Here is a 55,918-nt window from a genome sequence, read left to right as displayed (position 1 = left end):
CACTGGCGGCCATCGACAAGTATGGTGTTGCAGAACAGATTTCCTACATTTCGACCGGTGGCGGTGCATTCCTCGAGTTCGTGGAAGGCAAGGTTCTGCCAGCGGTAGAAGTGCTCGAACAACGCGCCAAGGCTTGAATGAAAGCTTTGGACAAGGAGTGGTCAATGGTCAGGGCGTTACCGTGGTTTCTCATCGCAGGTTTGCTGGCCGGTTGCGCGGGCAAACCTGCGGTTGAAGAGGTGGAGAGCGACTCCCCGAGCCAACCGCTCCAGTTAAGCTGTTATCAGGCGGGCTGGCAGGCCGAAACGGTGCCGGTCATCTACAAGCGTGGCGGTCCGCAGGCATGGGATCGTTACGAGTTCATGCCCAGAACAGGCAATGTAGGATGTTTGTGAGCCAGGTCTGAAATCCGTTTGGCAACATTGACGGGCTTGGGCGGTCTTTAAAGAGTGGATATTTTTCCGGCAAAGGAGTTTCGCCATGAAGATCGCTGCCCTGGCTCTGATGAGCTGCGTTGTATTGGCTGGTTGTACCGGTTCTGGCTCACATGCCAAGACCTGTCAGATATTCAGCCCGGCCTCTGTGAATGTGCCGACGACTGAAAACAGTCAACGGGTCGAGGCACATGTAACGGGTGAGCCGGCCGACGACCGTAAACAGGAACAGAACTGCCCCTGACAGTTGAGACGACCGGCATACACCGCGTTTCGCAGGGCAGCCAGGAGATGTAATGAGACGCGTGATTGCCCTTGGGGTTTTGGCAGTGCTTGGCGGTTGTTCGAGCCTGAGCACATCGCAGCACAATGACCCCTGGAACCGTTGGGTGTGTGACAGCAATGCAGAGGTCAACTGGCGCTACATCGATTCGGCCAAAAAGGAAGTCGATGTTCGTCTGAATCAAAGCGATCAGGTGTTCAGGCTCAAGGCTGAACCCGGCGCTGCCAGCGGAACGCTTTACAGCAACAATGTGTTGGCATTCGTCAACAAGGGTAGCGAGGGCCTGATCTATTGGGACGCTACCAACGATCTGATCGGTCGCGGCTGCAAGGCCAGATAAGTCGGATCTCGGGCACACACGCACAGCCTTCGTGGCTGAGCTTATAACTTGAATGGCAGCCGCCACTACGGCAGGCTTGCTCGATTAACGACCCTACCGGGAGAGAGACAGACAATGGCACTTATCAGCATGCGCCAGATGTTGGACCACGCAGCCGAATTCGGCTACGGCGTTCCAGCTTTCAACGTAAACAACCTGGAACAGATGCGCGCCATTATGGAAGCGGCCGACAAGACCGACTCCCCGGTGATCGTCCAGGCTTCTGCCGGTGCCCGCAAATACGCCGGTGCGCCGTTTCTGCGTCACCTGATTCTCGCCGCGATCGAAGAATTCCCGCACATCCCGGTGGTCATGCACCAGGACCACGGTACCAGCCCTGACATCTGCCAGCGCTCGATCCAGCTGGGCTTCAGCTCGGTGATGATGGACGGCTCGCTGCGTGAAGACGGCAAGTCCCCAGCCGATTACGACTACAACGTCGACGTTACCCGTCGCGTAGTGTCCTTTGCTCACGCCTGCGGCGTTTCCGTGGAAGGTGAGCTGGGCGTGCTGGGTTCGCTGGAAACCGGTATGGCCGGTGAAGAAGATGGTGTTGGCGCGGAAGGCGTTCTGGACCACAGCCAGATGCTGACCGATCCTGAAGAAGCGGCTGACTTCGTCAAGCGCACCCAGGTCGATGCTCTGGCCATTGCCATTGGCACCAGCCACGGTGCGTACAAGTTCACCAAGCCGCCTACCGGTGACATCCTGGCGATCGAGCGTATTAAAGAGATCCACAAGCGCATCCCTAACACTCATCTGGTGATGCACGGTTCCTCGTCTGTTCCACAGGAATGGCTGAAGATCATCAACGAGTTCGGCGGCGACATCAAAGAAACCTACGGTGTACCGGTCGAAGAAATCGTTGAAGGCATCAAGCACGGCGTGCGCAAGGTCAACATCGATACCGACCTGCGTCTGGCCTCTACCGGTGCCATCCGCGAATTCATGGCTAAAAACCCAAGCGAGTTCGACCCGCGCAAGTATCTGGCCAAAACCGTCTCGGCCATGCGTGACGTGTGCATCGCGCGCTACGAAGCCTTCGGCACCGCTGGCAACGCCTCGAAGATCAAACCGATCTCCCTGGACGCCATGTTCGAACGCTACGCGCGTGGCGAGCTGGATGCCAAGATCAACTGAGTTGATTGCGCATTGAAAAAAACCGCAGAAATGCGGGTTTTTTTATGTCGGGTCAAAAGTAACTGCGCGGCGAATGAATGTGACGCGGAGCGTCACGAACTGCATTCCCACGCTGGAGCGTGAGGAACGATAATCCCCGCTATCGTGCGACGCTCTGCGTCGCATGCCGTTCCGGACGCTCTGCGTCCTCTCTCGAAAGGCTTAAACGCTCTTCATCACACCCGCACACGCCGCCTTGTACGCTTCGTGCTGATACTTGTTCAGGGTGTCGGGCAGGGCGAAGGTGTGTTTCTTGTTCTGCGCATTGACGGTCTGCGGCGAGATCAGCACCACGTTGCAATCAGACATCAGTTGAAAGATGGTTTCGATCTTGAACGTGGTCGGGCCGCCAGCGAATTCGCCTTTCTTGCTGCGCTTCTTGATAACCACATGGCTGATGCCGTTTTCACGTACGAAACCGGCGAGTTGCGTGGAGAAGGCTTTGACGTTGGCGGCCTCGTCATCGTCCTCCAGCGCAAGCTTCTTGGTGGCGAGCGGCAAGTGCTCGATGCCGCCATTACGTCGAGTGGCAAGGGCGAATATGGCTTCGCTGCCTTTGATTTCTACACCGCAAATAATCATGAGAAAACCTGATGAGCTCGTTCATATAAAGAAGCAGGTTATCTCATCGTAGACGTTATTCCTGTGCAATCGACTCCAGGTACTCCGAGCGCTCGTCGCTCATGCGCGCAATGCAGTCGTTTTCACTGATGGTGAATGCTTTGCTGCCTGCCGCAGAAGGGAAGACTTCAACGGCGCAATCTGCGTCACGCAGCTTCTCCCAGGCTTGCTGAGCGGTCTTGAGTTTGCTGGTAAAGTCGTTGAATTGCGTCTTGTTGGCAACGAACTGGGACTGAACACGCTTGAGCAGGTTGTTGAAATTTTCCTTGAGCAATTCTTCTGCAGTCGTGCGGCTGTAAACCGAGCACTCCAGAGTCTGCTTGTCATCGTCAACACCGTCGCAAGGCGAGACATCCGGGTTCTGAGCAGCCTGTACGCCTGTCACAGCCGTTGCCATCAGGGCCAGGGTCAGCAAAAACGTTTTCATCGAGTCGCTCCGATCCATTGATACGCTGGATTCTGTCTCAAGCGCGAGACAATGAACAGGTTTACGACATCGTGGGGCGACACGCCGTCACCCTTTGTCGCATCTTGACGCTTTCGGCAAACCCCCTGTCGTTTTTGCACCCGGTTCACGCGACCCTCCGGCATATGCTGACCCCATTAGCGCCGACAGCCGATTCGGCGCGCCGGAATCAAAAAAGGGGACAGCCTGATGAGCCCAGCCGAATTGCACGCCGACAGCATCGTTATTGACGGGCTGATCATCGCCAAGTGGAACCGCGAGCTGTTTGAAGACATGCGCAAGGGCGGCCTGACCATGGCCAACTGCACGGTGTCGGTATGGGAAGGCTTCCAGGCCACTATCAATAGCATCTGCAGCAGCCAGAAACTGATGCGCGAAAACAGCGACCTGGTCATGCCGGTGCACACCACCGCAGACATTCGCAAGGCCAAGGAACTGGGCAAGACCGGCATCCTCTTCGGCTTCCAGAATGCGCATGCCTATGAAGACCAGATCGGCTACGTCGAGATCTTCAAGCAACTGGGCGTCGGCATCGTGCAGATGTGCTACAACACCCAGAACCTGGTCGGCACCGGCTGCTACGAACGTGACGGCGGGCTGTCGGGTTTCGGTCGTGAGATCGTCGCTGAAATGAACCGTGTCGGAGTGATGTGCGACCTGTCCCACGTGGGTTCGAAAACCTCGGAAGAAGTCATTCTCGAATCGAAAAAGCCGGTCTGCTATTCCCACTGCCTGCCTTCAGGCCTCAAAGAGCATCCGCGCAACAAATCCGACGCTGAACTGAAGTTTATTGCCGACCACGGCGGCTTTGTGGGCGTGACCATGTTCGCGCCGTTTCTGGCCAAGGGCATCGATTCGACCATCGACGATTACGCCGAAGCCATCGAATACGTGATGAACATCGTGGGTGAAGATGCCATCGGCATTGGTACTGACTTTACCCAGGGGCACGGTCAGGACTTTTTTGAATACCTGACCCACGACAAGGGCTATGCCCGCCGTCTGACCAGCTTCGGCAAGATCATCAACCCGCTGGGCATCCGCACCGTGGGCGAGTTTCCCAATCTGACTGAAACATTGCTCAAGCGCGGTCATTCCGAGCGCGTGGTGCGCAAGATCATGGGCGAGAACTGGGTCAACGTACTGGCCGACGTCTGGGGCGAGTAATCCGCCAGCCACACCTTATCGAATTGAACCCCCGCGGCCTTTCAGGCGGTGGGTGTAACCCGAATCATCTGGAGTTTGACCCCATGGCTAAAATCGCCCCGCAACTGCCTATTGAAGTCGACAGCGAAACCGGCGTCTGGACCTCCGATGCGTTGCCGATGCTCTATGTGCCCCGGCACTTTTTCGTCAACAACCACATGGGCATCGAAGAAGTGCTGGGTGCCGATGCCTACGCTGAAATTCTCTACAAAGCCGGTTACAAGTCTGCTTGGCACTGGTGTGAAAAAGAAGCCGAATGCCACGGCCTGCAAGGTGTTGCCGTGTTCGAGCACTACATGAAGCGTCTGTCGCAACGCGGCTGGGGGCTGTTCAAGATTCAGGACATCGATATCGAAAAAGGCACCGCCAGCGTGAAGCTTGAGCACTCCTGTTTCGTGTATGTCTACGGCAAGGTCGGACGCAAGGTCGACTACATGTTCACCGGCTGGTTTGCCGGGGCGATGGACCAGATACTCGCCGCCAGCGGCAGCTCGATCCGTACCGTAGCCGAACAGGTTTACGGTGGCTCCGAAGAAGGTCACGACGACGGACTGTTTGTAGTCAAGCCGCTGTAAATCGAGGATCGCGTTATGGCTTTCGAAGCGATGTTCCAGCCGATCCAGATTGGCAAACTTACAATCCGTAACCGTGTGTTGAGTACCGCGCACGCTGAGGTTTATGCCACAGACGGCGGTATGACCACCGACCGGTATGTGAAGTACTACGAAGAGAAGGCCAAGGGCGGTATCGGTCTGGCCATCTGCGGCGGCTCATCAAGTGTCGCCATCGACAGCCCGCAAGGCTGGTGGAAATCGGTCAATCTGGCCACCGACAGAATCATCCCGCACTTCCAGAACCTCGCCGACGCCATGCACAAGCACGGCGCCAAGATCATGATCCAGATTACTCACATGGGCCGTCGCTCGCGCTGGGATGGTGATCACTGGCCGACCCTGATGTCGCCGTCAGGCATTCGCGAGCCGGTACACCGTGCGACTTGCAAGACCATTGAGCCGGAGGAGATCTGGCGAGTGATCGGCAACTACGCCAGCGCAGCGGCGCGTGCCAAGGCAGGTGGGCTGGACGGGGTCGAGTTGTCGGCGGTGCACCAGCACATGATCGACCAGTTCTGGAGCCCGAGGGTCAACAAGCGCACGGATGAATGGGGCGGCAGTTTCGAGAACCGCATGCGCTTTGGTCTGGAAGTTATCAAGGCGGTGCGCAAGGAGGTCGGCCCCGACTTTTGTGTGGGCCTGCGCATCTGTGGCGACGAGTTCCACCCCGATGGCCTCAGTCACGAGGACATGAAGCAGATCGCCAAGTATTACGACGACACCGGCATGATCGATTTCATCGGCGTGGTGGGCTCGGGTTGCGACACCCACAACACCCTGGCCAACGTCATTCCGAACATGAGTTATCCACCGGAGCCGTTTTTGCACCTGGCGGCCGGGATCAAGGAAGTGGTCAAGGCCCCGGTGCTGCACGCGCAGAACATCAAGGACCCGAACCAGGCAACGCGAATTCTGGAAGGCGGCTATGTCGACATGGTCGGCATGACCCGCGCGCACATTGCCGACCCGCACCTGATCGCCAAGATCAAGATGGGCCAGATCGATCAGATCAAACAGTGCGTCGGTGCCAACTACTGCATCGACCGCCAGTATCAGGGGCTGGATGTGTTGTGCATCCAGAACGCTGCGACGTCCCGCGAATACATGGGCGTGCCGCACATCATCGAAAAGTCCACTGGGCCGAAACGCAAGGTCGTGGTAGTCGGTGCCGGTCCTGCCGGTATGGAAGCGGCTCGGGTATCTGCCGAGCGTGGCCATGACGTGACTCTGTTCGAGAAGAAGGAATTCATTGGCGGGCAGATCACTACCGCGTCCAAGGCACCGCAGCGCGACCAGATTGCCGGTATTACGCGCTGGTTCCAGCTGGAGCTGGCGCGCCTGAAAGTAGATTTGCGTCTAGGCGTTGCGGCCGATGCAGCAACCATCCTCGACCTGCGCCCAGACATCGTGGTGCTGGCGGTGGGCGGTCATCCGTTTCTGGAGCAGAACGAACACTGGGGCGCTGCCGAGGGGTTGGTGGTCAGCAGCTGGGACGTGCTGGATGGCAAAGTTGCGCCGGGCAAGAACGTGCTGGTCTACGACACCATCTGCGAGTTCACCGGCATGTCGGTAGCCGACTATCTGGCCGACAAGGGCAGCCAGGTCGAAATCGTCACCGATGACATCAAGCCGGGCGTGGCAATTGGCGGAACCTCGTTCCCGACCTACTACCGCAGCATGTACCCCAAGGAGGTGATCATGACCGGCGACATGATGCTGGAAAAGGTCTATCGCGAGGGCGACAATCTGGTGGCGGTGCTGGAGAACGAATACACCGGTGCCAGGGAAGAGCGAGTGGTCGATCAAGTGGTGGTGGAAAACGGCGTGCGTCCGGACGAAGCGATTTATTACGCGCTCAAGGAAGGCTCGCGCAACAAGGGACAGATCGACATCGATGCCCTGTTCGCCATTCAGCCTCAGCCTTCATTGAGCCAGCCGGGCGACGGTTACCTGCTGTTCCGTATCGGCGACTGCGTGGCGCAGCGCAATACCCATGCAGCGATCTATGACGGCTTGCGCCTGTGCAAGGATTTTTGAGAACAGCTACAGGTTGCAAGCTTCAAGCTGCAAGTAGAAGCCTTTGCTCGGTGCTTTTTCTTGAAGCTTGCAGCTTGAGGCTTCCAGCTTAAAGCTTGCACCTTGAGGGCAACGTGATGCTAGACACCCTTCTTCCCATCCTGCTGTTCAGCGCCCTGGCCCTTGCGGCGCTGGGTGCGTGGCGGCGGGTGAGCATGTGGCGCAACGGACGGCCCTCGAAAGTCGACTTGCTCGGCGGGCTGCTGGCCATGCCCAAGCGCTACATGGTTGACCTGCACCACGTAGTCGCACGCGATAAATACATCGCCAACACCCATGTTGCCACTGCAGGCGGGGCGGTTGCCTCAATCGTGCTGGCGATTCTGGTGCACGGCTTCGGCCTGCATAACCGCGTTCTTGGCTACGCGCTATTGCTAATGACGGCGGTGATGTTTGTCGGCGCGGTATTTGTCTATAAGCGTCGTCTCAATCCGCCCGCGCGTTTGTCGAAAGGGCCTTGGATGCGCCTGCCGAAAAGCCTCATGGCGTTTTCAGCGAGCTTCTTTCTGGTCACGCTGCCGGTGGCGGGCATTCTTCCCGAGCATTTTGGTGGGTGGGTGCTGGTCGTTATCCTCGGGTTGGGCGTGTTGTGGGGCATCAGTGAACTGTTCTTCGGCATGACCTGGGGCGGGCCGATGAAACATGCTTTCGCCGGGGCGCTGCACCTGGCCTGGCATCGGCGTGCCGAGCGCTTTGCTGGTGGACGTTCCACGGGCCTGAAACCTTTGGACCTGAACGATCGAACCGCACCGCTGGGCGTGGAGAAACCGCAGGATTTCACCTGGAACCAACTGCTGGGCTTCGACGCCTGCGTGCAGTGCGGCAAGTGCGAAGCGGCCTGCCCGGCGTTTGCGGCAGGCCAGCCACTCAACCCGAAAAAGTTGATTCAGGACATGGTGGTCGGCCTTGCCGGTGGCACCGACGCAAAATTTGCGGGCAGTCCATATCCGTCGCTGGATGGCAAAGGCAAGCCGCTGGGCGAGCATGGCGGCAATCCGCATCAGCCCATCGTCAACGGGCTGGTGGACGCCGAAACGCTGTGGTCCTGCACCACGTGCCGAGCCTGCGTCGAAGAGTGCCCGATGATGATCGAGCACGTCGATGCCATCGTCGACATGCGCCGTCACCTGACCCTCGAAAAGGGTGCGACGCCAAACAAGGGTGCCGAGGTGCTGGATAACCTGATCGCCACCGATAACCCCGGCGGTTTTGCACCGGGCGGGCGGATGAACTGGGCAGCGGATCTGAACCTGAGTCTGCTCAGCGAGAGAAAGAGCGTGGACGTGCTGTTCTGGGTCGGCGATGGCGCGTTCGACATGCGCAATCAGCGCACGCTGCGCGCCTTCGTCAAAGTGCTTAAAGCGGCCAGGATCGATTTCGCCGTGCTGGGCCTCGAAGAGCGCGACAGCGGTGACGTGGCACGGCGTCTGGGCGATGAGGCAACCTTTCAGGTACTTGCCCGACGAAACATTCAGACCCTGGCCAATTACAGCTTCAAGCGTATCGTGACCTGCGACCCGCACAGTTTTCATGTGCTGAAAAACGAATATGGCGCTTTTGGTGGCGACTATCAGGTGCAGCACCACAGCACCTTCATGGCTGAACTGGTGCGCAATGGCGCATTGAGTCTGGGCCAGCACAAAGGTGCCAGCGTGACCTATCACGACCCGTGTTACCTGGGCCGTTATAACGGCGAGTACGAGGCCCCTCGTGACGTGCTGCGTGCGCTGGGTATAGAAATCAGGGAAATGCAGCGCTCGGGCTTTCGTTCCCGCTGCTGTGGCGGTGGTGGCGGCGCGCCGATCACCGATATCCCCGGCAAACAGCGAATTCCCGACATGCGCATGGACGACATTCGTGAAACCGCTGCCGAGGTGGTAGCAGTCGGTTGTCCACAGTGCACGGCCATGCTTGAAGGCGTGGTTGAACCACGCCCGCTGATCAAGGATATCGCCGAGCTGGTGGCCGATGCGCTGATTGAAGAAGTTATCCCCAGCTCGTCTGTTGCCAGCAAACGTGAACCCGCGGAGGTGAACTGATGAGCGACATTATCCGCCGCGACCCTCGTGCCGAGTGGATTGCCCGCAATCGACTGCACCCACTGCATGCGGCCATGCAGCCGGCGTTGAACAGCTGGATGGGACCAAAAGGTTTGCTGCGCAAGAACGTGCATGGCCTGGGTTTTATCGGTCCCAACGGTATAAAGCGCATCGACCGCAGCGGCGCTCAGCAGGGTGGCGCGGTCAAGCGTTCAGCCGTCGCCGACGTGCAGTTGCCACTGCATACCATCGTCGAGCCAGCGTTCTATATCACAGTGGTGCCCGATATGGTCGGCGGCCGCCTGAGCAGCCACGATCGCGATCTACTGGGGCTGGCGCGTCAGTTTGCCGGAGCTGAAGGTGCCGTGCTGGCAGTGGTGTTCGGCGAACACAAGGAAACTGCGTTCGACGTTGCTGGCGTGGATCGGTTATTGATTATCGACGGTGCCGGGTTCGACGGTTATTCGCCGGAACAGCGCGTACAGGGTTTGCGAGCTGTGGATAACCAGTTCAACCCGCGCCACTGGCTGTTGCCGGACAGCCGTAGCGGCGGTGGCGAACTGGGAAGACGTTTTGCCGCCAGCATCGGCGAGCGACCTGCAACGCGGGTCTGGCAGGTCAAGGACCAGCTGTGCATAAGTCGGGCAGGAGCCGGGCGCGAAGACCTGGTTCGGCCTTTGGCCCGTCTGATTCTGGCCGCCGTAGAGTGTGCCGAACCGGTGAGCGAAACCCGCCACGAGGCAGTGCTGGTCGAGTTGTCCACAGGCGTAGCACGCAGCCTGCCGCGTATCGAAGACCTGGGAGCAGTTGCCGTCGATCCCGGAGTTATCCCCATGGCTGAAGCCGAATTCATTCTGTCTGGCGGCAATGGTGTCAAAGACTGGGACCTGTTTCATCAGGCCGCTTCGGCACTCGGGGCCACCGAAGGGGCGTCGCGGGTGGCGGTGGATGATGGTTTCATGGGCCGCGAGCGTCAGGTAGGCGCGAGTGGCACCTGGGTGACCGCAAGGGTGTATGTCGCCGTCGGTATTTCCGGGGCCATCCAGCATCTGCAGGGTATCGGCGCCTGTGACAAGGTCATTGCGATCAATCTGGATGCGGGGTGCGACATGGTCAAGCGCGCTGATCTATCGGTCATCGGCGAAAGCGCCGAAGTGCTCACGGCGTTGATAGCCGCAGTGCAAGCCTGGCGCAGCGGAGGTAAGCGTGATGCAGCCTGAAGTGTCTGTGGATAAGCATGCGGTACAGATCATCAGTCTGGTGTCCATCGGAGCGCACCCGACATCAGGTCGTGCGCGCCGCGCCGAACAGGATGCGCGGGCCGTCGAGCTTGGTTTGCAGCTGGCTGGGGATAACTTGCAGGTACTGCACGCCGGCAATGCCGAAGAACCGGCGCTGCGCGCTTACCTTGGCATGGGGCTCAACGAGCTACATGTGCTGGAGCAACCCGAGGGCGCCGATGCGCTGGTCGCGTTGACTGACTACCTCCGAGATTCTGCCGCACAGGTGGTGCTGGCCGGCAGTCAGGCTGAAACCGGTGAAGGGTCGGGCATGCTGCCTTTTTTGTTGGCTGAAAGGCTGGGCTGGTCACTGGTGACCGGTCTGGCTGAAGTCGAGTCGCTGAACAACGGTACCGCAGTGGTGTTGCAGGCTCTGCCTCGCGGCCAGCGTCGTCGGCTGAAGGTCCGCCTGCCGTTTCTGGCCACTGTGGATAACGCGGCTCCCAAACCTCGGCAGAGCGCGTTCGGGCCTGCACAGCGTGGCACGCTGGATACCGAAAGAGTTCAGGTCGTTGCCGATGAGTTATTGACCAACCAAGCGCTGCAGCCAGCCAGACCGCGGCCCAAACGCTTGAAGGTCATCAAGGCCAAGAGCGGCGCTGACCGCATGAAAGCCGCCACTGCCAAGGCCAGCGGCGGCGCAGGTCAAGTGCTGAAGGGGCTGCGCCCGGAAGAGGGCGCAGCCGCGATTCTGAAGCTGTTGATTGATGAGGGCGTCGTAAAGTAAGGCTATGGTCTTGTGCTGCCCTCTTTGATGGGCGGTTTGCCTTTCTGCTCGGAGAGAGGCCGGAAGCAGGCATAGGACATAATCCCGTCCAGACCACCGCCATTACTGACCTCGACTTTTACATTCGCGTTTTCGTAACTGCGGTTGAAACTCGAAATGGTGATGGGGGTAGCAAGATGGCTCGTTTGAACGTTACGCCTGTACGGCCTTGACCAATACTCTTTTCGGGAAGACTTACGCACAATCCCTGTGTGTGTGCCTGTGGATAATGTGTTCGTGAACGTCTGAAGGGCTTTTAGAACATGGCTTTCGGAGTGGTGTTCAAAAAACGATCAATCTAACTCTTTATTTTTATTGCATTTTTTTGTGGATAAATGCGCACTGCCATCTGCCAGCCACTGGGTTTGCCCACAATCTCTGTGCGCGTGCTTGTGGACAAGTTGTTTGTGATTACCTGCAAGCCTTGTAAATAAAGGCTTTGGAGGTTTTGTATGAAAAATGATCAAAGCAGGGTTTTGCGTGCAGCGTTGGTTCATTCGGGTGGTTTTTCAGCCATTTTATAAGTTGTCCACAGCAGGCCGGGTGATTCGGACGAAGTTGTACCCAAAGTCTGTTGGCGCTTCTGTGGATAAGGTGTTCGCGCTCCTCTGTAACCCAGTGAAACTGTGGGTTACAAGGTTTTGAGCAAAAAATGTACAGGTGCAATGTTTGCAAGGTGATCTGGATAAGTGATTGTTACCCAGTACATTCCTGCGTCAGCGCAACGACTCACCCACATGAACGCTTTGAAGGCTGTGTGGATAAGTCATTTCGTCGCTATATTTTCAAGCCCGTCTCATCGGCTATGGCAGCAGGTACCTGACGCCACGAGGATTACTGCCATTTTTTCGGCAAACCGGGATAAAGTTTGCCGCCTGCTTGCTCCACCCAAAGCGCCCACAACGTTGGTGCACTACCTGGCTTCCAGTCTATTTGTGAGGTGTGAGGATTGAGACAGATATAGGTGTCGCCGCCATACGTCACTTTATCCCCCTCCAAATAGGACTGAGCTGTTTTCCACTCAGAAATCGCTGCGCTGGTCGAAGCGTGTACAACATTGCTTGGGCCAGACAGGTTTTTCTCTGTATCGAGCGCGCCGGCAAGACACTGATACGTTTTAGCCGCTGTTAGTCCTTCCACAGTGTACTTGAGTGTTGTGGCGTCGAGACTCACTGTCTCCCCGCCAAAGGTTATGAGGCGGTAGGACGCGACACCCAGTGCACTGAAAGACGCGTCCCACTCTAATGAAACACTGGTCATTGTTGCGGCGGTCTGGCGTAAGTTGCCTGGTGGCGTAGGGCGATCGTCAGAGGGCTCGGACTTTGTAGTGACCAAGAGCGTTTCAGAGCGCTCAGAGCTGTTTCCCACGCTGTCAATCGCCTGGATCTGATAACCATAAAGACGGCTGTGCAAAACACTTGTGTCAGTAAAGGGTGCGCTTCCAACGCGCTGTAAAAAAACATTATCCCTGAAGAGGTCATATTGGACGTGAGCAACTTTCGCCTTGCTCCAGTCGAGCGTTACCGACATTGTGGTCTGCTCGGTGGATTTGAAGTCGAGAGGCAGTGACGGGTTACCGGGAACAGGTGTTTCGCCAGCGGTCTTGACCTTTAATACATTACTGACCTCTGACCACTGAAGTTCGGTATCTTGTGCAACGACGTAGTAGTCATACTGAGTATCGGCAGTGACGTCGCTATCGGTATAAGCGGTCGTTACGCTTGCGATCGTTTGAAAAGGCCAGCCATTGCGGCCAATTTGATACCTGACGATTTGGCTATCGCTGGTAGACGGTGTCCACGTTAGCGACACACTGCTCTCGGTGACCTCCGCGAGGCTCAATACAGGTGTCGTCGGTTTTGCATCGCCTCCGCCTTCACTCTGTGTACGTACGGTGAGCGCGGCCGAGAATTCGGATGTGTTGCCTATGACATCAATTGCACGCACCTGGTAACTGTAAGCAGTACCGGGCTGAAGGCCGGTATTGTTATAAACAGGGTTGCCTACAAGAAAGGAGTCCGCACCGTTACGACGCAATTCATATTGCAAGACCGGTTGCGGGCCTTCCGAGAGCGACCAGTTCAGTTTCACCGACGTTGCAGTTTTTTCGGTTGATCTGAGATCAGCAGGTACTGATGGTTTTTCCGGTACAGGTGTTTCGCCTCCGGTGAGATAACCGTAGCGGTTCACGAACTCCCAGTTGTACTCCTCGCCGCTTTTGTTCTTGCCGGCATCCCAGTTGACTGACCAGGTCATCAGCCCGCGAATCGGATTGCCGGCTTTTCTCAAGTCGTCCAATGCATCGATAGCATCCTGCGGGTTTACCACATAACCGGTAGCGGCTGCGTCGTTATTGGTGGGTAAGCCAATGGCCAGTCTATCGGCGGGAATTGTTGTGAAGCCACGTGTACCGTGGATCAGGCTATCAGTCAGGTAGTAGAGAAAATCTTTCTTGTGAGCATCGTTGTTTTGAGTGACCCACAGGCCGCTGCCATTATTGGCTTCATCGACCCATAAGCCATCGCCGCCCTGGTTATAATACTGTGGCGCAATAAAGTCATAGATGTCTTCCAGAGCGTTGATGTAGGCCAGGTAAGCGCCGCCGCTTCTCAACGATTCCAGGAACGTCACGACGTCTTTTAGAAACGGAAAGTACGCAGTGATTTCTTTCAATAAAGGCAGTTTTTTGCTGACTCTAAGGTAAGGAAATTCCGGGGCCATGCTGATGATGAAGTGCTGACCTTCTGTCTCGTAATACTCGCGCACCATCCTCAACGCAGCGGGTAATACGGTCTGGTTATCGGCAAAAGTAATAGCAGCTTGTTCAAGGTCGATATCCAGGCCGTCAAAGCCATAGGTTTCAACCAGACGAATAATTTCATAGGCCAGTGCATCTTCCTGACCGGCATGCAACTCAATATGCGCGTCAGCCCCGCCAAGAGAAATCAGCACTGCACGGCCTTGTGCATTCAGTGCTGCCACCTGAGCGCGAAACGCATCATCACTCAGGTTATAAGGTTTGAAGGTGGGAATGCCGGCACCTTTCATAAAGGCCACTGCCACGACGTTATACGCTTCGGGTATGTCGGTCAGCGCCATCTCTTTGAAGAGGCCTTGCTGGTAACCTTGACCGGGTTCGGAAGGCCAGTTATGCCAGAACCCCATGAGAATATTTTTGCCCCTTATATCCGGCATGGCCGAGGCGGCATCGGTTGTTTTGTTTTTATATTGATTAATGATTTTTGGGTTGAGCATAGTCCGTGTCTCCTTCCGTTGGATTGACTTCAACGAGAGTTGATCACGAGAGGGGTTTTCAGGTAACTGTCAGAAATGACGGTATCGGCGGAGGAGTTGTTGTGCGGGGGAAACGGGAAATTCGTCAGTCGACGATCGTTTGAGCAGGCTCACCTCGCTGGAGAGTGAGCCGTACTCAGTATTGCCAAGGGCAGGTGTGCCCTCTACTCGTGATTCACCGCCACGCCCTTCAGATAGGGTGCAGGCTCTGCCCCGAGGTTTTCCAGCATGCGCGAGCTGTACCAGTCGACGAAGTTGACCACGCCGAACTCATAGGTTTTCGAATAAGGCCCGGGTTGATAGGCGGTAGAGTTAATGCCGCGCTGGTTTTCTTCGGCAAGACGGCGGTCCTGATCATTGGTGGCATCCCAGACCTGGCGCATGCGTTCCACGTCGTAGTCCACACCCTCGACTGCATCCTTGTGGACAATCCATTTGGTGGTGACCATGGTTTCCTGCGCACTGATCGGCCACACCGTGAACACGATGATGTGATCGCCCATGCAGTGGTTCCAGGAGTGCGGCAAGTGCAGAATACGCATCGAGCCCAGGTCCGGGTTCTGGATGCGGCCCATCAGTTTTTTGCAGCCGACCTTGCCGTCCAGGGTCATCGACACCGTGCCTTTGAGCAGCGGCATGCGCACGATACGGTTACGCAGGCCGAAACTGGCGTGGGCGTACGGGATTTTCTCGGCGTCCCACGCAGCAGCAGATGCGGCCACGTGATCCTTGAAGGCCTGATCGGCACGCGGGTCTGTGACATCGTCCCATTCCAGCAGGGTTTTGAGCAGCTCAGGGTGCGAGCCACCGCAGTGGTAGCACTCGCGGTTGTTCTCCAGTACAAGCTTCCAGTTGGCCTTTTCCATCAAGGTGGTTTGCACCGCCACCTTGGTGTTCTCCATATCATAGGGTTCCATGTAGTGCCGCAGCGTCGACAGGAACTCGTCAATGGCAGGCGGGTTTTCCGCCAGGCTGATGAAAATGTAGCCACCTGCGGTCTTGACGTGCACCGGCTTGAGGCCGAACTGCTTCATGTCGAAGTCGTCGCCCATTTCAGTGCCCGCATACAGCAGACGACCGTCCAGCTCATAGGTCCACTGGTGATAGTGGCAAACCAGTTTGGCGACTTTGCCTTTCTCGGCAGTGCACAGGCGCGAGCCGCGATGGCGGCATACGTTGTGGAACGCGTTGACTGCACCGTCCGGACCACGCACCACCAGGATCGGGTTCTTGCCGATCTGCAGCGTCAGGTAATTGCCCTTGGTCGGGATCTCGCACGTCATCCCGGCAATCAGCCACTCCTTGTGAAAGATTTCCTGCATGTCGATTTCAAACAGTCGGTCATCACTGTAAAAAGGCTGCGGCAGCGAGTAGGTGCGCTCGCGATTCTGCAGCATCTCGGCAGTGGCCTTGCGTGCAGGTTCCAGCGGATCGCCCAGGCTCAAGGTTGCGGTGACGTCCATCGATTAAATCCCTCATGACCGCGGCATGGGCGGCCTGCGAATGTGGCTGATACGGGTGTGATCGCGTTTCACGCATGACGATAGATCAGTCGACCATGCTTATGACCCTTGGTGGCGAGTGTGGAGCCGGGCGCGCAGCGAACCTTATCCATGGGCGACATGGCCGCATCCGTTCCCGACGCGACAGGCCTTGTTGCACGGGGCTGGTCGCGGTAAGTACGTGAATGTCGTTGATAGGTAAATGGCCGCCTCGCGCGTTACGCAGAATCCGCAGCATGAGAGGCCGACAGTCGGCCGTGGAGATCGAGTATGTCGCAAAGTTTCCTGAGCCCGGTCACGACCCAGACATGGGCCAACGGTCGCCACCTGGTACGTGTCGTCAAAGTCATCCAGGAAACCTGGGATGTGCGCACTTTCTGCTTCATGGCCGACCAGCCGATCATGTTCTTCTTCAAGCCGGGCCAGTTCGTAACCCTGGAGCTGGAGATCGATGGTCTGCCGATCATGCGCTCTTACACCATCTCCAGCTCACCGTCGGTGCCCTACAGTTTTTCGATCACCGTCAAACGCGTACCGGGCGGCAAGGTCTCCAACTACCTGCACGACACACTCAGTGAGGGTCAGGAACTGGCCGTGCACGGGCCGGTCGGGCTGTTCAATGCCATCGATTTCCCCAACCCGAAGATTCTCTACCTTAGCGGTGGCGTCGGCATCACACCGGTGATGTCCATGGCGCGCTGGTTCTATGACACCAACGCCAATGTCGACATGGTGTTTGTGCACAGCGCCCGCTCGCCCAAGGACATCATCTATCACCGCGAGCTGGAACACATGGCCTCGCGGATCGATAACTTCAGCCTGCATCTTGTCTGCGAAAAGCATGGGCTGGGTGAGCCGTGGGCCGGTTATCGCGGCTACCTGAACCAGAAAATGCTTGAACTGATGGCCCCGGACTTCATGGACCGCGAGGTATTCTGCTGCGGGCCGACGCCGTACATGGCGGCGGTCAAGCGACTGCTGTTGGAAAACGGCTTCAACATGGCGCAATACCATGAAGAGTCGTTCGGCGCGACACCGCCTGAGGCGCGGGCCGATGCAGTCGAGCAGGCCGAAATCGCAGCCGACGCGCCGGATGTCGACGCCGCCGACCTGCATCAGGTGGAATTCACCGACACCGGCAAGAGCATTCGCGTGGCCCCGGGTGAAACTGTTCACGCCGCTGCCGCCAAACTCGGCCTGATGATCCCCAAAGCCTGCGGTATGGGCATTTGCGGCACCTGCAAGGTCATGAAGCTGAGCGGCGAAGTGGAAATGGAGCACAACGGCGGCATCACCGACGAGGATGTTGCAGAGGGCTACATTCTGTCCTGCTGCAGCGTACCGAAGGGGGATGTGCGGATTGAGTATTGAGCACGCCTGAAACTGTGTGACGCGGAGCGTCCGGAACGGCATACCCACGCGGAGCATGGGCACGATAGTGATCTCTCTGACGACTATCGTTCCTCACGCTCCAGCGTTGGAATGCCGTGGGTGACGCTCTGCGTCACAAATCTATGCCGCGCCGCAGGTTCAAGACCGGACGCGGAGCGTCCAGAACGGCATGCGACGCGGAGCGTCGGACGATAGCTGGTGTCATCCTTCCGCACGCTCCAGCGTGGGTACGATGGGCATTCTTTAGGGCACCTATCGGTTACGTTCCACTGTGACTCTGCTTATAAGCCGCCAGCGCTGGCAGCAGTTGCTGGTCGATGGCCTGGCGTACGGCGGGGAGGAGGGTGGCGCTGCCGGTCAGGAGTTGCTCTACCAGACGTCGCAGGGCTGTAGCGCGCTCGGCGTTCAGGCCGCAAACGGCTTGCGCGCAGGCTTGTTCAGCGGTTGCGCCGCCGGGTGCTTCGAAGCCCAGGGCTCTGAGTTGGCCGAGCAGGTCCTCCTGGTCAATCAAATCTGCGTGCATCATGGCTTCTGTTCCTTTGATCGGGCTTTTTTCCGATTCTGGTAGGGCAGACTGCCAAGGGCAAGTCCTGTGCGTCGCGCATGGCAGGATTGACTACAGGTACGTCGCTTTCAGTTCAGGTCGCGCTTATTCGATTTGCAGGTTTTCTATTGTGTTGTCGACCATGACCTTTGCCATTTCCACCAGGTGCATGATCGTGAGCGTCATATCTCTTTGCGCGCCGGTCATGCTGTCGCTGAATTCGTAAGCGCTGGTTGCTGCACAGCGCAGCAGGTCGCTGGCATACATCAGCGCATCTTCATGGCTGACTTTGGGGCGGGCGTTGAAGAGGGGTGGGTCGGGGACGATTTTTAGCATGTGAGACTCCTAATCAATAACTGGAAGGTCGTCACTTCGGCTACTAATCGAAGGTGGCGGCCGCACGCAGGTAGTAGCCCGGTGATTAGGAACCGGTGCATCCGAAGATGCCCCACGCACGGCCACCATAAAGATGCAGGCCGTAAACAAGCGCCTTGCACAAGGTGGCGCATTGCGCCTAATCACACCGAGGGCTACTAATCCTCATCGCTGAATATGCAGCGACGGGCGCAGAGTAGTGATCGAAATCGGCAGGCACAAGGGGGCGGGAGTTTCTCGGAAATTTCCTTCAAACGAAAGAGACGAGTCCCGCAAATTCGTTACAAATTCTTGTTCATTGCTCAGGTTTGCTAAACTGCGCAGCTTGCCAGGAGCTGCCATGAATTACCGTCACGCCTACCATGCCGGCAACCACGCCGACGTGTTCAAACACCTGACTCTGACTCGCTTGATCGCCCTCATGGCGCGCAAGGAGCAGCCGTTCGCCTATCTCGACACCCACGCGGGGTTGGGGTTATACGACCTCAAGGGCGATCAGGCCACCCGCACCGGAGAGTGGCTGGAAGGCATCGGCCGTCTTTGGGATGCACCGGACTTGCCCGCGCTGGCCTCCGATTATTTGCAAGTGCTGCACGACATGAACCCCGACGGCGAGCTGCGCTACTACCCCGGCTCGCCGGAGCTGGCCCGCCGCCTGACTCGCGAGCGCGAGCGTGTGCTGCTCAACGAGAAGCACCCCGAAGATGGGCGTCTGCTCAAGGAAAACATGAAGGGCGATCGCCGCGTGGCGGTGCATCTGGGGGAAGGCTGGCATGTGCCACGCGCCTTGCTGCCGGTGGCTGAAAAGCGTGCCGTGATGCTCATCGACCCGCCGTTCGAGCAGCTCGATGAAATGAAACGTTGCGCTGTAGCGCTCAAGGAAACCATCGGGCGCATGCGTCAGACGGTGGCTGCTATCTGGTACCCGATCAAGGACCCGCGCCTGCTGCGGCGCTTTTATCAGGACCTGGCCGAGACTGGCGCACCCAAATTGCTGCGCGTCGAGCTGTTCGTCCACCCGCTGGACACCCCGGCCAGCCTCAACGGTTCAGGCCTGGCCATCGCCAACCCGCCGTGGGGCCTAGAAGAAGAGCTGCGTGAACTGATGCCGTACCTCGCCCAGAAACTGGGCCAGACCCAGGGCGGCTGGAAGATGGACTGGTTGATTGCGGAGTAGGCTTGCCTGCATCCATCACTGCGTGCCCATGCGGAGCTCTCAGCGTTGTACACAGATCCTGGCAAGCCCAGAAGACTGTGTAGGGCATGTAGGTGCGTACCGTGCAACGCTTCGCTGGTTCGCGATCTGCCGTGAACCGGCAGCAAAACCGCTTGCCTCGGTGCGCCAGATACAGCCGAGGTGGCCGGTTTTGGGGCCGCTTCGCAGCCCATCGCGGACAAGTCCGCTCCTACGCCCTCCGGGCAGAAGCCCGTTTCCTGACGCCCCGGCAGGGGCGTGTCTCAAGCCGGCATGCACACACCCGTGCCGCCCAGGCCGCAATAGCCCTGAGGGTTCTTGGCCAGATATTGCTGGTGGTAGGCCTCGGCAAAGTAGACCGTCGGGGCTTCTTCGATTTCAGTGGTAATTGCGCCTAGCCCGGCCTTGCTCAGTTCCGCCTGGAATTCTGTAGCGCTGGCCTTGGCGGCGTCGAGCTGTTCGGGAGTGGTGCAGTAGATCACCGAGCGGTACTGAGTACCGATGTCGTTACCCTGACGCATACCCTGGATAGGGTTGTGCGCTTCCCAGAACACCTTGAGCAACGACTTGTAGCTGATTTTCTCGGGCTCGTAGACAACCAGCACCACTTCAGTGTGGCCAGTCAGACCGGAGCAGACTTCTTCGTAAGTCGGGTTCGGGGTAAATCCGCCCGCATACCCCACGACCGTGCTCACCACACCTTCCTGTTGCCACAGGCGGCGTTCTGCGCCCCAGAAGCAACCCAGGCCGAAGATGGCGAATTCCACATTGCTCGAAAACGGTCCCAGCAGCGGGTTGCCGTTGACGAAATGAGTTTCCGGAAGCGCCATAGGCGTTTCACGACCCGGCAGTGCTTGTTCGGCGGTGGGCAGTACGTTTTTGTTCACTAGAATTTCCGAGCGCAGAGTCATGAACCATATCCTCTCGTTTAGAGACAGGCAGCAGGGGCCAGGACAGATGAGCAGAGTTACATAGGTCCCGTTACACGCACAAACAAGTGCTGCCGTGTAATAACAGCCTGACAGTGTGCCCGAGAGAGCAGGGTGCAGGGAAGGTTGTCAGGCGGACGGACGACGCGGGTAGCGCTTCAGTTTCTCGATCAGCTCTTCGCCGGGGATAGGCTTGTCGAACAGATAGCCCTGGCCCACATCGCAACGATGACGGCGCAGGAACGTCAACTGTGCAGCGGTTTCAATGCCTTCGGCGACCACTTTGAGCTTGAGGTTGTGGGCCATCGCGATGACCGCAGAGGTGATTTCCATGTCGTCTTCATCATCCGGAATATCGCGGATGAAGCTGCGATCGATCTTGATCACATCGATGGGGAATTTCTTCAGGTAGCTGAATGACGAGTAACCGGTGCCGAAGTCATCCATGGCCAACGACAGGCCAAGCTTCTTCAGCGAGTCCAGCTGCTGGCGCGTGTCTTCGGCGGCTTCCAGCAGCAGGCCTTCGGTCAGTTCCAGTTCCAGCAGCGAAGGATCCAGCTCTTCTTCTCTGAGGATAGCGGCAATCGATGACACCAGCTCGGGGTCGGAAAACTGCTTGGGTGACACGTTGATCGCCACCTGCAAATTGCCGAAACCAGCGGCGGTGAGGTCCTTGCTCATGCGGCAGGACTGGCGAGCGACCCATTTGCCGATGGGGATGATCAGGCCGGTTTCTTCCGCCACGCTGATGAACTGATCGGGGCGGATCATACCTTTTTCAGGATGATTCCAGCGCAGCAGCGCTTCCATGCCCAGCAGACGACCGGTCAGCAGGCACAGCTTGGGCTGGTAGAACACCTCCAGCTCGTTCTGGGTCAGGGCGCGGCGCAGGTTGTTTTCCACAAACAGCTTGTAGCTGGCCTCGGCATTCAAGGCTTCTGTAAACACCTGAACCTGGTGCTTGCCGTTGGCTTTGGCCTTATGCAGGGCCAGGCCGGCGTTTTTAATTAAGGTCTGCGGGTCACGGCCGTGCAGCGGCGCGCAAGCAAGGCCCACCGAGCCGGTAACGCTGATCAGCTGATTATCGACGAACATCGGCTTGTCCAGCGTGGCAAGTACCTGACTGGCGGTGGCCTGTCCGGCTTCCTGATCCGTGTTGTCGAGCAGAACGGCGAATTCGTTACTGGCAAAGCGCGCCAGCACGTCGGACGGGCTCAAGGTGTTACGCAGACGGCGCGCCAGACTGATCAGCAGTTTGTCGCCGGTCTGGTGGCCAAGACTGTCGTTGATGCGCTTGAAGTTGTCGATGTCGACCAGCAACAGGCTCATCGGCGTGTCGGTGTCACGGACAAAGCGTTCGTCCAGGTTGCGGATGAAGGCCGGACGGTTGCCCAGATTGGTCAGGTTGTCGGTGTAGGCCAGGCGCTCGATACGCTGCTGGGCCAGCTTGCTCTGGGTGATGTCTTCATAGATGCCGATGTAGTGCGTCAGCTCGCGATTATCGCCATACACCTTGGAAATCGACAGCTGGCCCCAGTAGGGTTCGAGGTTTTTGCGTCGACTTTTGAACTCGCCCTGCCAGCTGTTGCTGTTGGTCAGGCTGGAGTTGGCTTCCAGCAACAACTGGTTGAGGTTTTCCAGCGCAGGCAGTTCCGAGAGCTTGTGCCCGGAGACTTCATCGGAACTGTACTGCGTGATCGCCGTGAAGCTTGGGTTGACGTATTCGACCACGCCGTTGCAGTTGACCAGCAGAAAGGCGTTGGCGCTTTGTTCGACTGCACGCTGGAACAGGTGCAGCGCATTGGTCGCGGCTCGACGGTTATGGTTGTTGATGACCTGAGCGAACTGGTCGGCCAGCTCCCCGGCGAAGGCGATTTCGTCGGACTGCCACTCGCGTGTCGAGCCGGACTGTTCCAGGCAGAGCACGCCAATGACCTGGCCATCGATACGAATACTCGCATCAAGGACCGCCTTGTCTTCTCCAGGGTTCAGGCTTTCGGCCATTTCGCGGGTGCGCGGGTCGGTCTGGATATTGCTGGCGTCAATCGCCCTGCTGGTATTGAGCGCTTGCAGATAGGTGGGGTAGGCGCTGATATCAATCGGCGTACGCGACTGATAGTCGCCGCTTTCCCGACGATAGTCGGTGATCGGCTCCAGACGCTTGTCGGTGAGGTTCCAGATACTGACATGATCGACGTCATAAATGTCGCAGGCACTTTTGGTGATCAGCTTTGCCGCTTCCAGCAGGGTATTGGCTGTGGTGTAACGATGCCGGGTCAGGCGCAGGATCAGGTCCTGCTGGGCACGCACGCGTTCCAGATGGGCAAACTGGTCACGCTGGGCGCGCTGGTTGAGTTCAAGGGCAATCTGCAGGCGCAGGTTACGGGTTTCGAGATCGGAGTCAGTGGCGGTCTCGCTTTCTGTGACAAGGCCATCGACGATCAGAAAATAACCACGCAGCAGATGACGATTGTGCTGCTTGTAGGCTTCGCCGATTTCCAGCAAGCCAAGCGCGCCCTTGGGGCTGTGCAGGGTGTAGCGAATCAGGTAATTCGGAGAAGAAGCCAGTTGCTGCTGGATGTCGTCATGCAGTTGATAGCGTGCTTGCGGCTCCATGAGGCTGGCATAAGGGGATCCAATCAAGGCGCAAAGGTCGACGGCGGGCAGGCCGAACTGCTTTTCGCAATTCGGATCGAGAAACAATAGCGCCCAATTGGCTTCATTCAGCCGCTCGAAACGCAGCATGCCCAGGCGCGAAGGCACTGGCAATTGCGTCACTACCTCGGCTGCGGATCTACCGGCAGCATCGGTTTGGCTTTTCATGAACAAACTCGCTTCCGGAATACTAGTCGCGACGGGCGTAAACCCCACTTTCGCGTATGGCAAGGTTGCATGATGCGGCTCGTGCTTACAAGAGACCACAGTGGCTTAGTGCTATAAAAGTGTCGGCCGATTGCCCAGGTTCTTCAATGTATCTGGTCGGATACTTGAAACTGCTCGTTTTTCGGGCAAAGTCCCTGTTTTAAAGGGGATTTCGCCATACAGGTTTGCTCCTGTCCGGAAGGGTTGTCAATCAAGTCGTCGCTACCCTGGCCTCCTTCGCTGGTAATTGCAGGAAAATCCCGGCGGCAAACATGGCCAGAACTCCGACGCTCAGGAACGTCAGCTGGAAAGCCTCCAGCACGCTGCTAAGCTCGCCGCTGGCCACTTCTTCGCTGAAACCGCCCAACAAGGCCGCAGCGCTTGCAACCCCAAGGCTCAGCGAAAGTTGTGCCACCACCGAGAGCAGGCTGTTGCCGCTTGCCGCGCTGGCATCGTCCAGATCGATCAGGGTGACGGTATTCATCGCGGTGAACTGCAGGGAGTTGACCGCACCGAGCAGGCCCAGATGCACCAGCAAAACCCAGTACGGCGTCTGCACATCGACCAGTGCCAGGCTTGCCAGCAGGATGCCCAGCAGCAATGTGTTACCGGTCAGAATGAGGCGATAGCCCATATGCTCGATCAGCCAGCGCGCTACCGTCTTGGCGAACATTCCTGCAGCTGCCAGCGGCAACATGCTCATGCCCGCCTCGGAAGGCGAATACCCCAGTGCCACTTGCAGCAGCAACGGGATCAGGAACGGCAAGGCTCCGCTGCCCAGACGGGCGAACAGATTGCCCAGAATACCGACCGCAAACGTTCGGGTGCGAAACAGCGAAGGGGCGAACAACGGCGATTCGATGTGCCCGGCGCGCAGCCAGTAGGCCGCCAGGCAGCCCATCCCGGCAAACAGCAGAAGCACCACGCGCATATGTGGCAGGTTCAGCTCGCCCAGCCCCTCAAGGGCAATGGTGATCAGCACCATTGCCGCGCCAAACAGGATAAACCCGATGCCGTCAAAACGCGTTCGACCGCCTCCGGGAAGGTCGGGGATGAAGTGTTTGACGGCATAGCAGCCGATAATCCCGACTGGAATATTGAGCAGGAAAATCCAGTGCCAGCTCAGGTACTCGACCATCCAGCCGCCAAGCGTCGGCCCCAGCAACGGTCCCAAAAGACCGGGCACGGTGATAAAGCCCATGATCCGTACCAGCTCCGACCGAGGATACGCACGTAAGACGATCAGGCGTCCGATGGGCAGCATCAGCGCGCCACCCAGCCCCTGAATCACCCGCGCCGCCACCAGCACGTTGAGCGACCAGGACAGCGCGCACAGCAACGAGCCGAAGCTGAACAGCAAAATGGCGCTGAAGAAGATGCGCTTGATCCCGAAACGATCGGCAATCCAGCCCGAGGCCGGGATCAGCAGTGCGATGGTCAGCATGTAGGCGATAACCACCGACTGCATGCGCAGGGGGTCTTGCGCCAGCGAGCTGGCCATGGACGGCAGGGCGGTGTTGAGGATCGTGCCGTCCAGGCTTTGCATGAAGAACGCAATGGCGATGACCCAGGGCATCCAGCGCAGGGTCTTTTCATCCATGATTGGCGCTGCTGAGTTCGACATAAGCTCCTGCTACAAGGTTAGGGTGATTCGGCTTATCAGAGCGCCGGGCAGTTGAATCGACCCCGTCTGGCGCTGAGTGTAGGTACTCGATTGAAGAATCAGTTCCCGCTCGCGAGTCAGGTCCTCCAGTGCGCTACCCAACAGGCTGTAGGCGCTGTCATCGAAACGCATGGTGCTGACCGGTGCGACGATCTTGCCGTCTTCGACCCAGAATGTTGCGAAACGTGTCATCCCGGTCAGACGTGCGGCAGCGCGATCCGAAAAGTTCAGGTACCACAGGTTGCTGATGTAAAGGCCCGTGCCGAGCTTTTCAAGGATCTGGTCCAGCTCCAGCGAGCCGCCGGCAATGCTCAACGCGCTTGGACCTTCGCCATAATCCGCGCCGTTGGCAGGCAGGTCATACTCAGCGGCGCTGCTCGAGTCCACCAGTCGCTCGCGGGCCTGCCCGTTGACGATCAGCTTCAGGTCCTTGCGCGGGTAGCCTTCGCGTGAGAAGGCTGGCGAGAGCGAGCCACTGACTTGCTCGTCGAAGCTGATCAGCGGGCTGAAATGAGTCTCGCCGTCATACAGCCTTTGCAACGGGCTGCGCTTGCTGGCCACCGCTTGCGCGGAAAAGCCGCCCCAGCTGAGCATGCCAATGACTTCGTCCAGTGCCGCCTGAGCCAGATAGGCGCGGTATTGACCGGGCTTGAGGGTGTGCAGTGGGCGGCCGAGAAATTCAAGCTGCTCACGGGCCTGCTGAAAGCGTTGCACGAACGCTTCGTTGTTCCAGTCGTGACCTGCGTAATTGGCTTTCACCGCCTGGCCGTTTTCATGAAACAGGCTCCAGTCGAAATTGAAGCTGTTGGCCTGATGCCAGCCCAGCGCTCCCCACGAACTGGCGAAACCCCGGTACAGCGGGCCAGCCGCGTAAAAACCCACCAGATCGAGGTCGCCTGACAGTTGGCTGATCTGCTCGACGACCTGCGCGCTGTCCGGCAGCGGTAAGTCCTGCACATTGCTGCTCTGCCAGGCCTGCGTGTTAGGCAACAGATACGGGTCTTTCGCCAGCGAAGGCAGGGTTTCGCGCAATTGCTGCAAGGCATTGGAAAGGCGCCGAGTATCGGTCTCCTGATCCCCGGACAAGGTCACTTCCAGGTTGGCATGACGCCCGTCGTCGATCAGTTTGAAGGTCGCAATGACCTGCTGCACGCTCCCGGCCTGCCGAACCTGGCCGTGGTTGAAACGAATGAAATCGGACGCTTCGGCGTCGTAGGCCAGGGTGAAGTGTTCCGTCGGGCTGATGGCAGCCTTGAGCACGGCGACCAGCGCCTCGAATTGCTGTTGGTGCGACATCAGGCATCCCCTCCAAACACATCGACATTGGCAAATACACACGCCGGAGAGGCATGGCCTACACGGATCACCTGATTGGGTTCGCCCTTGCCGCAGTTGGGCGTGCCCAGCACTTTGAAGGTACTGGCGTCACCGACTGCGCTGAGGTTTTTCCAGAACTGAGCAGAAATTGCCCGATAGTTGGGGTTCTTCACCACGCCCTTGAGTTCACCGTTTTCAATTAATTGGCCCCATTCGCAGCCGAACTGGAACTTGTTGCGCGCATCGTCGATGGACCAGGAGCGATTGCTCGACATCAGGATGCCGTGCTCGATGTTACCGATCAGGCCGTCCAGTGACTGGTCGCCCGGTTCGATGTTCAGGTTGGCCATGCGATCGATGGGCGCACGGTTCCAGCCGCAGGCGCGGCTGTTGGCAACCCCGTCCAGGCCGCTGCGGTATTGCGACAGTGCGCCGCCGAGCGGGCGTTGCAACAGGCCGTCACGAATCAGGAACTGTTTGCTGGCGGCCGTGCCGTCGTCGTCGTGCGCGTAGCTGGCCAGTTGCTCAGGAATGTCCGGGTCGAACGTCACGTTCAGCAGGCTGGAGCCGTATTGCAGGGTGCCGAAATCGGTCGTCTTGACGAAGCTGGTACCTGCGTAATTACGCTCGTCGCCGAGAATCCGGTCCAGCTCCAGGGGATGGCCGATGGACTCGTGAATCTGCAGGACCATCTGATCGGGCATCAGCAGCAGGTCGCGTGGGCCTGATGGCGTGTTGGGGGCGAGGATCAACTGCAACGCTTCGTAGGCGACGTTGGCGGCAGACCCGATCAGGCCACAACTGCTCAGCACTTCGATGCCACCCTGCTGGCCGAAGTTATGCCCGCCCAGGGTGCGCGTCTGGCTGTCGCGACCGTCGTAGGCCGTCACGCTCATGCCCGGAAACACAAAGCGCTGCGCCTGACGCAATTGCGCGCCCGCGCTGTTGAGGTAGATTTGCTCAACCGTTTCCAGCCCCAGTACGGCCTGCCAGTTGACCAGCCGTTCGTCTTTCGGGACGGCGCTGGACTCGGCCATCAGCAGGCCGATGCAGTCGCTCAGTGGCGGGAATGCTTGATCCATGTGCGGCGACAGATAGTCAGCCTTGGCAGTCGAGACAGCTTGATCGCCCAGGTTCAGCAACGCATGCGGTGCCAGGCGACGTGCCAGCGCTTCGGCCTGCTGCAAGGCGGCTTGCAAACCCCGAAGGGAAATGTCGTTGGTGGCGGCGTAGGCTTCAACACCGTTCAGGCGCACGGTCAGCATTGCGCCCTCGTCGCTGCTCAGCGACGGCGGCTCGGCCACATTCTTGCGCACGCACAGGCGTTGGCCGGTGCGGTGCACGTAACGTACGGAAAAAAATTGCGCTTCACTCTGCAGAGCAGCGAAATGCTGCTTGAGCCGGGCGGAGAAATCGAACATGCAGACAAGCTCCTTCTTGAGGGTGGTCAGTGAAGTCCGGGCGGCCTTTTGGGCCGATTGCCGTTGAGGGGGAGATTGCCCCACCACGATTGCCAGGCTGCACCTGCAAGCTTTGAGCCAGACGCTTCAGCCCTGCATCACCAGCTTGATATCGGCGGCCAGTTCACGCACGCGCTCTTCTTCGGTGTCCCACGAACACATGAAGCGTGCGCCGCCGTTGCCGATGAAGGTATAGAAACGCCAGCCCTTGGCGGTCAATGCTGCAATGGCCGGTTGCGACAATTGCAGAAACACGCCATTGGCCTGTACCGGAAACATCAGCTCCACGCCGGGAATATCCTTGACCAGTTCGGCCAGCAGTTGTGCGCAATGGTTGGCGTGGCGGGCATGTGTGAGCCAAGCGTCGTTTTCCAGCAGACCGACCCACGGAGCAGACAGAAAGCGCATTTTCGACGCAAGCTGCCCGGCCTGTTTGCAGCGGTAATCGAAATCTTCAGCCAGGTCATGGTTGAAAAACAGGATGGCTTCACCCACCGCCATGCCGTTTTTGGTACCGCCGAAGCACAGCACATCGACGCCGGATTTCCAGGTCAGTTCTGCCGGTGAGGCCTCCAGAAAGGCGCAGGCATTGGAGAAGCGGGCACCGTCCATGTGCAGATGCAGGCCCAGCTCCTTGCAGGTCGCACTGATTGCCTTGAGTTCTTCGGGCTGATAAACGCCGCCTACCTCGGTGGCCTGGGTCAGCGTCACGACGCGCGGTTTGGGGTAGTGAATATCCTGACGCTTGAGCGCCACTTCGCGAATCGACTCCGGGGTCAGCTTGCCGCCTGCGCTGCGTGCTGTCAGCAGTTTGGAGCCGTTGGAGAAAAACTCCGGCGCGCCGCATTCATCGGTTTCAACGTGAGCCGTTTCCGAACAGATGACACTGTGGTAACTCTGGCACAGCGATGACAGCGCCAGAGAGTTGGCCGCTGTGCCGTTGAAGGCAAAAAACACTTCGCAGTCGGTTTCGAACAGACGGCGGAAATCATCTGATGCGCGTGCAGTCCATTGATCGTCACCATAGGCACGTTGATGCCCCTTGTTCGCCTGCTCCATGGCTGCCCAGGCTTCAGGACAGATACCGGAATAGTTGTCGCTGGCGAACTGTTGGCTTTGGTCTGTCATGGCCGATTCCTTATGGGCGATTATGGTGCGCACTGTAGCGACAATATAAGGTTCGGTCATGTGTTGACTGCATGACGCAATTCCCCATTCAGGAGCGATATGGATCTGTCCAACCCGCCTTTTCTGCCCGGACGCAACAAGGCGCTGGACCTGCTCAAGTGGCTGGCGATGCTGAGCATGGTGCTCGATCATCTTCGCTATGTGGGCTGGTCAGTTGATTTTCTTTACGTGCCGGGGCGTTTCGCCTTTCCCTGGTTCTGTCTGGCAATTGCCGTAAACCTTTCCCGGCGCAGCGCAGCCATTCTGGCCCCGAGGGTGCAATGGCGCTATCTGGGGTGGCTGCTGGCATTCGCAGCGCTATCAGAAATCCCGTATCGGCTGTTCATGGCGGACGTGACCGTGCTGAACGTAATGCCGACCCTGTTGCTGGGGCTGCTGATTGCTCAAGGCTGGCAGCACCGCAACGTGACGACGCGAATCATGGCCATCGTGGCCCTGCTGCTGGGCGCGGTTTTTCAGCAACAATTGATGTTTGGTTTTGCCGGTGTGTTGCTGCCGCTGGTTTTTCTATTGGTGCTGCAAAAGCGCCTTTGGTATTCGGTGTTTCCGGCAGTTTTCTGCCTCGCAGCCAATGCCTGGCCGCAGATGATTGCCGGCGCGAGCTGGGGCGATCCGATTTCCATTGGCTCGATAGCCGCCTGCCTGGTGGCACCTGCGCTGGGCATAGCGCTACTGCGCACCAAACCGAAGTTCGCAGTGATCCCGATGCGGCGCTGGGCCTATGCGATCTACCCGCTGCACTTCCTGGTATTGCTGGGTTTGCGGACGGTGTTGGAGCGTGGCTGAACGATAACCTCAACTATCGTGCGACGCTCCGCGTCGCATGCCGTTCCGGACGCTTTGCGTCCTCTTGCAAGGCAGAGCGTCGTGAACTGCATTCCGATGCTGGAGGCATCAGCTATTAGGCAGCAACCGGCAAGTAATGCTCTTGATGTAGCGCGTCTCGGCAATTGCCGGGTGTACCGGGTGATCCGGGCCTTGGCCGCCGCGTTCCAGTAGCTGGATGTTGCGGTCCAGATGGCGGGCGCTGGTCAGGAGGATGTTTTGCAGGTCGTCTTCCGGCAGGTGCATGGAGCAGGAAGCGCTGACCAGAATGCCGTCCTTGCTGAGCAGGCGCATAGCTTGCTCGTTCAGGCGGCGGTAAGCGCCTTCGCCGTTTTTCATGTCTTTCTTGCGTTTGATGAACGCAGGTGGATCGGCAACGATCACATCGAAACGCTCTTCACCGGCTTTCAGCTCTTTCAGCGCTTCGAAAACATCGCCTTCGATGCAGGTCATTTTTTCTGCGAAGCCATTCAGGGCTGCGTTACGCTCAACGCCATCAAGGGCGAAGGACGATGCGTCGACGCAGGTCACGTCACTGGCACCAAAAGCCGCTGCCTGAATTCCCCAGCCACCAATGTAGCTGTACAGGTCCAGTACACGCTTGCCTTTGACGTAGGGGGCAATGCGCGCGCGGTTCATACGGTGGTCGTAGAACCAGCCGGTCTTCTGCCCGGCCATCACCGGTGCTTCGAACTTCACGCAGTTCTCTTCCAGCGCAACCCATTCGGGAACCAGGCCGAACACGGTTTCGACGTAACGATTCAGACCTTCCGCATCGCGAGCGGCTGAGTCGTTCTTGAACAGAATGCCGCTTGGCTTGATGACCTGAACCAGCGCGGCAATGATGTCTTCCTTGTGGTTTTCCATGGTGGCCGAGGCCAGCTGGACAACCAGAATGTCACCGAACCGATCCACCACCAGACCCGGCATCAGGTCTGAATCGCCGTAGACCAGGCGGTAGAAAGGCTTGTCGAACAGGCGCTCGCGCAGCGACAGCGCCACGTTCAGGCGATGGACCAGCAAAGACTTATCGAGCGGCAGCTTGATATCGCGCGACAGCAAACGTGCGCAGATCAGGTTGTTGGGGCTCATGGCGACGATGCCCAGCGGCTTGCCGCCAGCAGCTTCGAGGATGGCCTGATCACCGGCTGCAAAACCATGCAGCGGGGTGGCGGCTACGTCGATTTCGTTGCTGTAGACCCACAAGTGACCGGCGCGCAGGCGGCGGTCGGCGTTGGCTTTGAGGCGCAAGCTAGGCAGGGACATGACGTCGCTCCTGAAAAAAGAGCGGGATTATAGCGCGTTATCCCGGTAGTGCGCCGGGATGACTACAATAATCGCAACCGATCAAGCCGACAGCGCTTCAATCAACTTGCTGTTGAAGGCCGGGATGTCATCAGGCTGGCGGCTGCTGATCAGCGTGCCGTCGGTGACAACTTCCTGATCAACCCATTTAGCCCCGGCGTTGACCAGGTCATCCTTCAGCGTCTTGAAGCTGGTCAGGGTTTTACCCTTCACCAGGCCTGCCGATATCAACAGCCAGCCGCCGTGACAGATAACCGCCACTGGTTTGCCGGAGCCCTCTATGTCCTTGACGAGCTTCTGTGCGTCCGTGTCTATGCGGATGGTGTCGGAGTTCTGTACGCCGCCCGGCAGAACCACGCCATGGTAGTCGCTGGCGTTGGCCGCCTTGAACGTGCGGTCGATCTTGAAATCATCGGCAGGTTTGTCGTGATTCCAGCCTTTGACCTGGCCCTCTTCGGTGGACAGGATTTCCACGGTGGCACCTGCTTGCTCCAGCGCTTCTTTCGGGCCGGTCAGTTCGACCTGTTCGAAACCGTCGGTTACAAGAATTGCGATGCGTTTGCCAGTCAGTGCTTTAGACATGGGATCCTCCAGTGTCGGGCTTTCAGGGTGGCGTCTGGCGGTCGTTTTGAGGCCGCCATATACGCCGTCAACACAAGGTCCGAAGCCTGGCATTTGGCAAAGTTCCGAGAATATCTTCGTCTTGGGTGATGGACCGTTTCCCCGCAAGGGGTCAGAATCCAGTCATTACGGTGAGTAAATTCCTATGTCCGAAGAGCTAAGCCCAGAACAGATCCAGCAAGCGTTGCAGGGTATCAGTGTGCCCCCGCAGCCGCAGATCATGGTGGATCTGCAGATGGAGCAATACATGCCCGATCCGGACCTTGGGGTGATTGCGCGGCTGATTGCGCAAGATCCGGGGTTGTCCGGGGCGCTGCTGAAGATCGTCAACTCTGCGCACTACGGCCTGTCCAACAAGATTGCCTCGATTGATAAGGCCGTGAATCTGCTGGGCAGTCGTACCGTGATCAATCTGATCAACGCACAGTCGATCAGGGGCGAGATGACCGATGAGACCATCGTCGCGCTTAATCGCTTCTGGGACACCGCGCAGGATGTCGCAATGACCAGTCTGACGCTGGCCAAGCGCATCGGCTCGCAGACTGTGGATGAATCCTACGCATTGGGCCTGTTCCATGACTGCGGTATTCCGTTGATGCTCAAGCGCTTCCCGAATTACATGCCGGTCCTTGAAGAAGCCTACGCCAATGCAGGGCCTGATTGTCGCGTTGTCGATACTGAAAACGCCGCGTTCCACACCAACCACTCGGTGGTCGGCTATTACACGGCCAAGTCATGGCGCTTGCCTGCGCACGTGACTGACGCGATCGCCAATCATCACAACGCATTGGCGATTTTTCAGGACGATACCAGTCGCAATGCCCCGCTCAAGAACCTCTTGGCCCCCCTGAAAATGGCCGAGCACATCTGCCAGTCCTACCAAGTGCTGGGCAATCAGGGCGAAGATCACGAATGGGAATGCATTGGTGCGCTGGTGCTGGATTACGTGGGCTTGTCCGAATATGACTTTGAATACCTGAGGGAAAGCATCCGCGAGCTGGGCGCGCGCTGAGCCTGTGCGCTGCTGGCTTGCCCTTCCTGTAAAACCGAGTGATACATGCCTGAATTACCTGAAGTAGAAACCACCCGTCGCGGTATTGCACCCCATCTTGAAGGTCAGCGTGTCAGCCGCGTTATCGTACGCGACAGCCGTTTGCGCTGGCCCATTCCCGAAGATTTGGACATCCGGCTTTCCGGACAGCGCATTGTGCAGGTGGATCGACGCGCCAAGTACCTGCTGATCCAGGCCGAGGTGGGCACTCTGATCAGTCACCTGGGTATGTCCGGGAATCTGCGTCTGGTCGAAGCCGGGCTTCCGGCGCTCAAACATGAGCACGTCGACATCGAGCTGGAGTCCGGGCTGGCCTTGCGTTACACCGACCCGCGTCGTTTTGGCGCGATGCTCTGGAGCCTTGATCCGCATAACCACGAGTTATTGATTCGTCTGGGGCCGGAGCCGCTGACTGATCTGTTCGACGGTGAGCGCCTTTACGAGCGCTCGCGCGGCAAGTCGATTGCGGTCAAACCGTTTGTCATGGATAACGCCGTGGTGGTCGGGGTGGGCAATATTTACGCGACCGAAGCACTGTTCGCGGCGGGCATCGACCCGCGACGCGAAGCCGGAGGCGTCTCACGGGCTCGTTATCTCAAGCTTGCCATCGAGATCAAGCGCATTCTGACCTACGCTATAGAGCGCGGCGGTACCACCCTGCGTGACTTCATCGGCGGCGACGGCAAGCCCGGATATTTCCAGCAGGAATTGTTTGTCTACGGGCGTGGCGGCCAGCCATGCAAGGTCTGCGGTACAACGTTGCGTGAAATCAAGCTGGGGCAGCGCGCCAGTGTTTACTGTCCAAAATGCCAGCGCTGAAATACGAGAGGCGCAGAGCGTCAGGCCACTTGCTTAAGCTGCACCCCTGTTTATAGTGATGGCACCTTAATTATTTGCTACGCCTGAAGGACCAAGCCATGAGACCGTTTCGTATTCTTGCTGCCACGCTGGCGCTGTTTATCGGCCTGCAGGCGCTGCCTGCGATTGCCGCCGATGTCTCCACCGGCAGCGGCGATCCGGTCTACACCATTCAAAACCCGCCAGCGTTCGCGATGATCGGCGATCTGCTGATTGCCCGACCGCTGTTGATAGCAGCCACGGTCATCGGTACAGGGCTGTTCGTGATTGCTGCGCCTTTTGCAGCGGCAGGCGGCAACCTCGGCGCAACGGGCAAGGCGCTGGTGGTCGATCCGGGCAAGGCAGCCTTTGTGCGTTGCCTGGGTTGCACCGGTGACGGGTACGGCAAGCAGCAGTAAAGGCTGTATCAGACCTTGCTGGTGATGATCCGGTACTTGTCCATCAGCTGTTCTTTGCTCTCGACGTGATTTTCATCCAGGGGGATACAGTCGACCGGGCAAACCTGCTGGCATTGAGGCTCGTCGTAGTGACCCACACATTCGGTGCACAGGTTCGGGTTGATCACGTAGATCTCCTCGCCTTGTGAAATCGCCTCGTTTGGGCACTCGGGTTCGCAGACGTCGCAGTTGATGCAATCGTCAGTGATGATAAGGGACATGAATTGCTCCTGCCGCAGCCGACGCCGGGGCACATTAAAACCAATGCGGCGAATTGTGCCGCATTAGGCTTCGGGATGCACCTTCACATGCGCTGCGTCTAGCGCTTGAAGCGTTCGGTCAGCGCCTGAGCGACGGCAGGATGAACGAATTTGGTGATATCACCGCCCAACGCCGCGATTTCACGCACCAACGTCGAGGAAATGAATGAGTAGCGCTCTGAGGGCGTGAGGAACAGGCTTTCGACGTCCGGTGCCAACTGACGGTTCATGTTGGCCAGCTGAAACTCGTACTCGAAGTCCGATACCGCGCGAAGGCCGCGCAGAAAGACGTTGGCATTCTGTTCCTTGGCAAAATGCGCGAGCAGCGTCGAGAAGCCGACGACTTCCACGTTGGGCAGGTGTTTGGTGACTTCGCGGGCCAGTTCGACGCGTTGTTCCAGAGGAAACAGCGGGTTTTTCTTCGGGCTGGCGGCAACCGCAATGACCACGTGATCGAACAGGCGCGAGGCGCGCTCGACCAAATCTCCATGGCCCTTGGTAATCGGGTCGAAGGTGCCTGGGTACAACACTCGGTTCATCGCGTCGTCCTGGTCGGAGTCCGTTGTGGGACTCGGATGGTATCGCAGCCTTCCCGATGGGCCAAGCTGCGTAATAAGCGCCAAGCGTCGTATTGCGCCGATTATCGGCCATGTTTCAGCCCAAACCCCCGATTTTGGGGCTATTTACTGTGTTGCGGATGATGCTCGACGCGCAGCAATTGGCTAAGACACCTTGTGTTCAGCTTGCCTGCGTCGACTCGTCACTGGTGCTGCTTCGATTCTGCCACCATTGCGGCATCTGCCTGCGTTAAGATTGCCATCATCTGATTAGCACTTAGAGTGGCCTTGTCCGCATGGCAACCCGTACCAAAACCCGTGAACGCATCGTGCAAACCAGTCTGGAGCTGTTCAATCAGCAGGGCGAACGAAGCGTGACCACCAATCATATTGCTGCGCACATGGAAATCTCGCCCGGCAATCTCTATTACCACTTCGCTAACAAGCAGGTGATCATCGCCGAGTTGTTCACCGAGTATGAAACGCTGGTGGGCAGTTTTCTGACCCTGCCTGCCGACCGCCCGCCGACCATCGAAGACAAGCGCGATTATTTTCTGGCGATAATGGACGCCATGTGGCGCTACCGTTTTCTGCACCGCGACCTTGAGCATCTACTGACGTCGGATGCAGAGCTGGCGAGGCGTTACCGGCGCTTTTCGTATCGCTGCCTGATGCAGGCGATGACTATCTATCGGGGGTTTATCAAGGCTGGCATCCTGAAAATGGATGAATCGCAGATCGAATGGACCAGTCTCAACACCTGGATCGTTCTGACGTCGTGGGTGCGTTTTCTGTGCACCAACCGGGAAAACGCGACAGAGTTGAACGAATCAGCGATTCGACGTGGCGTCTATCAGGTACTTATGCTCGAATCTGTGTTTGTCGCGCCTCAGGCTCGCGAAGCGTTCGATGCGCTATGCGAAACGTTTCACTCGACGTTGCCTGAGGTTCTGATGTGAATTTCAGAGCCGATGAGCGGCCTGCTTGTCGGTTCTCTGCCACAGGAGTGTGTCATGTCCATTGCGCAACTGATCAGCCCCGAGCAACTGGCTGCACGACAGAAAACCCCAAGTCTGGTGATTCTCGATTGCCGTTATGCGCTTGAAGATTCCGATTACGGTCAGCGCAGTTACGCCCAAGGGCGTATCGAGGGCGCGTCCTTTGCCGATTTGAAGCGCGACCTCAGCGGGCCTGCTATCAAAGGCAAGACCGGACGTCATCCACTGCCCGATCCCGCCGCTTTGCTGCAATGCTTTCAGGCTTGGGGCATCAACGCCGACAGCGATGTTGTGCTGTATGACGATGGGCCGGGAATGTATGCCGCGCGGGCCTGGTGGTTGCTGGCCTGGATGGGCAAGCGCGAAGGCGTGTACCTGCTCGATGGAGGGCTGAAAGCCTGGCACGCCGCCGGGTTGCCGTTGAGCCTTGACGCGCCGAGTCGTGAGCCAGGCAGTTTCAGCGGTGAGCCGGACATGTCGATGGTGCTCAGCGGCAGTCGCTTGCATGGCCGTCTCGGCCGCCCGGAAATGACCTTGATCGACGCCCGCACCGAAGCGCGCTTCCGAGGTGACGTAGAGCCTTTGGACCCTGTCGCCGGGCATATTCCAGGTGCTCAGTGTGCGGCCTGTACCGATAACCTCGGGCCGGATGGACGCTTTTTGCCACCTGAGCAGCTCAGGCAGCGTTTTGCCGAAAAATTGCAGGGTCGTCCGCCGGAAAGTCTGGTGTCCTACTGCGGATCAGGCGTCACGGCCTGCCATAACCTGTTCGCCCTGTGTCTGGCCGGCTATCCGCTGGCAACGCTGTATGCGGGCTCGTGGAGCGAGTGGATCAACGATCCCGAGCATGAAATCGCCACGGGCGCCGGTTGATGCGTCGTCAGCCTGATCAGGCGTTTTCGCGCTGATGCGCAGCGCTTAGCCATAACGGGATGCGGCGCTCAAGGTAATAGCCCGGATTGCGCAGCGAGCCGTCGACGAAACCGACATGCCCGCCTTTGGCGTGTAGCTCGAACTCGGTGCAGGACGACAGCTCGCTCGGTTCGGGCAGGCTGTGGGGGAACACGAACGGGTCGTCGCTGGACTGAATGATCAGCGTCGGCGTCTGAATCTGACCCAGATAGTAGCGGCTGGATGCCCTGCGGTAGTAATCCGTGGCGTCGGAAAAACCATGCAGCGGTGCAGTCACCCGTCCATCGAAGTCCCAGAACGTTCGCATGTTCTCCAGTGAGCCCAGCGCGGCGAGTTCGGCCAGCCCCTCGCTGATGCCTTCATGCTGGAAGCGATGCTGCTTGTCACGGATATACGCCAGCATTTCGCGCATGAAGTGCCGTTGATAAACCCTGGAGAATCCTTGGCCGATGCGGTTGGCGCATTCGTCCAGCCGAAACGGCACTGACACCGCCACCGCTCCTCGAAGATCACTGCTAGCGCCGGATTCACCCAGGTACTTGAGCAACACATTGCCGCCCAGCGAATACCCCGCCGCATAAATCGGAGCCAGTGGCCGCAGCGAACGCAAATGAGCGATCACCTCGGCTAGGTCCTCGCTCGCGCCTGAGTGATAACTGCGTGACAGCAGGTTCGGCTCTCCCGAGCACCCGCGCCAGTTCAGCGCCACACTGGGCCAGCCCTGCGCCGCCATGGCCTTTTGCAGGCCGGCTACATACGGCGAATTGGACGACCCGGTCAGGCCGTGCAATACCAGCACCAAGGGCTTATCGGGCTCATCCGGGCCATGCCAGTCCATGTCCAGAAAATCCCCATCCTTCAACCACAACCGCTCGCGAGTGCGCGCCAGCAGCGTCGGCCTGCGCAGCAGCGGCCCCCAAAGCGTCTGCAAATGCGGATTGCCCATGCCGACGGCCGGGACGAATGGATTGGCATGGGACAGAAAGGTAGGGCGTGTGGACACGTGCTTGCTCAACGATCAGTTCAGGGGCTGAAGCTGTACGTTGCCACTAAGTGGTCCGGGATGTAAGTGGCTTGACGGTGTCGTTGCGTATAGAAATGCATTTCGTGACGCTCTGCATCGCAAAAGCGTACGCACAGCGTCCAGAACTGCATGCCGACGCCGAGCGTCGCACGATAGTCGAGGTTATCGTTCCGCACGCTCCAGCGTGGGAATGCCTTTCACGACGCTCTGCGTCGTCAAGAGGACGCGGAACGTCCAGAACTGCATGCGACGCGGAGCGTCGCACGATAGTTGTAGTTGCTCCAGGGTGGGGATGCCTTTCACGACGCTCTGCGTCGTCAAGAGGATGCGGAGCGTCCAGAACGGCATGCGACGCGGAGCGTCGCACGATAGTTGTAGTTGCTCCAGGGCGGGAATGCCTTTCATGACGCTATGCGTCGTCAACAGGACGCGGAACGTCCAGAACTGCATGCCAAACGCGGAGCATTGGTTGGTGAGCTGTCAGCCCTGGCCCCGCTGCCACAACGCGTAATACACCTGACCAGCCTTTTTCTCGCGGTGTAACCGCCAGCTGCCCGGCAAGCCGGTGGTCGATGGCGGGGTTTCGCTTTCGGTGTAGATCCAGGCAGTGTCGGCCAGCCAGCCGTGGCTTTCCAGCAGGTTGCAGGCTGAAGCCAGCAGGCCCTGATGGAAGGGCGGGTCGAGGAACACCACGTCAAAGGGCGAGGCGGTGGCGGTTTCCAGATGGCGCAGGGCGTCGGTCTGGGAGACTTGGCCGCTGGTGCAGTGCAGTGTGTTGAGGTTCTGGCGCAGGCTGGCGATGGCCGCAGCGTTGCTGTCCAGCGCCAGGCCCATGCTGGCGCCACGGGACAGGGCTTCGAAATACAGTGCGCCGCTGCCCGTGAAAACGTCCAGCACCCTGGCACCAGCGATGTAGGGCGCCAGCCAGTTGAACAGGGTTTCGCGCACGCGATCAGGCGTCGGGCGCAGGCCGGGGGCGTCGGGGAAAGTCAGGCGACGGCTGCCCCATTCTCCGCCGATGATACGAAGCTGACCCAGGCCGTTGTGGCCCTTCGGACGTGGATTGGCCATCAGTGTTCCGGGACCCCTACAGGTTGGCGAGTGGGTTTGTCGGTCGGCGCCGGCAGTGGCTTTTGCTCGACGGTCGGGCCAACGGTAACAATGACCATCTTGTCGGCGCTCAGGTGCTTGCTCATCGCAGCTTTCACCTGTTCGACGGTCACGCTCTGGGCGGCGGCCATGTAGTCCTCAAGGTAGGTCAACGGCAGGTTGTAGAAACCGATTGCACCTAGCGGGCCCACGACGGCCGAATTGCTGGCTGCGGTGAGCGGGAAGCTGCCGGTCAGTTCGCGTTTCACATCGTCGATTTCTTTCTGGGTCGGGCCGTTGGCGAGGAAGTCGCGAACGATGTCCTGTACCAGTTTGAGGGTGTTTTCGCTCATTTCCGCGCGCGTTTGCAGGCCGATCATGAACGGCCCGGCAACCTGCATGGCGGTGAAGCCTGACGACACACCGTAGGTCAGGCCGCGTTTTTCCCGCACTTCGGTCATCAGTCGACTGCCAAAGCCGCCACCACCCAGTACCGAGTTACCCACGGTCAGCGCCGCGTAATCCGGGTCGTTACGGTCGATGCCCAGTTGCGCGAGCATCAGGTGGGTCTGGTTGGACGCGAATTCGATATGCGTGGTGCCTGCCTTCGGTTCAACCGGATCGGCGACCTTCGCCAGCGCCGGGCCTTTGGGCAGCGAGGCGGAAACCTGCGCCGCGACGGCTTGCGCTTCGTCTCGCGACAGATCGCCTACCAGAGCAATCACCGCGTTGCCTGCCGCATAGCCTTTGGCGTGGAAAGCCTTGAGCTGAGCCAGGGTAATGGCATTGATGCTTTTTGCGTCGCCTTCGCTCGGGTGAGCGTAGGGATGGTCGCCGTAGAGATGGTTGAACAGTTCCTTGCTGGCGATAGCGCCGGGGTTCTGTTTCTGAGTCTCGAAGCTGGCGATCAGCTGGTTTTTGATACGGGCCAGAGAGTCGGCAGGGAAGGTGGGCTTGCCCACGACTTCGCTGAACAGCTTCAGGGCCGGGTCGCGCTTGTCGGCAGCACTCAGGCTGCGCAAGGACGTGACCGCCATGTCACGGTAGGAACCGTTGCTGAAATCCGCTCCCAGGCCTTCGAAGCCCTGAGCGATGGCGTTGACGTCCTTGCCTTTGACGCCCTCGTTGAGCATGGCGTTGGTCAACAGGGCAATGCCGGGCGATTTCTGGTCTTGGCTGCTGCCTGCGGCGAATGTCAGGCGCATGTCGAACATCGGCAATTCGCGTGATTCCACGAACAGCACCCTGGCACCCTCGGCGGTATTCCAGGTTTGTATGTTCAGGGCACGACGGGCCGGCGCCTTGCCGTCCAGTTCCTTGAGGGTTTGCAGGTTGCTGCCCAGTGCAGGAGTGGTCTGGCCTTGCTCGGCAGGGGCGGCGTTGTCTGCCACGGCTGGCAATGCGACAAAGGTGCCGAGTGAACCGGCCAGGATCAGGCCAAGCAGCGCATGACGTGGAGCGTTGCGCGTGATCATTTGGCTTTCTCCTCAGGCAGAACGTGCGCAACGCTGAGGCGCTCACGGGTGAAATAGGTGTTGGCTGCTTTCTGGATGTCCTGCGGGGTCACGCTTTGCAGCGCCTCCAGTTCATTGTCCATCAGCTTCCAGGACAGGCCGACAGTTTCAAGCTCGCCGATCATGGTCGCCTGGCTGGTAATCGAGTCGTGCTCGTAGACCACGCCCGCAATGACCTGAGCCCGAACGCGTTCCAGTTCTTCGGCCGACGGTGCCTTGGTTTTCAGCTCGTCGAGCAGACGCCAGATGCCGGCTTCCACATCGGCCAGGGTCTTTTTCTTTTGCAGATTGGGTGTGGCGCTGATCATGAACAGGCTGTCGCCGCGAGCAAATGCGTCGTAGCGCGACGATGCGCCGGAGACCAGTTCTTCGCCACGTTCCAGGCGTGAGGAAATGCGTGCGCTGTAACCACCGTCGAGCAGTGCCGCAATCAGGCGCAGGGCATTCGCCGAACGTGGGTCTTCAGCGGTCGCAACGCTTGGCACGTTGAAGCCGTAAATCAGGTTCGGCAACTGGGTTTTGACGTGCAGAGTGATCTTGCGCTCGCCCGGCTCGGCCAGTTCCAGCGGTTTTTTCGAGGGCGGCACGTCGCGGCGCGGGATCGGCCCGAAGAAACGCTCTGCCAGGGCTTTGACCTCGTCCGGTTGCACATCGCCAACCACCACCAGCGTGGCGTTGTTCGGCGCATACCAGGATTCGTACCAGTGGCGCAGCTCTTCAACCTTCATGCGCTCCAGGTCCGCCATCCAGCCAATGGTCGGCGTGTGATAGCCGCTGGCAGGGTAGGCCATCGCCTTGAAGCGTTCGAATGCCTTGCCCATCGGCTTGTCATCGGTGCGCAGGCGACGCTCTTCCTTGATGACTTCGATCTCGCGGCTGAACTCGTCGGCTGGCAATTTCAGGGTTGCCATGCGATCGGCTTCCAGTTCCAGCGCGACGCTCAGACGATCGCGGGCCAGGACCTGATAGTAGGCGGTATAGTCATCGCTGGTGAACGCATTCTCTTCAGCACCCAGATCGCGCAGAATCAGCGAGGATTCACCCGGCCCGGTCTTGCTGCTGCCCTTGAACATCATGTGTTCCAAGGCATGGGACAGGCCGGTCTGGCCGGGTGTTTCGTAGCTGGAGCCGACCTTGTACCAGATCTGGGAAACCACCACTGGAGCGCGGTGGTCTTCGCGGACGACAACTTTCAGGCCATTGTCCAGGGTAAATTCATGGGTCGGTTGCGAATCAGCAGCCAATGCTGTCAAGGGCAGACAAATAGTGCTGAGCAGCAGGCCTGCGGCGCGGCGGGCTAGAGCATTCATTCGTAGTTTGAACCTGTAGGACGGCCCGCGTGAACTTAGCGTCGGCGGGCGCGGGGGTGTTAGGATACTGATCCGTTTGCTTCAGAGACAGCCTTCACTGGCCGATTGCGAGTGAAACCTGTCTGAAACGCAGGTAAAGGTAGCGCTTCAAGCGGCCGTTGAGTGAACAAGAAGTCCTAAACGCAGTCTGTTTTGCATGTCAGAATTTTTCCGGGTCGCCCTCTGGCGCCCCGCAACCTTGAGATAGCCGTCCTCCATGTTTGGTTCCAACGACGACAAGAAGACCCCAGCCGAGGCTGGAGAGAAGAAAGGCCTGTTCGGATGGCTGCGCAAGAAACCGCAGCAAGCCGAGCCAGCGCCACAAGAATCATCCCCGACGCAACCCGATCCGGTCCACGACCCGGTTGTGACCACGCCGCAGGTTGAGCCTGCTGTTGCCTCGCAATCTGTACCCGAGAGCATCGTCGAGCCGGTTGCGCATTCGCAGCAAGGCCATGTCGAGCCGGGTGCGCCGTCGCCTCAGCCGTGGCTGACCTTGCCGGTAACCGAGGAGCCAGTGGCACTGAGTGACGAGCGCGAGCCGCACATCACCCCGCCAATCCCTGAGCAAAGTCAGGCTCAGGCCATGCCCGAGCCGGTCGCAGCGCAACCTGTGGCTGATATCGTGCCGCTGAGTGTTCCCGAGCCGCGACTGGTTCAGCCTGTTCCAGAACCAGAACCAGAACCAGAACCCGTCGTAGCGCAGGCTGTGCCACAACCGGTAGCGCCTGTTCCGCAAGTGGTTCCTGCTCCGGTACAAGAGCCCGAAACCGGCAAGGTCGGCTTCTTTGCTCGCCTGAAGCAGGGGCTGTCGAAAACCAGCGCCAGCATCGGCGAAGGCATGGCCAGCCTGTTCCTGGGCAAGAAAGCCATCGATGATGACCTGCTGGAAGAAATCGAAACCCGTTTGCTGACCGCCGATGTCGGCGTTGAGGCCACATCGGTCATCATCAAGAGCCTGACTCAGAAGGTCGCGCGCAAGCAGTTGACCGATGCTCAGGCGTTGTACACCTCGTTGCAGGGCGAACTGGCTGCGATGCTCAAGCCTGTCGAACAGCCCTTGGTGATCAAGGCCGAGCACAAGCCGTTCGTGATTCTGGTGGTCGGCGTCAATGGTGCGGGCAAGACCACCACCATCGGCAAGCTGGCCAAGAAGCTGCAACTGGAAGGCAAGAAGGTCATGCTGGCCGCGGGCGACACGTTCCGCGCTGCAGCCGTCGAGCAATTGCAGGTCTGGGGTGAGCGTAATCACATACCGGTCATCGCTCAGCACACCGGTGCCGATTCCGCCTCGGTGATTTTCGATGGCGTGCAGGCCGCCAAGGCCCGTGGCATTGATGTGTTGATCGCCGACACCGCAGGTCGCCTGCACACCAAGGACAACCTGATGGAGGAGTTGAAGAAGGTTCGCCGCGTGATCGGCAAGCTGGACGCAGATGCTCCTCACGAAGTCCTGCTGGTCCTCGATGCGGGCACCGGGCAGAACGCTATCAATCAGGCCAAACAATTCAACCAGACGGTTACGTTGACCGGGCTGGCGCTTACCAAGCTGGATGGCACAGCCAAAGGCGGCGTGATTTTCGCTTTGGCCAAGCAGTTCGGCTTGCCGATTCGCTATATCGGCGTTGGTGAAGGTATCGATGACTTGCGTACCTTCGAGGCCGAACCCTTTGTTCAGGCACTGTTTGCGGAGCGGGAGCGTCCATGATTCGATTCGAGCAGGTCGGTAAGCGCTACCCGAATGGACATGTCGGGTTGCATGAACTGAGCTTTCGAGTACGTCGCGGCGAGTTTTTGTTTGTCACTGGTCATTCCGGTGCCGGTAAAAGCACGCTGTTACGCCTGTTGCTGGCCATGGAGCGTCCAACCACCGGCAAACTGATGCTGGCCGGCCAGGACCTTGGGCAGATCAGCAACGCACAGATCCCGTTTCTGCGTCGTCAGATCGGCGTGGTGTTCCAGAATCACCAGTTGCTGTTCGATCGCACGGTGTTCAACAACATCGCGTTGCCCTTGCAGATCCTCGGTCTGTCCAAGCCCGAGATTGCCAAACGGGTCGATTCGGCCCTTGAGCGTGTGGCGCTGTCCGATAAGGCCGAGCTGTACCCCGGCGACCTGTCCACCGGTCAGCAACAGCGTGTCGGGATTGCTCGCGCCATTGTCCATCGCCCGGCCTTGCTGCTGGCCGATGAACCGACCGGTAACCTCGACCCACGTCTGGCGGCGGAAATCATGGGCGTGTTTGAAGATATCAACCGACTGGGGACCAGCGTGCTGATCGCCAGTCACGACCTTGCATTGATTGCCCGCATGCGCCATCGCATGTTGACCCTGCAACGCGGTCGTTTGATCGGTGACGGGGAGGCCGGAGTATGAGTGCTACACGCAGCCCCAAGGTTTCCGAACGCGTTGCGCCCAAGGCCGCCGATCCAGTGCCGCCGAAAAAGAAAAAGCAGCGTCACGACCATGATGATGACGGCCCGGATTTCAGCGCGTTGTTGTCGGCGTGGCTGGAAAGCCATCGCTCCAGTCTGCTGGACAGCCTGCGACGTCTGGCCAAACAGCCGATAGGCAGCTTTTTTACCTGTCTGGTGATGGCGATTGCCTTGAGCCTGCCGATGGGCTTGTCATTGCTGCTGAGTAATGTCGAGCGTCTGGGTGGTTCATGGCAGCGTGCGGCGCAGATTTCCATCTACCTGAAGCTGGATGCCAATACTGCTGATGGCACTCGCTTGCGCGATGAAATCAAGTCGATGCCCGGTGTGGCAGACGCCGAGTACATCAGCAGCGAGCAGGCATTGGGTGAATTCAAGCAACAGTCCGGTCTGGGCGAGGCGCTCAAGGAATTGCCAGAGAACCCGCTTCCGGGCGTGGTGCTGGTAACGCCGGATGAAGTGGACAAACCTGCGCTGGAAGCCTTGCGCACGCGGTTGGCAGAACTGCCTAAAGTCGAGCAGGCGCAACTGGATCTGGTCTGGGTCGAAAGACTGGCCGCGATCCTCAAGCTGGGTGACCGATTCGTTTTCGGCTTGACGGTTTTGCTTGTCTCAGCTTTGCTGTTGGTAATTGGTAACACAATTCGTCTACATATTGAAAACCGCCGTATCGAAATCGAAGTCATCAAGCTGGTGGGCGGTACTGACAGCTACGTGCGCAGACCCTTCCTTTACATGGGCGCGCTGTACGGTTTCGGGGCAGGTATCCTGTCCTGGGGCGTTCTGGCTTATGGCCTGAACTGGCTGAACGGTGCGGTCGTCGGGCTGGCAGGTCTCTATGGAAGCGACTTTGCGCTGGCAGGTGTTCCGATTGGTGATGGTCTTTCGCTCTTGCTTGGAGCGGTTCTGTTAGGGTATATCGGTGCCTGGATTGCGGTCGCTCGTCACTTGCGTGAGCTGGCGCCCCGTTAGAGGCAAATTTTTCGTTCACCAGACTGGCTCCTGAAAATCAAGGAACTTGGTTAGCGGTTCCGGGTCAATCTGGCTATTGCTGAACTGCACATAACCTGTGCGCTGGAGGTTTTTTCGTATGACCACTTCTTTGCAACCTGCTTATGCTTTAGTCCCGGGTGCAAACCTTGAGGCCTATGTGCACACGGTCAACAGCATTCCCTTGCTGACGCCCGAGCAGGAGCGTGAACTGGCTGAAAGTCTCTACTATGAGCAGGATCTGGACGCGGCCCGACAAATGGTCCTCGCCCACCTGCGCTTTGTCGTGCACATCGCTCGCAGTTATTCGGGGTACGGTCTGGCTCAGGCTGACCTGATTCAGGAAGGTAACGTTGGTCTGATGAAGGCCGTGAAGCGTTTCAACCCCGAAATGGGCGTGCGTCTGGTGTCCTTTGCCGTGCACTGGATCAAGGCCGAAATTCACGAGTTCATCCTGCGTAACTGGCGCATCGTCAAGGTCGCCACCACCAAGGCGCAGCGCAAGCTGTTCTTCAACCTGCGCAGCCAGAAGAAGCGTCTGGCCTGGCTGAACAACGACGAGGTGCATCGCGTCGCTGAAAGCCTTGGCGTCGAGCCGCGTGAAGTCCGTGAAATGGAAAACCGTCTGACCGGCCATGACATGGCCTTTGATCCGGCAGCCGAAGCGGATGACGACAGTGCGTTTCAGTCACCAGCCAATTATCTGGAAGACCACCGCTACGACCCGGCGCGTCAACTGGAAGATTCCGACTGGACTGACAACTCCACCGCCAACCTGCATCAGGCGCTGGACGTGCTGGACGAACGCAGCCGCGACATCCTCTACCAGCGCTGGCTGGCAGAAGAAAAAGCCACGCTGCACGACCTAGCGCAGAAGTACAACGTCTCCGCCGAGCGTATTCGTCAGCTGGAAAAAAGCGCGATGAATAAGCTCAAGACGTCGATAGCTGCGTAAGGCTACCCGGTGACGAAAAAACGCCCCGAGATGATCGGGGCGTTTTTGTTTGTGTACCAGCTATCGAGCGTCGCTCCGCGTCGCATGCCGCTTCGGACGCAATCACCACCGACGGCTGCTATTGAGTCCCTGCAAATACTCATCCCCACCCAACTGACGCATTTGCTGACGAATCCAGCCGGCGCGACGCGAGACGTAGCTGCTCGGGTGGCTGGCGCTCCACTCGCGCGGGTTGGGGAGGACGGCGGCGAGGTAGCTGGCCTGCTGTACAGAAAGCGAGCTGGCGTTGGTGCGGAAGTGATGTTGCGCTGCTGCCTGCGCGCCGAATACGCCTTCGTCCCATTCGACGCTGTTCAGGTACACCTCAAGGATGCGCTCCTTGGACCACAGCAGCTCGATGAGCATAGTGAACCACGCCTCCAGCCCTTTGCGCAGGTAGCTGCGACCGGACCACAGGAACAGGTTTTTCGACACCTGCTGGCTAAGCGTACTGGCGCCACGGATCGAGCCGCCGCGCTCGTTATGCAGGATGGCCGCTTGAATGGCGTCGACATCGAAACCCCAATGCTCGGCGAATTTCTGATCCTCGCCGGCAATGACCGCAATTTTAAGGTTGTCGGAGATCCTGTCCCCCGGTTCCCAGTCGCGTTGCATGTCGATAGGCTCGCCGTCGACCCAGGATTCGACCTTGCGTTCGACCATCAGCGCGGTGCCTGGTGGCGGTACCCAGCGCAGAACCAGAACCACGAGAACACTGCCTGCGGCGAACCACAGCAGGGCTTTGACGATGCGACGAAGGATAAACTGCAGCATAGAGATGGCTTGGCCGAACCCGTTGAGCGGGCCATTATACAGACCGTGCGCCTTTCGACGATTTTTCACTGGAGTTCCTGATGCTTCGTAGCTTTTTGATGCTTGCTGCCTTCTTCGGCTTCACGGGTGTGGCGTTGGGCGCATTTGCCGCTCACGGTCTCAAGGAACGCCTGAGTGCCGAGTACCTGGCGGTGTTCCATACGGGTGTGCTTTATCAACTGATCCACGCGCTGGCCCTGCTCGGTGTGGCGATACTGGCGACGCACATCCCCGGGCGTCTCGTCACTTGGGCCGGATTCTCGTTCGCTATCGGCATACTGTTGTTCTCCGGCAGCCTGTACGCGCTGACCCTGACCGGCATCGGCAAGCTGGGCATCATCACCCCGTTCGGTGGTCTGGCCTTTCTGTTTGGCTGGTCGATGCTGGGTCTGGCTGCCTGGCGGTTGGGCTCTGCTCCTTGAGTGACGGCTTGCACGGCAGATCGCGCTTGAGACGAATGGCGTGGCTTTGCCTTGGTCATACCGGCTGATCGGGCTAGAATGCTGGCCCCCCAAAAATGATGGCTGCTCTCGCATGCACATTCAGTTGAACGGTGAACCCTTTGAATTGCCCGATGGCGAAACCGTCGCGGCATTACTGACCCGCCTGGACCTTGCCGGACGCCGGGTTGCGGTGGAACTGAACCTGGATATCGTGCCGCGCAGTCAGCATGCGGCGACCGTCCTGGGTGAAGGCGATCAGGTCGAAGTGGTTCATGCCATTGGCGGTGGCTAGTTCGCAACCTGCACTTAGCCCAACCCCCATCTGCACGTTATGAGGATTTCCGATGAGCAATGTTCGCAGCGACAAGCCCTTCGTCCTGGCCGGTCGGACTTTCGAGTCGCGTCTTTTGGTAGGCACCGGCAAGTACATCGATATGGAACAGACCCGTCTGGCCATTGAAGCCTCGGGTGCCGAGATCGTGACTGTTGCCGTGCGTCGCACCAACCTCGGCCAGAACCCCGGCGAGCCGAACCTGCTGGATGTGCTGCCACCTGATCGCTACACCATCTTGCCGAACACCGCTGGCTGCTTCGATGCAACCGAGGCCGTGCGCACCTGCCGCCTGTCCCGCGAACTGCTCGACGGCCGCAATCTGGTCAAGCTCGAAGTGCTGGCCGACCAGAAAACCCTGTTTCCGAACGTCATCGAAACCCTCAAGGCCGCCGAGATACTGGTCAAGGACGGTTTCGACGTGATGGTCTACACCAGCGATGACCCGATCATCGCCCGCCAGCTGGCCGAAATCGGCTGCATCGCGATCATGCCGCTGGCCGGCCTGATCGGCAGCGGTCTGGGTATCTGCAACCCCTACAACCTGCAGATCATCCTTGAAGAAACCAAAGTGCCGGTGCTGGTCGATGCCGGTGTCGGCACTGCCTCCGACGCCACCATCGCGATGGAACTGGGCTGTGAAGCCGTATTGATGAACTCGGCCATCGCCCATGCGCAGCAGCCGGTGATGATGGCCGAAGCCATGAAGCACGCTGTAATTGCCGGTCGTCTGGCGTACCTCGCCGGGCGCATGCCTCGAAAACTCTATGCCAGCGCATCTTCGCCGCTGGATGGCCTGATCAAGTAAGAGTCCGTTGATGACTGATTCGCACGTTCCGCACCCAGAGTCGCCTGCTGTCGAAGAAGGCGAAGAGCGCCCGCACCGCCGCATCAAGAGTTTCGTGATGCGTGCCGGTCGCATGACCGAAGGTCAGCAGCGCGGCCTCGATCAAGGTCTCCCCCTGTATGGCCTGTCGCTGACCGATGCGCCGGTGGATTTCGATCAGGTGTTCGGTCGCGCTGCGCCGCGCACGCTGGAAATCGGTTTCGGCATGGGCCACTCGTTGCTGGAAATGGCGGCAGCGGCTCCCGAGCACGATTTTATCGGTGTCGAGGTGCACTCCCCAGGCGTAGGCGCGCTGCTCAACGGTGTGCTGACCCAAGGGCTGACCAATGTGCGCGTCTACGATTGCGACGCCATTGAAGTGCTGAACCGCTGCGTCGCCGATAACAGCCTTGATCGCCTGATGCTGTTCTTCCCGGATCCGTGGCACAAGAGCCGTCACCACAAGCGCCGTATCGTGCAGCCGGAATTCGCCGCACTGGTGCGTAGCAAGCTCAAGGTTGGCGGTGTGTTTCACATGGCCACCGATTGGGGGCCTTACGCGGAATACATGCTGGAAGTGATGAGCGTAGCGCCTGGTTATCGCAATCAGGCTGAAGACAAGCAGTACGTACCGCGCCCTGCGGAACGGCCGATCACCAAGTTCGAGCGCCGTGGCGAGAAGCTCGGGCATGGCGTCTGGGATCTGAAGTTCGAGAAAGTCGACTGAGCGTGCTGATCGTGCCCGGTTACATGGGCACGATCACGCAGTATGAAGCCCGTTACTGAATCTCGTCCGGCTTGACGATCACCCAGTTCTTGTCCGCCGTGACCGGCAATTTCTCCTTGGCCTGAGCTTCGGCATTGTCCTTGATCATGCCATTGAGCTGGGTCATGTACTTGTCCTTGCGGTTGATCCACAAGTGCACGCCGCCCTTGCTCACGTCGACGCTGTGAAACAGCATGTAGCCGTCGCTGGTCGGGGTATCGCCGCCGACCAGAACCGGTTTTTTCCACTGGTCGATGTAGGTCAGAATCGCCGCCTGCTTGCCGGCCATCCAGGTCGCCGGGGTCCACAGATAAGGTGTCAGCTCCAGCCCCATGTTGCTTTTCGCATCGTATTTGCCTGCGGTGATCTGCTTGCGTGCGGTAGTCAGCTCACCGGTCTTGCGGTCTTTGAGCAGGGTGGTGACGCCTATCACGTTCTGCGGTTTGACGTTGTAGCCGTACTTGGGATCGGCGGCGACCATGCGCACCAGCTCTTCGGACGCTGCGGTCATCACGTAGACCTCGATGCCGTTCTCCATCAGCTTGTTGTACAGCTCGGTCTGCCCGGTGAATACGCGCGGCGGCTCGACATTGAGTTGCTTGACCGTATCGCCGTCGTAATAGGTCGCCGGGATCGGCTTTTTCAGGGCCATCAGCTCATCGACATAGCCTTTGAGCTCCTGCAGGGTAAAGCCGGAAAACACCTGCGCGACCCACGGGTAGCAGACCATGTCGTCTATTTCGCAAAGGCGATAGTAGTAACTGAACAGGCTTTCCTTGTGGTCGGCGGTGTCTTTGAAGGGGATCAGCTTCAGCGAAGGGTCGAGCGTTTCGCGGGTAATCAGTCCTTTGTTTTCCATGTACGGCAGCAGCGACTCTTCAAGGTCGAAGCGGTAGCTGGTGTTGTCCATGTCGAAGACCGCATAGTTGCCCTTGTTGGCATTGGCGGCAATCATCGCGTCGAGTGCCTTGGCGGCAGGCTCGGGCCAGTGCTTCAATTCAGTGGCAGCAAAGGACTGACTGGCGAGCCCGGCACAGAGCGCTGCAACCAGCAGTTTTGGCGCGATTTTCATAGGCGATTTTCCCTTGTCATAAAAACGAAGGGACAAACCGTAACAAAATATTGTGAAGGCAAAAGTACGTCAGCGACCCGAAAAAGGCCAAAAGACGCCGTTTGCCCCTTTATTTGCGACAGTGAAACTAAAAGCGACACTTTTATTGCAGTTTTTCGTCAGCGACCTCAAATACGCCGAAAGACGCTTATCAGACGCGTTCCCAGACTTCAAAGTTGTAAGCAGGCTTGTCATCGACAGCCGCATTCTCGGTATCGGAAACCAGCGCCCATTGCGCCGTATCGATTTCTGGAAACCACGCGTCGCCATCAGGGCTCAGTGCCACGCGAGTCAGGTAAAGGCGATCCGCCTCGGGAAGGCCCTGAGCATAAAGCTGCGCGCCGCCGATCAGCATCACCTCGTCGACACCCTGTTCCTTCGCCCATTGCTCGGCGCGCACGACTGCGGCATCCAGCGAAGGGAAGACTTCCGCGCCCTCGAGCTGCAAATCAGTCTGGCGGCTGACTACCAGGTTCAGGCGACCGGGCAGGGGGCGGCCCAGCGAATCCCAGGTCTTGCGACCCATGATGATCGGCTTGCCGAGCGTCGTGGCCTTGAAGTATTTGAAATCCCCCGGCAAATGCCAGGGCATGGAATTGTCGACGCCGATCACTCGGTTTTCACCAAGGGCGGCAATCAGGCTAAGGGGGAGATGAGTTTTCATGCGCCGAGGATATCAGAGGTCGCAGGGCAGGCGAATGAACTGACACGCACCGTGCTCAGTCCCATGACAGCGGTTATGCTCACCGCTGAATTCAATCAAGAGACACTGTGTGACTGCACTGACCCCACTCGATACCCTCTGGCTGACCGAAGCCGTGCGCCTGCGTGAACACCAGGCTGGCGCGCTGGATGATCAGGAAGCCAATCGCCGCGCCCGGGCGGCCGGAGGCGACCTGAGTGCCCGTATCACCCATCGCGCCCTTGGGCTGGCACAGCGCGACGGCATGCTCGGCGCATTGCATCACTGGAAGCAGGGCGCGCGGTTGGCGTTGATTGCGCTTGCCGTATTCGCTGTCATCAGTGGCGCGGGCCTGGCCTTCGCCGCAATGGGCGACGGGCAGGCACCGGTCAATGTGTTCTGGGCGCTGGGCAGTCTGCTTGGGCTTAATCTGGTGCTGCTGGCTACCTGGGCGCTGGGCTTTATCTTCGCTGGCCGCAGCAACAGCGGGCTGGGCCGCTTATGGCTGTGGTTGAGTGAAAAGCTTGCCCGTGACGCCCAGGCTGCGCAACTTGCTCCGGCATTGGTTCTGCTGCTGCAACGCAAGCGTCTGAATCGCTGGGTGCTTGGCCTGGTGGTTCACAGCCTGTGGCTGCTCGCGCTGGTCAGTGCGCTGGTGGTGCTGTTGATGCTGATGGCGACCCGGCGCTACGGGTTTGTCTGGGAAACCACCATTTTGAGCAGCGACACGTTTGTCAGTCTGACTCAGACACTCAGTACCGTCCCGGCTTGGCTGGGCTTCAGTGTGCCGGACGAAGCCATGATTCGCGCCAGCGGCAATGCAGCGCTGAGTATCGAGAATGCACGCCAGGCCTGGGCTGCGTGGCTGGTGGGCGTGCTGCTGGTCTACGGCATTGTGCCGCGTCTGTTGCTGGCAGCGTTCTGCCTGTGGCGCTGGAAGCAGGGGAGTGCGAGGCTGCGTCTCGATCTTGAGTTGCCCGAGTACCTTGAGCTGCGTGAACGATTGATGCCCAGCAGCGAGCGATTGGGCGTCAATGACGTCGAACCTGCCGCGCTGCATCAGATTCAGCCCGGCGTAGGTGCGTCCGACAGTAATGGCGCGTTGCTGGTGGCCATCGAGCTGGATGATCAACAAGTCTGGCCGCCAGAACTGCCGTCAGGCGTGGTCGATGCGGGCATTCTCGACAGCCGTGAGTCGCGACACAAGCTGCTTGAACAACTGACTCACTATCCGCCTGCGCGCATAGTGATCGCCTGCGACCCGCGCCGCTCGCCGGACCGTGGCAGTCTGGCGTTGATCGCCGAACTGGCACGCTGCGCGGGGGCGACACGTGTATGGCTGTTGCCCGCGCCTGCCGGGCAGGTGCTCGATCTGGAGCGTCTGGGCGACTGGCACGCCGCGCTGGATCAGTTGCAATTGCCGCGCACAGACAGCGCGCCCTTGAACTGGCTGGAGACAGGCCATGACTGAAGCAGACAATGTCCGCGCCATCAAGCTGGCGGTGGTCGGCCACACCAATGTCGGCAAGACTTCGCTGCTGCGTACCCTGACCGGCGATGTCAGCTTCGGCGAAGTGTCTCACCGGCCCAGCACCACCCGCCATGTGGAAGGCGCGCGCCTGTCAGTGGACGGTCAGGCGCTGGTCGATCTGTACGACACGCCCGGCCTGGAAGACGCCATTGCGCTGCTCGATTACCTGGAGCGGCTTGATCGTCCCGGTGAACGTCTGGATGGCCCGGCGCGACTGGCGCGCTTTCTGGAGGGCAGTGAAGCACGCCAGCGCTTTGAGCAAGAGGCCAAGGTCATGCGCCAGTTGCTCGGCTCGGACGCTGGGCTGTATGTGATCGATGCGCGTGAACCGGTACTCGCCAAATACCGTGACGAGCTGGCAGTGCTGGCCAGCTGTGGCAAGCCGTTACTGCCGGTGATGAATTTCGTCAGTGCGCGCGAGCACCGGGAGCCGGAATGGCGAGAGGCGCTTTCACGCTTGGGTTTGCATGCATTAGTGCGTTTCGACAGCGTCGCACCGCCGGAAGATGGCGGTCGTCGTCTGTACGAAAGCCTGGCGCTGCTGCTGGAAAGCGCGCGGCCTCGGCTTGAGCGTTTGATTGAGGATCAGGAGAAACAACGTCGAGCCAGAAAACACAGCGCGGCGCGGCTTATCGCCGAACTGTTGATTGACTGTGCAGCGTGTCGGCGTAGCGTCGAGACCACTGCCGAGCAGGAACAGCAGGCTGTGGAAGCGTTGCGCAAGGCTGTTCGCCAGCGTGAGCAGCAATGTGTCGAGGCGCTGCTCAAGCTGTATGCGTTTCGCAAGGATGATGTGTCTACCAGCGCTTTGCCGTTGATGGATGGCCGTTGGGGCGATGATCTGTTCAATCCGGAAACCCTCAGGTTGATGGGCGTGCGGGTTGGCGGTGGCGTGGCAGCAGGTGCTGCGGCCGGGGCCGGGGTCGACCTGATGGTCGGCGGCGTAACGCTTGGCGCGGCGGCTTTGGTTGGTGCGATTGCAGGCGGTGCCCTGTTGACGGCGCGCAGCTACGGCGGACGATTGCTGGGCAAGTTGAAGGGCCGCAGGGAATTGACGGTGGACGATGCAGTGCTGCGCCTTCTCGCACTGCGACAGGGGCACTTGTTGCTGGCATTGGGAGTGAGAGGCCACGCGGCCATTCACCGCATGGAATTGACCACGCCGCAGGACAAAACCTGGCGCAAAGGCAAAATCCCCGAGCCGCTCACCCGTGCCCGCGCCCACCCGCAATGGTCAACACTCAATCCGCACGCCAAACCGAATCAGGCTGAGCGGCAGGAAGCGATTGATCAGCTGGCGGATGTGGTTTTGCAGGATTGACTAGTCCAGCGCTGAAGACCGGACGCAAAGCGTCCAGAACGGCATGCGACGCGGAGCGTCGCACGATAGTTGAGGTGATCGTTCCTCACGCTCCACCGTAGGAATGCCGTTGCGTCACAGGTCTGTGCAGCGCCACGGCCCCAAGACTGGACGCGGAGCGTCGCACGATAGTTGAGGATGAAGCTGAGCACGATAGTTGAGATATCGTTCCTCACGCTCCAGCGTGGGAATGCCGTGGGTGACGCTCCGCATCACAAATCTGCGCCTTGACGCATCCTCCAGAACCCCCGCATTCAGGCGCTTTTCAGCTTGCCGTTTGCCGGCGAAAACCTGCCGATTATTTTTTATTGATTGATCGTTCAATAAAAAATCTTTAGACTGGCCTCACCGTTTTGGTACAACGATCATTGCAGACACCCGGGAGAATCGCGCCAATGCCCAAGGTCGGAATGCAACCCATCCGCCGCCAACAACTGATCCAGGCCACGCTCACAGCGGTCGATCAGGTCGGTATGGGCGACGCCAGCATTGCTCTGATTGCGCGACTGGCGGGCGTGTCCAACGGCATCATCAGTCACTATTTTCAGGACAAGAACGGCCTGATCGCCGCCACGATGCGGCATCTGATGAACGCCTTGATCCAGAACGTCCGCGAACGTCGGCAGGCGCTGACCGAAGACAGCCCAAGGGCTCATCTGCAAGTGATCATCGAAGGTAACTTCGACGCCAGTCAGGTCAGCGGCCCGGCCATGAAAACCTGGCTGGCCTTCTGGGCGACCAGCATGCATCACCCTTCGCTGCACCGATTGCAGCGTATCAACGACCACCGTTTGTATTCGAACCTGTGCTGTCAGTTCCGCCGTACCTTGCCACTGGAACAGGCACGCAGCGCCGCCCGCGGGCTTGCTGCCTTGATAGATGGGCTGTGGCTGAGAGGCGCGTTATCAGGCGATGCATTCGACACCGAGCAAGCACAACGGATTGCCTACGAATACATGGATTTCCAATTGGCGAAATCGGCGAGCTGAGGCTTTCGAAGCCCCTTACCGAACGACTGTAAAAGCCTGTTGCCGAACGAACCCGGCACACTGAAATCAGTCATCGCCCCCCACTGAATTTGCGAGGACTTTATGGCCCGTTTTGAACTGCAGAAACTTTACATCGATGGCGGTTACGTCGATGCCAGCAACACTGAAACCTTCGATGCCATCAACCCGGCGAACGGCGAAGTACTGGCGCAGATCCAGCGCGCCGGCAAGGAAGACGTCGAGCGCGCAGTCGTTGCTGCTGAAAAAGGCCAGAAGATCTGGGCGGCCATGACCGCCGTCGAGCGTTCGCGCATCCTGCGCCGTGCTGTCGACATCCTGCGTGAGCGCAACGATGAGCTGGCCGCGCTGGAAACGCTGGACACCGGTAAAGCCATTTCCGAAACCCGCTACGTGGATATCGTGACCGGCGCTGACGTACTGGAATACTACGCAGGCCTGGTGCCTGCCATCGAAGGCGAACAGATCCCGCTGCGTGATTCCTCTTTCGTTTACACCCGCCGAGAGCCGCTGGGTGTGGTTGCAGGCATCGGTGCTTGGAACTATCCGATCCAGATCGCCCTGTGGAAATCCGCACCGGCGCTGGCTGCGGGCAACGCGATGATCTTCAAACCAAGTGAAGTCACCTCGCTGACCACTCTGAAACTGGCAGAAATCTACACCGAAGCTGGCGTGCCAAATGGCGTGTTCAATGTGCTGACCGGTAGCGGTCGCGAAGTCGGCACCTGGATCACCGAGCACCCGCGCATCGAGAAAGTCTCGTTC

Annotated in this window: 55 protein-coding genes (2 of these 55 running past the window's edge); 31 read left to right on the top strand and 24 right to left on the bottom strand. The window is 58.9% G+C overall.

The window, feature by feature from the left end:
- The 5 genes from LJU29_RS25160 to fba form a co-directional block, all read left to right on the top strand.
- A protein-coding gene (locus tag LJU29_RS25160) for a phosphoglycerate kinase (protein ID WP_005746919.1) crosses the window boundary here: on the top strand, positions 1-137 show its 3' end. 1,027 nt of this gene lie to the left of the window's left edge; only the last 137 of its 1,164 coding nucleotides appear in the window; its start codon lies off the left edge, out of view; it ends in the stop codon at positions 135-137.
- A 27-nt stretch (positions 138-164) separates the two neighbouring features.
- Complete coding sequence (locus tag LJU29_RS25155) at positions 165-395, top strand: putative periplasmic lipoprotein (RefSeq protein ID WP_002555693.1); 231 nt, start codon at positions 165-167, stop codon at positions 393-395.
- Positions 396-480: 85 nt separating this feature from the next.
- Positions 481-678, top strand: coding sequence for a hypothetical protein (locus LJU29_RS25150; RefSeq protein WP_004654900.1), 198 nt, complete (start codon positions 481-483; stop codon positions 676-678).
- A gap of 52 nt (positions 679-730) precedes the next feature.
- Positions 731-1,057 (top strand): MliC family protein, encoded by a 327-nt coding sequence (locus LJU29_RS25145; RefSeq protein ID WP_002555692.1) that lies wholly within the window; start codon positions 731-733, stop codon positions 1,055-1,057.
- A 114-nt stretch (positions 1,058-1,171) separates the two neighbouring features.
- Positions 1,172-2,236: a class II fructose-bisphosphate aldolase gene (fba, locus tag LJU29_RS25140; RefSeq protein WP_004654897.1), complete on the top strand. Its 1,065-nt coding sequence runs from the start codon at positions 1,172-1,174 to the stop codon at positions 2,234-2,236.
- A gap of 201 nt (positions 2,237-2,437) precedes the next feature.
- Here the strand turns inward: fba and LJU29_RS25135 are convergent, their stop codons facing one another.
- Positions 2,438-2,857: a DUF3010 family protein gene (locus LJU29_RS25135; RefSeq protein WP_003372607.1), complete on the bottom strand. Its 420-nt coding sequence runs from the start codon at positions 2,855-2,857 to the stop codon at positions 2,438-2,440.
- 55 nt (positions 2,858-2,912) lie between these two features.
- The gene (locus LJU29_RS25130; RefSeq protein WP_002555668.1) at positions 2,913-3,323 is read right to left on the bottom strand and encodes a lysozyme inhibitor LprI family protein; all 411 of its coding nucleotides are present in this window, start codon (positions 3,321-3,323) and stop codon (positions 2,913-2,915) included.
- Positions 3,324-3,551: 228 nt separating this feature from the next.
- Here LJU29_RS25130 and LJU29_RS25125 point away from each other — a divergent pair, with 228 nt between their 5' ends.
- From LJU29_RS25125 to etfB, 6 genes are all read left to right on the top strand, one after another.
- Positions 3,552-4,529 (top strand): dipeptidase, encoded by a 978-nt coding sequence (locus tag LJU29_RS25125; RefSeq protein WP_002555667.1) that lies wholly within the window; start codon positions 3,552-3,554, stop codon positions 4,527-4,529.
- Between the two features lie 83 nt (positions 4,530-4,612).
- A complete protein-coding gene (locus LJU29_RS25120; RefSeq protein ID WP_005747571.1) occupies positions 4,613-5,143 on the top strand; it encodes a DUF5943 domain-containing protein in 531 nt (176 codons plus the stop codon).
- A 15-nt stretch (positions 5,144-5,158) separates the two neighbouring features.
- Positions 5,159-7,219 (top strand): dimethylglycine demethylation protein DgcA, encoded by a 2,061-nt coding sequence (dgcA, locus tag LJU29_RS25115; RefSeq protein WP_057423934.1) that lies wholly within the window; start codon positions 5,159-5,161, stop codon positions 7,217-7,219.
- 116 nt (positions 7,220-7,335) lie between these two features.
- Positions 7,336-9,297, top strand: coding sequence for a dimethylglycine demethylation protein DgcB (gene dgcB, locus LJU29_RS25110; RefSeq protein WP_005758187.1), 1,962 nt, complete (start codon positions 7,336-7,338; stop codon positions 9,295-9,297).
- Complete coding sequence (etfA, locus tag LJU29_RS25105) at positions 9,297-10,517, top strand: electron transfer flavoprotein subunit alpha (RefSeq protein WP_257111336.1); 1,221 nt, start codon at positions 9,297-9,299, stop codon at positions 10,515-10,517. Before dgcB ends, etfA begins: the two co-directional genes overlap by 1 nt.
- Positions 10,507-11,304, top strand: coding sequence for an electron transfer flavoprotein subunit beta (etfB, locus tag LJU29_RS25100; protein WP_257112883.1), 798 nt, complete (start codon positions 10,507-10,509; stop codon positions 11,302-11,304). The genes etfA and etfB overlap by 11 nt, the downstream gene beginning before the upstream one ends.
- Positions 11,305-12,177: 873 nt before the next feature.
- Here etfB and LJU29_RS25095 read toward each other — a convergent pair.
- Together LJU29_RS25095 and gbca are read right to left on the bottom strand one after the other, a co-directional pair.
- Entirely contained in the window at positions 12,178-14,598 is a 2,421-nt protein-coding gene (locus tag LJU29_RS25095) for a fibronectin type III domain-containing protein (protein WP_257111335.1), read from the bottom strand.
- Between the two features lie 203 nt (positions 14,599-14,801).
- On the bottom strand, positions 14,802-16,100 hold the full coding sequence (gene gbca / locus LJU29_RS25090; protein ID WP_002555658.1) for a glycine betaine monooxygenase oxygenase subunit: 1,299 nt from the start codon (positions 16,098-16,100) through the stop codon (positions 14,802-14,804).
- Between the two features lie 309 nt (positions 16,101-16,409).
- On the opposite strand from gbca, the gene gbcB reads away from it, so the two are divergent.
- On the top strand, positions 16,410-17,510 hold the full coding sequence (gene gbcB, locus LJU29_RS25085) for a glycine betaine monooxygenase reductase subunit (protein WP_005758176.1): 1,101 nt from the start codon (positions 16,410-16,412) through the stop codon (positions 17,508-17,510).
- Positions 17,511-17,790: 280 nt separating this feature from the next.
- Here the strand turns inward: gbcB and LJU29_RS25080 are convergent, their stop codons facing one another.
- Together LJU29_RS25080 and LJU29_RS25075 are read right to left on the bottom strand one after the other, a co-directional pair.
- Positions 17,791-18,057, bottom strand: coding sequence for a hypothetical protein (locus LJU29_RS25080; RefSeq protein ID WP_002555654.1), 267 nt, complete (start codon positions 18,055-18,057; stop codon positions 17,791-17,793).
- A 123-nt stretch (positions 18,058-18,180) separates the two neighbouring features.
- Positions 18,181-18,411 carry a DUF6124 family protein gene (locus LJU29_RS25075; protein WP_004654874.1) on the bottom strand — a complete coding sequence of 77 codons (231 nt, stop codon included), beginning with the start codon at positions 18,409-18,411 and terminating at the stop codon, positions 18,181-18,183.
- Between the two features lie 379 nt (positions 18,412-18,790).
- Here LJU29_RS25075 and LJU29_RS25070 point away from each other — a divergent pair, with 379 nt between their 5' ends.
- Entirely contained in the window at positions 18,791-19,627 is an 837-nt protein-coding gene (locus tag LJU29_RS25070) for a 23S rRNA (adenine(2030)-N(6))-methyltransferase RlmJ (protein WP_005744101.1), read from the top strand.
- Between the two features lie 281 nt (positions 19,628-19,908).
- Here the strand turns inward: LJU29_RS25070 and msrA are convergent, their stop codons facing one another.
- The 6 genes from msrA to LJU29_RS25040 form a co-directional block, all read right to left on the bottom strand.
- Complete coding sequence (gene msrA / locus LJU29_RS25065) at positions 19,909-20,556, bottom strand: peptide-methionine (S)-S-oxide reductase MsrA (protein WP_257111334.1); 648 nt, start codon at positions 20,554-20,556, stop codon at positions 19,909-19,911.
- Between the two features lie 147 nt (positions 20,557-20,703).
- Positions 20,704-23,397, bottom strand: a complete 2,694-nt coding sequence (locus LJU29_RS25060) for a sensor domain-containing phosphodiesterase (RefSeq protein WP_257111333.1) — start codon at positions 23,395-23,397, stop codon at positions 20,704-20,706.
- A 250-nt stretch (positions 23,398-23,647) separates the two neighbouring features.
- Positions 23,648-25,060: a multidrug transporter subunit MdtD gene (mdtD, locus tag LJU29_RS25055; protein ID WP_005744099.1), complete on the bottom strand. Its 1,413-nt coding sequence runs from the start codon at positions 25,058-25,060 to the stop codon at positions 23,648-23,650.
- A 9-nt stretch (positions 25,061-25,069) separates the two neighbouring features.
- Entirely contained in the window at positions 25,070-26,395 is a 1,326-nt protein-coding gene (locus tag LJU29_RS25050) for a TldD/PmbA family protein (RefSeq protein WP_257111332.1), read from the bottom strand.
- The gene (locus tag LJU29_RS25045) at positions 26,395-27,837 is read right to left on the bottom strand and encodes a TldD/PmbA family protein (RefSeq protein WP_257111331.1); all 1,443 of its coding nucleotides are present in this window, start codon (positions 27,835-27,837) and stop codon (positions 26,395-26,397) included. The genes LJU29_RS25050 and LJU29_RS25045 overlap by 1 nt, the downstream gene beginning before the upstream one ends.
- A gap of 126 nt (positions 27,838-27,963) precedes the next feature.
- Entirely contained in the window at positions 27,964-29,004 is a 1,041-nt protein-coding gene (locus LJU29_RS25040; protein ID WP_005758169.1) for a threonine aldolase family protein, read from the bottom strand.
- Between the two features lie 99 nt (positions 29,005-29,103).
- On the opposite strand from LJU29_RS25040, the gene LJU29_RS25035 reads away from it, so the two are divergent.
- The gene (locus tag LJU29_RS25035; RefSeq protein WP_057453224.1) at positions 29,104-29,850 is read left to right on the top strand and encodes a TraX family protein; all 747 of its coding nucleotides are present in this window, start codon (positions 29,104-29,106) and stop codon (positions 29,848-29,850) included.
- 108 nt (positions 29,851-29,958) lie between these two features.
- On the opposite strand, the gene LJU29_RS25030 is transcribed toward LJU29_RS25035, so the two are convergent.
- Positions 29,959-31,155, bottom strand: coding sequence for a class I SAM-dependent rRNA methyltransferase (locus tag LJU29_RS25030; protein ID WP_057453223.1), 1,197 nt, complete (start codon positions 31,153-31,155; stop codon positions 29,959-29,961).
- Between the two features lie 81 nt (positions 31,156-31,236).
- Entirely contained in the window at positions 31,237-31,776 is a 540-nt protein-coding gene (locus LJU29_RS25025) for a type 1 glutamine amidotransferase domain-containing protein (protein ID WP_005735018.1), read from the bottom strand.
- A 238-nt stretch (positions 31,777-32,014) separates the two neighbouring features.
- On the opposite strand from LJU29_RS25025, the gene LJU29_RS25020 reads away from it, so the two are divergent.
- From LJU29_RS25020 to LJU29_RS25010, 3 genes are all read left to right on the top strand, one after another.
- Positions 32,015-32,827 (top strand): HDOD domain-containing protein, encoded by an 813-nt coding sequence (locus tag LJU29_RS25020; RefSeq protein ID WP_183135666.1) that lies wholly within the window; start codon positions 32,015-32,017, stop codon positions 32,825-32,827.
- A gap of 45 nt (positions 32,828-32,872) precedes the next feature.
- Positions 32,873-33,685 (top strand): bifunctional DNA-formamidopyrimidine glycosylase/DNA-(apurinic or apyrimidinic site) lyase, encoded by an 813-nt coding sequence (gene mutM / locus LJU29_RS25015; protein ID WP_002555642.1) that lies wholly within the window; start codon positions 32,873-32,875, stop codon positions 33,683-33,685.
- A 98-nt stretch (positions 33,686-33,783) separates the two neighbouring features.
- The gene (locus LJU29_RS25010; RefSeq protein WP_002555641.1) at positions 33,784-34,122 is read left to right on the top strand and encodes a hypothetical protein; all 339 of its coding nucleotides are present in this window, start codon (positions 33,784-33,786) and stop codon (positions 34,120-34,122) included.
- An 8-nt stretch (positions 34,123-34,130) separates the two neighbouring features.
- Here LJU29_RS25010 and LJU29_RS25005 read toward each other — a convergent pair whose 3' ends face one another.
- Both LJU29_RS25005 and coaD read right to left on the bottom strand, forming a co-directional pair.
- Positions 34,131-34,382, bottom strand: a complete 252-nt coding sequence (locus LJU29_RS25005) for a YfhL family 4Fe-4S dicluster ferredoxin (RefSeq protein ID WP_002555640.1) — start codon at positions 34,380-34,382, stop codon at positions 34,131-34,133.
- A gap of 98 nt (positions 34,383-34,480) precedes the next feature.
- Positions 34,481-34,960 carry a pantetheine-phosphate adenylyltransferase gene (coaD, locus tag LJU29_RS25000; RefSeq protein ID WP_002555639.1) on the bottom strand — a complete coding sequence of 160 codons (480 nt, stop codon included), beginning with the start codon at positions 34,958-34,960 and terminating at the stop codon, positions 34,481-34,483.
- Between the two features lie 314 nt (positions 34,961-35,274).
- Between coaD and LJU29_RS24995 the strand changes: the two genes are divergently transcribed.
- Positions 35,275-35,937, top strand: coding sequence for a TetR/AcrR family transcriptional regulator (locus tag LJU29_RS24995; RefSeq protein ID WP_005744091.1), 663 nt, complete (start codon positions 35,275-35,277; stop codon positions 35,935-35,937).
- 54 nt (positions 35,938-35,991) lie between these two features.
- Positions 35,992-36,849 carry a sulfurtransferase gene (locus LJU29_RS24990; RefSeq protein WP_257111330.1) on the top strand — a complete coding sequence of 286 codons (858 nt, stop codon included), beginning with the start codon at positions 35,992-35,994 and terminating at the stop codon, positions 36,847-36,849.
- Between the two features lie 16 nt (positions 36,850-36,865).
- Here the strand turns inward: LJU29_RS24990 and LJU29_RS24985 are convergent, their stop codons facing one another.
- From LJU29_RS24985 to LJU29_RS24965, 5 genes are all read right to left on the bottom strand, one after another.
- On the bottom strand, positions 36,866-37,891 hold the full coding sequence (locus tag LJU29_RS24985; RefSeq protein ID WP_080438782.1) for a hydrolase: 1,026 nt from the start codon (positions 37,889-37,891) through the stop codon (positions 36,866-36,868).
- Between the two features lie 183 nt (positions 37,892-38,074).
- Positions 38,075-38,317, bottom strand: coding sequence for a hypothetical protein (locus LJU29_RS24980; RefSeq protein ID WP_060407216.1), 243 nt, complete (start codon positions 38,315-38,317; stop codon positions 38,075-38,077).
- A gap of 75 nt (positions 38,318-38,392) precedes the next feature.
- Positions 38,393-38,983, bottom strand: coding sequence for a 16S rRNA (guanine(966)-N(2))-methyltransferase RsmD (gene rsmD, locus LJU29_RS24975; protein ID WP_057453294.1), 591 nt, complete (start codon positions 38,981-38,983; stop codon positions 38,393-38,395).
- Positions 38,983-40,476, bottom strand: coding sequence for a M16 family metallopeptidase (locus LJU29_RS24970; RefSeq protein WP_257111329.1), 1,494 nt, complete (start codon positions 40,474-40,476; stop codon positions 38,983-38,985). The genes rsmD and LJU29_RS24970 overlap by 1 nt, the downstream gene beginning before the upstream one ends.
- Complete coding sequence (locus LJU29_RS24965; RefSeq protein ID WP_257111328.1) at positions 40,473-41,825, bottom strand: M16 family metallopeptidase; 1,353 nt, start codon at positions 41,823-41,825, stop codon at positions 40,473-40,475. Before LJU29_RS24965 ends, LJU29_RS24970 begins: the two co-directional genes overlap by 4 nt.
- 256 nt (positions 41,826-42,081) lie before the next feature.
- Between LJU29_RS24965 and ftsY the strand changes: the two genes are divergently transcribed.
- The 4 genes from ftsY (at position 42,082) to rpoH (ending at position 46,244) form a co-directional block, all read left to right on the top strand.
- Positions 42,082-43,572 carry a signal recognition particle-docking protein FtsY gene (ftsY, locus tag LJU29_RS24960; protein ID WP_257111327.1) on the top strand — a complete coding sequence of 497 codons (1,491 nt, stop codon included), beginning with the start codon at positions 42,082-42,084 and terminating at the stop codon, positions 43,570-43,572.
- Positions 43,569-44,240: a cell division ATP-binding protein FtsE gene (gene ftsE, locus LJU29_RS24955; RefSeq protein WP_002555631.1), complete on the top strand. Its 672-nt coding sequence runs from the start codon at positions 43,569-43,571 to the stop codon at positions 44,238-44,240. Before ftsY ends, ftsE begins: the two co-directional genes overlap by 4 nt.
- Complete coding sequence (ftsX, locus tag LJU29_RS24950; protein ID WP_257111326.1) at positions 44,237-45,271, top strand: permease-like cell division protein FtsX; 1,035 nt, start codon at positions 44,237-44,239, stop codon at positions 45,269-45,271. The genes ftsE and ftsX overlap by 4 nt, the downstream gene beginning before the upstream one ends.
- A 118-nt stretch (positions 45,272-45,389) precedes the next feature.
- Entirely contained in the window at positions 45,390-46,244 is an 855-nt protein-coding gene (gene rpoH, locus LJU29_RS24945) for an RNA polymerase sigma factor RpoH (protein ID WP_122322474.1), read from the top strand.
- A gap of 102 nt (positions 46,245-46,346) precedes the next feature.
- Here the strand turns inward: rpoH and mtgA are convergent, their stop codons facing one another.
- Positions 46,347-47,057, bottom strand: coding sequence for a monofunctional biosynthetic peptidoglycan transglycosylase (mtgA, locus tag LJU29_RS24940; RefSeq protein WP_257112880.1), 711 nt, complete (start codon positions 47,055-47,057; stop codon positions 46,347-46,349).
- 80 nt (positions 47,058-47,137) lie between these two features.
- Here mtgA and LJU29_RS24935 point away from each other — a divergent pair, with 80 nt between their 5' ends.
- From LJU29_RS24935 to trmB, 4 genes are all read left to right on the top strand, one after another.
- Positions 47,138-47,518, top strand: a complete 381-nt coding sequence (locus LJU29_RS24935) for a DUF423 domain-containing protein (protein ID WP_002555627.1) — start codon at positions 47,138-47,140, stop codon at positions 47,516-47,518.
- A 112-nt stretch (positions 47,519-47,630) separates the two neighbouring features.
- Entirely contained in the window at positions 47,631-47,831 is a 201-nt protein-coding gene (gene thiS / locus LJU29_RS24930; RefSeq protein WP_002555626.1) for a sulfur carrier protein ThiS, read from the top strand.
- Between the two features lie 52 nt (positions 47,832-47,883).
- Entirely contained in the window at positions 47,884-48,678 is a 795-nt protein-coding gene (locus LJU29_RS24925) for a thiazole synthase (protein ID WP_003304387.1), read from the top strand.
- Between the two features lie 97 nt (positions 48,679-48,775).
- A complete protein-coding gene (gene trmB / locus LJU29_RS24920; RefSeq protein ID WP_212785061.1) occupies positions 48,776-49,423 on the top strand; it encodes a tRNA (guanosine(46)-N7)-methyltransferase TrmB in 648 nt (215 codons plus the stop codon).
- A gap of 52 nt (positions 49,424-49,475) precedes the next feature.
- Here trmB and LJU29_RS24915 read toward each other — a convergent pair whose 3' ends face one another.
- Both LJU29_RS24915 and LJU29_RS24910 read right to left on the bottom strand, forming a co-directional pair.
- A complete protein-coding gene (locus LJU29_RS24915; protein ID WP_010194758.1) occupies positions 49,476-50,534 on the bottom strand; it encodes an HAD family hydrolase in 1,059 nt (352 codons plus the stop codon).
- A gap of 190 nt (positions 50,535-50,724) precedes the next feature.
- Entirely contained in the window at positions 50,725-51,237 is a 513-nt protein-coding gene (locus tag LJU29_RS24910; RefSeq protein WP_005781189.1) for a dihydrofolate reductase, read from the bottom strand.
- 109 nt (positions 51,238-51,346) lie between these two features.
- On the opposite strand from LJU29_RS24910, the gene LJU29_RS24905 reads away from it, so the two are divergent.
- The 4 genes from LJU29_RS24905 to betB all read left to right on the top strand — a co-directional run.
- On the top strand, positions 51,347-52,726 hold the full coding sequence (locus LJU29_RS24905) for a DUF2868 domain-containing protein (protein ID WP_257111325.1): 1,380 nt from the start codon (positions 51,347-51,349) through the stop codon (positions 52,724-52,726).
- Complete coding sequence (locus LJU29_RS24900) at positions 52,719-54,107, top strand: GTPase/DUF3482 domain-containing protein (RefSeq protein WP_257111324.1); 1,389 nt, start codon at positions 52,719-52,721, stop codon at positions 54,105-54,107. The genes LJU29_RS24905 and LJU29_RS24900 overlap by 8 nt, the downstream gene beginning before the upstream one ends.
- Positions 54,108-54,541: 434 nt before the next feature.
- Positions 54,542-55,135: a transcriptional regulator BetI gene (betI, locus tag LJU29_RS24895; RefSeq protein WP_002555619.1), complete on the top strand. Its 594-nt coding sequence runs from the start codon at positions 54,542-54,544 to the stop codon at positions 55,133-55,135.
- A 102-nt stretch (positions 55,136-55,237) separates the two neighbouring features.
- Positions 55,238-55,918, top strand: the start of a protein-coding gene (gene betB, locus LJU29_RS24890) for a betaine-aldehyde dehydrogenase (RefSeq protein ID WP_122322471.1). It continues 792 nt past the right edge of the window; 681 of the gene's 1,473 nt are visible here — the first part of the coding sequence; its start codon is at positions 55,238-55,240; its stop codon lies off the right edge, out of view.

The sequence above is a fragment of the Pseudomonas ficuserectae genome (assembly GCF_024584585.1).
GTDB classification, from domain to species: domain Bacteria; phylum Pseudomonadota; class Gammaproteobacteria; order Pseudomonadales; family Pseudomonadaceae; genus Aquipseudomonas; species Aquipseudomonas amygdali.
The sequence above is the reverse complement of the archived record's forward strand: the minus strand, read 5'-3'. Positions and strand labels throughout refer to the sequence as shown.

Bases quoted from the DNA above. Each gene is read 5' to 3' on its own strand.
- ftsE (WP_002555631.1), top strand. From the start codon at position 43,569: ATGATTCGATTCGAGCAGGTCGGTAAGCGCTACCCGAATGGACATGTC.
- coaD (WP_002555639.1), bottom strand. From the start codon at position 34,960: ATGAACCGAGTGTTGTACCCAGGCACCTTCGACCCGATTACCAAGGGC.
- gbca (WP_002555658.1), bottom strand. From the start codon at position 16,100: ATGGACGTCACCGCAACCTTGAGCCTGGGCGATCCGCTGGAACCTGCA.
- LJU29_RS25010 (WP_002555641.1), top strand. From the start codon at position 33,784: ATGAGACCGTTTCGTATTCTTGCTGCCACGCTGGCGCTGTTTATCGGC.
- etfA (WP_257111336.1), top strand. From the start codon at position 9,297: ATGAGCGACATTATCCGCCGCGACCCTCGTGCCGAGTGGATTGCCCGC.
- LJU29_RS25050 (WP_257111332.1), bottom strand. From the start codon at position 26,395: ATGTCGCACCAACAGCAATTCGAGGCGCTGGTCGCCGTGCTCAAGGCT.
- fba (WP_004654897.1), top strand. From the start codon at position 1,172: ATGGCACTTATCAGCATGCGCCAGATGTTGGACCACGCAGCCGAATTC.
- dgcB (WP_005758187.1), top strand. From the start codon at position 7,336: ATGCTAGACACCCTTCTTCCCATCCTGCTGTTCAGCGCCCTGGCCCTT.
- mdtD (WP_005744099.1), bottom strand. From the start codon at position 25,060: ATGTCGAACTCAGCAGCGCCAATCATGGATGAAAAGACCCTGCGCTGG.
- betI (WP_002555619.1), top strand. From the start codon at position 54,542: ATGCCCAAGGTCGGAATGCAACCCATCCGCCGCCAACAACTGATCCAG.
- LJU29_RS25145 (WP_002555692.1), top strand. From the start codon at position 731: ATGAGACGCGTGATTGCCCTTGGGGTTTTGGCAGTGCTTGGCGGTTGT.
- dgcA (WP_057423934.1), top strand. From the start codon at position 5,159: ATGGCTTTCGAAGCGATGTTCCAGCCGATCCAGATTGGCAAACTTACA.
- LJU29_RS25095 (WP_257111335.1), bottom strand. From the start codon at position 14,598: ATGCTCAACCCAAAAATCATTAATCAATATAAAAACAAAACAACCGAT.
- LJU29_RS25030 (WP_057453223.1), bottom strand. From the start codon at position 31,155: ATGTCCCTGCCTAGCTTGCGCCTCAAAGCCAACGCCGACCGCCGCCTG.
- LJU29_RS24970 (WP_257111329.1), bottom strand. From the start codon at position 40,476: ATGATCACGCGCAACGCTCCACGTCATGCGCTGCTTGGCCTGATCCTG.
- msrA (WP_257111334.1), bottom strand. From the start codon at position 20,556: ATGACTCTGCGCTCGGAAATTCTAGTGAACAAAAACGTACTGCCCACC.
- LJU29_RS25075 (WP_004654874.1), bottom strand. From the start codon at position 18,411: ATGCTAAAAATCGTCCCCGACCCACCCCTCTTCAACGCCCGCCCCAAA.
- LJU29_RS24995 (WP_005744091.1), top strand. From the start codon at position 35,275: ATGGCAACCCGTACCAAAACCCGTGAACGCATCGTGCAAACCAGTCTG.
- LJU29_RS25130 (WP_002555668.1), bottom strand. From the start codon at position 3,323: ATGAAAACGTTTTTGCTGACCCTGGCCCTGATGGCAACGGCTGTGACA.
- LJU29_RS24990 (WP_257111330.1), top strand. From the start codon at position 35,992: ATGTCCATTGCGCAACTGATCAGCCCCGAGCAACTGGCTGCACGACAG.
- mutM (WP_002555642.1), top strand. From the start codon at position 32,873: ATGCCTGAATTACCTGAAGTAGAAACCACCCGTCGCGGTATTGCACCC.
- LJU29_RS25040 (WP_005758169.1), bottom strand. From the start codon at position 29,004: ATGACAGACCAAAGCCAACAGTTCGCCAGCGACAACTATTCCGGTATC.
- LJU29_RS24935 (WP_002555627.1), top strand. From the start codon at position 47,138: ATGCTTCGTAGCTTTTTGATGCTTGCTGCCTTCTTCGGCTTCACGGGT.
- ftsY (WP_257111327.1), top strand. From the start codon at position 42,082: ATGTTTGGTTCCAACGACGACAAGAAGACCCCAGCCGAGGCTGGAGAG.
- ftsX (WP_257111326.1), top strand. From the start codon at position 44,237: ATGAGTGCTACACGCAGCCCCAAGGTTTCCGAACGCGTTGCGCCCAAG.
- rsmD (WP_057453294.1), bottom strand. From the start codon at position 38,983: ATGGCCAATCCACGTCCGAAGGGCCACAACGGCCTGGGTCAGCTTCGT.
- LJU29_RS24965 (WP_257111328.1), bottom strand. From the start codon at position 41,825: ATGAATGCTCTAGCCCGCCGCGCCGCAGGCCTGCTGCTCAGCACTATT.
- mtgA (WP_257112880.1), bottom strand. From the start codon at position 47,057: ATGCTGCAGTTTATCCTTCGTCGCATCGTCAAAGCCCTGCTGTGGTTC.
- LJU29_RS24915 (WP_010194758.1), bottom strand. From the start codon at position 50,534: ATGAAAATCGCGCCAAAACTGCTGGTTGCAGCGCTCTGTGCCGGGCTC.
- LJU29_RS25070 (WP_005744101.1), top strand. From the start codon at position 18,791: ATGAATTACCGTCACGCCTACCATGCCGGCAACCACGCCGACGTGTTC.
- LJU29_RS24900 (WP_257111324.1), top strand. From the start codon at position 52,719: ATGACTGAAGCAGACAATGTCCGCGCCATCAAGCTGGCGGTGGTCGGC.
- LJU29_RS25060 (WP_257111333.1), bottom strand. From the start codon at position 23,397: ATGAAAAGCCAAACCGATGCTGCCGGTAGATCCGCAGCCGAGGTAGTG.
- trmB (WP_212785061.1), top strand. From the start codon at position 48,776: ATGCGTGCCGGTCGCATGACCGAAGGTCAGCAGCGCGGCCTCGATCAA.
- LJU29_RS25080 (WP_002555654.1), bottom strand. From the start codon at position 18,057: ATGATGCACGCAGATTTGATTGACCAGGAGGACCTGCTCGGCCAACTC.
- LJU29_RS25135 (WP_003372607.1), bottom strand. From the start codon at position 2,857: ATGATTATTTGCGGTGTAGAAATCAAAGGCAGCGAAGCCATATTCGCC.
- rpoH (WP_122322474.1), top strand. From the start codon at position 45,390: ATGACCACTTCTTTGCAACCTGCTTATGCTTTAGTCCCGGGTGCAAAC.
- LJU29_RS25025 (WP_005735018.1), bottom strand. From the start codon at position 31,776: ATGTCTAAAGCACTGACTGGCAAACGCATCGCAATTCTTGTAACCGAC.
- thiS (WP_002555626.1), top strand. From the start codon at position 47,631: ATGCACATTCAGTTGAACGGTGAACCCTTTGAATTGCCCGATGGCGAA.
- LJU29_RS25045 (WP_257111331.1), bottom strand. From the start codon at position 27,837: ATGTTCGATTTCTCCGCCCGGCTCAAGCAGCATTTCGCTGCTCTGCAG.
- LJU29_RS24980 (WP_060407216.1), bottom strand. From the start codon at position 38,317: ATGAAAGGCATTCCCGCCCTGGAGCAACTACAACTATCGTGCGACGCT.
- etfB (WP_257112883.1), top strand. From the start codon at position 10,507: ATGCAGCCTGAAGTGTCTGTGGATAAGCATGCGGTACAGATCATCAGT.
- LJU29_RS25150 (WP_004654900.1), top strand. From the start codon at position 481: ATGAAGATCGCTGCCCTGGCTCTGATGAGCTGCGTTGTATTGGCTGGT.
- LJU29_RS25120 (WP_005747571.1), top strand. From the start codon at position 4,613: ATGGCTAAAATCGCCCCGCAACTGCCTATTGAAGTCGACAGCGAAACC.
- LJU29_RS24925 (WP_003304387.1), top strand. From the start codon at position 47,884: ATGAGCAATGTTCGCAGCGACAAGCCCTTCGTCCTGGCCGGTCGGACT.
- LJU29_RS25125 (WP_002555667.1), top strand. From the start codon at position 3,552: ATGAGCCCAGCCGAATTGCACGCCGACAGCATCGTTATTGACGGGCTG.
- gbcB (WP_005758176.1), top strand. From the start codon at position 16,410: ATGTCGCAAAGTTTCCTGAGCCCGGTCACGACCCAGACATGGGCCAAC.
- LJU29_RS25155 (WP_002555693.1), top strand. From the start codon at position 165: ATGGTCAGGGCGTTACCGTGGTTTCTCATCGCAGGTTTGCTGGCCGGT.
- LJU29_RS25005 (WP_002555640.1), bottom strand. From the start codon at position 34,382: ATGTCCCTTATCATCACTGACGATTGCATCAACTGCGACGTCTGCGAA.
- LJU29_RS25035 (WP_057453224.1), top strand. From the start codon at position 29,104: ATGGATCTGTCCAACCCGCCTTTTCTGCCCGGACGCAACAAGGCGCTG.
- LJU29_RS24910 (WP_005781189.1), bottom strand. From the start codon at position 51,237: ATGAAAACTCATCTCCCCCTTAGCCTGATTGCCGCCCTTGGTGAAAAC.